Below are 57,671 nucleotides of genomic sequence, written 5' to 3' on the forward strand. Positions count from 1 at the left end.
CTGGCACCGGGCCTCCGGTCAGGATGGTGGTCGCGCCTACGGCGCCATGATCACCTGGGGCGTGCCGGTGGCGGCCGCGGGACCCATCTCGTCCGCGATGCGGTTCGCCTCGTTGATGAGCGTCTGGACGATCTCGGCTTCGGGCACGGTCTTGACGACCTGGCCCTTGACGAAGATCTGCCCCTTGCCGTTGCCCGAGGCGACGCCGAGGTCGGCCTCGCGCGCCTCGCCCGGACCGTTCACGACGCAGCCCATGACGGCGACGCGGAGCGGGACGGTCATGCCCTCGAGCCCCTTCGTGACGTCGTTCGCGAGCTGGTAGACGTCGACCTGCGCACGACCGCAGCTCGGGCAGGAGACGATCTCGAGCTTCCGCTCCCGCAGGTTGAGCGACTGCAGGATCTGCAGGCCGACCTTGACCTCTTGCGCGGGCGGGGCGGAGAGCGACACGCGGATGGTGTCACCGATGCCCTCGGCCAGCAGGATGCCGAACGCGGTGGCGCTCTTGATGGTGCCCTGGAACTCCGGCCCGGCCTCGGTCACACCGAGGTGCAGCGGCCAGTCACCAGCGGCGGCCAGCTGGCGGTAGGCCTTCACCATGACGATCGGGTCGTTGTGCTTGACCGAGATCTTGAAGTCGTGGAAGTCGTGCTCCTCGAACAGGGAGGCTTCCCACACGGCGGACTCGACGAGCGCCTCGGGGGTGGCCTTGCCGTACTTCTGGAGCAGGCTCGGCTCGAGCGACCCCGCGTTCACACCGATGCGGAGCGAGACGCCGGCGTCCTTGGCAGCCTTGGCGATCGCGCCGACCTGGTCGTCGAACTTGCGGATGTTGCCCGGGTTGACGCGGACCGCCGCGCAGCCGGCGTCGATCGCCTGGAAGACGTACTTCGGCTGGAAGTGGATGTCGGCGATCACGGGGATCTGCGACTTCTTCGCGATGATCGCCAGCGCGTCGGCGTCGTCCTGCGTGGGCACGGCGACCCGGACGATGTCGCAGCCCGACGCCGTGAGCTCGGCGATCTGCTGCAGCGTCGCGTTGATGTTGGTGGTCTGCGTCGTGGTCATCGACTGCACGGACACCGGGGCGTCGCCGCCCACGAGCACCTTGCCGACCCGGATCTGCCGCGACTTGCGACGCGGAGCGAGGGTTTCGGGGGACTTGGGCATACCGAGGTTGACTGCGGGCACGTGAGCACTCTACGCGCTCGGTCTGACCATGCCGGCTCTGGTCCCCGTGGGTCCGTTCAGAGCTCCCTGACCGAGTCCACGACCGTGATGAGCGGGGCGTAGAGCCGCATCACCGCGAGGGCCCGGTCGTGGTCCGCGTCGCTGGCGCCGGCGCAGGCGTCGGCCACGACCGTCACCGTCGCGCCGGCATCCGCCGCCGCCAGCGCGGTCGACAGCACGCAGCAGTCGGTCGACACCCCCGTGAGCACCAGGTGCGGATGGTCGCCGACGACGGCCTGGAGGCTCGTCCCCCACTTGCCGAAGGTCGGTTCCGTGACGACGGGGTCGTTCCGGTCCGCGGCAGCAGACGCGAAGGGCTCGGTGAGCGCGTACAGCGGGTCGGCGTCCGGGAGCAGCGCGAAGGGCCACTCGCGGTAGTACGGCACCCACGCGCCCTCGGGCTGGACCGGGGCGACGAAGCGGGTGAAGACCGTGCGACCGGTGAACCGGGGCAGGAGCCGTTCGATGCCGGCGCCGGCGTGGTCGAAGCGCGGTGCCGCCCACGGGTTCTCGCCGGTGAAGACCTGCTGCATGTCGATGACGACGAGCCAGGCGTCGTCGGGGACCTCCGCGCTCATCGCAGGTCGTCCGGGGTGCCGAGTGCTTCTGGGGTGCCGAGTGCTTCCGGGGTGCTCAGTGCTTCCTGACGGCGGATCGACCCACGCGCGAACAGCAGCGTGCCGAGGAACCCGACCAGCAGGGCGACGAGGACGCCGAGGTTCGCGTACGCCCAGGCCCCTCCGCGTCCGCCGAGTCCCAACGGGCCGAGCAGGTAGCCCTGCCAGTTCAGCCACGCGGGGACGCCGTACGTGTTCGTGACCAGACCCCAGCCGAGCACCGTGCCGAGCACGACGAGCGCGATCGGCAGCCACCGGACGTCTCCGTAGCGCCCGCGGCGATCGTCGAGCTCCGCCTCGGCGTAGGCGCGACGACGGAGCAGGACATCTGCGACGAAGATGCCGGCCCATGCGGCGATCGGCACCCCGAGGGTCACGAGGAACGCCTGGAACGGCTTCACGAAGCTCTCCGAGAAGAAGGCGATGTACACGGCGCCGGCGACCATGAACGCGCCGTCGACCCCGGCGGCGACCGGCCGCGGGATCTTCACGCCGGCGCTGAGCAGCGCGAGGCCCGACGAGTAGATGTCGAGGACGGCTCCCCCGACGAGCCCGAGGATCGCCACGATCGCGAACGGGACGAGGAACCAGATCGGCAGGATCGTGGTGAGCGCGCCGATCGGGTCGTCCTGGATCGCCGCGTTCAGGTCCGGCGAGGACCCGGCGAGCAGGACGCCGAAGACCACGAGGATCGCCGGTGCCAGTGCGCCACCGAGGGTCGTCCACCCGACGACGCCACCGGTGGACGCGCCCCGCGGCAGGTACCGCGAGTAGTCGGCGGCGGCGTTCACCCAGCCCAGGCCGAACCCGGTCATCACGAGCACGAGCGCCCCGATGACGTTCTGGGTGCTGCCGGACGGCAGGGCACCGAGCGCCGCGAAGTCGATCGTCGGCGCGGCGAGCACGATGTAGACGACGGTCAACACGGCGGTGACGACGGTGATCACGGTCTGCAGGCGCATGATCACGTCGAACCCGGCGATCCCGGCGCCGACCACGAGCGCTGCGACGACGATCAGCGCGACGACCTTCGTCAGCACCCCGCCGTCCCAACCGAGCTCGGTGAAGACGGTCGAGGTCGCCAGGACCGCCAGCGCGGCGAGCGAGGTCTCCCACCCGACGGTGAGGACCCAGCTGAGGAACGAGGGCACCCGGTTGCCGCGGACCCCGAACGCCGCTCGGCTCAGCACCATGGTCGGCGCCGAACCGCGCTTGCCGGCGATCGCGACGATGCCGCACAGCAGGAACGAGAACACCACCCCGATGACCGAGACGATCGTCGCCTGGGCCAGCGAGATACCGAACCCGATGACGAACGACCCGTACGCGATGCCGAGGACGGAGATGTTCGCCGCGAACCACGGCCAGAACAGCCCCCTCGGGGAGCCCTTCCGATCCGACTCGGCGATGACGTCGAGCCCCTGTCGTTCGACGGCGCGAACCTCGGGAGGGTTCGTGGCGGCTGTGCTCATGCGCTGAGCGTAGTGGCTCCGAGCGCTACCCGAACAGGTTCACAGGTCGGACGATGTCGGCGTAGATGAGCAGCGCGCTCATGCCCGCCAGCAGCACCACGACGACCATCGTCAGCGGCATCGTCTTCGCCAGGTCGATGGGCCCCGGGTCGGCCTTGCCGACGAGCTTGAACGACCGTCGTTTGATCGCTTCCCACAGCGCGCCCGCGATGTGCCCGCCGTCGAGCGGCAGCAGCGGCACCATGTTGAGCACGAACAGGCCGATGTTGAGCGAGGCCAGCAGCCCGAGGATCGTGTACGCCTTGTCGACCACGGGGACACCGCTCATCGACGAGACCTCCCCGATCGCACGACCGACACCGACCACCGACACGGGGCTGTCCTGCGACCGCTCCTGCGCACCGAACGCGGCGTTCCACACCGCGACCAGACGCTGCGGCAGGTCGATGATCAGGTGCGCCGACGCGGCGATCTGGGCGCCCGTCGCGGGCAGGACCGCGGCCGGGGACTGCCGCACCAGGGACTGACCGATGCTGACGCCGACCACGCCGACGCGCTGGGTCTTCGTGGTGCCGTCGTCGTTCTTGACGACCTTCCCCTCGGCGTCGTAGACGTCACGGGTGGCGGTCGTCGGGGTGATCTCGAGCGTCTTCCGCGCGCCGTCGCGGTCGACGACCACGGTGACCTGCTCACCCGCGGACTCCTGGAAGACCTGGGAGACGCGCGTGATCGTGGGGTCCTGCTCGCCGTTCACCGAGAGCACGACGTCGCCGGACTCGATGCCGGCCTGCTTCGCCGGGGACACGGCGTCGCCGGGCGAACACTCGGTCGTCCGGCTGTTCGGCAGGACGCAGCCGACACTCGACGTGAAGGTCGTGGTCGGTGCCCCGAACCCGCACAGCAGCACGCCGAACAGCACGATGCCGATCACCAGGTTCATCGCCGGGCCTGCGACCATCACGATGATCCGCTTCCACGGCGTCAGGCGGTAGAAGGCGCGGGAGTCGTCGCCGCCGGAGTCCGCGATCTGCTCGGCGCTGGCCTGACGGGCGTCCTGCACGAACGCGCTGTACATCCCCGTGTTCGTGATCTCGCGGCCAGAAGCGCGCGGCTTGAGCATGCCCACCATCGAGATGTACCCGCCCAGCAGGATCGGGCGGATGCCGTACTCGGTCTCACCCCGCTTGAACGACCACATCGCCTTGCCGAAGCCCAGCGAGTACTGCGTCACCTTGACGTTGAAGAGCTTCGCGAAGGACAGGTGCCCCAGCTCGTGGAGTCCGATCGAGACCAGCAGGCCGATGATGAAGACGACCACGCCGAGGACGAAGAGCAGGACGGATTCGACGGTCACCGGGAAAGAGTACGGGACTGATTCCATGACGGAGCCGAGCGCCGTCTGCGAGGCGAGCTGGGCCTCCAGGCCTTTGCGTCACGTCCGCGGTCTGCCGCCTCCGCGTCGGACGGGAGGCGCGACCCGCGTCAGCGGGTCAGTGCGCGGTCCGCAGCGGTGCGCGCCCACTGCTCCGCAGCGAGCACGCCGTCGAGTGACGGCTCCCCCGCGGTGTGCTCCTCGACGACGCGCTCGACCGTGTCGACGATGTCCAGGAAACCGATCGCGCCGGCGTGGAACGCGGCGACGGCCTGCTCGTTCGCGGCGTTGAACACGGCCGGGAACGTCCCACCCAGTTCGCCCACCCGCTTCGCGAGGGCAACGGCTCCGAAGGCGTCCTGGTCGAGGGGCTCGAACGTCCACGTGCTCGCGGTCGTCCAGTCGAGCGGGGTGCCGACGCCGGGCACGCGGTCCGGCCAGGCCAGACCGAGCGCGATCGGCAGACGCATGTCCGGCGGCGATGCCTGGGCGATGGTGGAGCCGTCGACGAACTCGACCATCGAGTGCACGATCGACTGCGCGTGCACGGTGACGTCGATGCGGTCGTACGGCACGCCGAAGAGCAGGTGCGCCTCGATGACCTCGAGCCCCTTGTTGACCAGGGTCGCGGAGTTCGTCGTGACGACGAGTCCCATGTCCCAGGTGGGGTGCGCCAGCGCCTGGGCGGGGGTGACGTCGCGGAGCTGCTCACGGGTGCGCCCGCGGAAGGGACCGCCGCTCGCGGTGAGGACGAGCCGCTGCACCTCGGTGTCGGCGCCGGAACGGAGCGCCTGCGCGATCGCGGAGTGCTCGCTGTCGACGGGCACGATCTGCCCGGGCGACGCGGCCTGCTGCACGAGCGAGCCGCCGACGATCAGGCTCTCCTTGTTGGCGAGGGCCAGTGTGGCACCGCTCTCGAGCGCCGCGAGCGTCGGACCGAGGCCGACCGAGCCCGTGATGCCGTTCAGGACGACGTCGGCCTCGACGCTGCGGACGAGCTGCTCCGAGTCGGCCGCACCGAACGCCGTGTCGCGGACGCCGAACCGGGCGGCCTGCTCGGCGACCAGTGCACGGTTGCTGCCGGCAGTGAGCCCGACGACCTCGAACCGGTCGGGGTTGCGGGCGACGACGTCGAGCGCCTGGGTGCCGATCGAGCCGGTGCTGCCGAGGACGACGATGCGCCGACGCTCCGGACCGGCGCTGCCGACGCGGTCGTCCGTCACGGTCAGCCCTTGGCGAGGATGTCGACGACGAAGACGAGCGTGGCGTTCTTCGGGATGCCCGAGCCCTCCCGCGGGTTGGCGCCGTAGGCGTCCTCCGGCGTGGCGACGATGAGCACCTGCGAGCCGACCTTCTGGCCGACGAGCCCGGTGACGAAGCCCTTGATGAGCGCGCTCTCCGAGACGGTGAAGGTGGTGGGGACGCCCTTCGACCACGAGGAGTCGAACTCCTTGCCGGTGTCGTAGACGACGCCCTTGTACTGCACGAGCGCGGTGTCGCCGTCGGCGATCGCGGCGCCGTCGCCCTGCTTCAGCACCTCGACCGTGGTCTTCGTGGGTGCCTTCACGCCCTTCGGGACCGTGATCTCCGGCTCACCGGAAGCCTTGTCCTTGACCGTGGGCAGTCCCGGGTCCTGGTCCTGCGGGGTGCCGTTCGCCTTGGTCGGGGTCTGCGCGACGACGTCGGCGACCACGACGATCTCGCCGCCGGTGTTGAAGCCGAGTGCGGAGGACTGTCCGACCGCGGCGATCCGGTCGCCGACCTTCGAGCAGGCCAGGAGCGCGCCGAAGCCCTTGCCACCGACGGAGAGCACCTGCGGGTTGCCCTCGTCGAAGCCGACGGTGCCGAGCTTCTTGGCGTCGGACGCCTCGTACACGCTGTAGGAGACCTGCGCGTAGTCGCCCTCGTCGAGGGACGCGCCCTTGCCCTGCACGAGCCGGGTGGCCTGCGGGGTCTTGGCGGACAGACCGGACGCGAACTTCACGCTCGGCGCCTGCGCTCCCCCGAACGCCCCGGTCGCCTTGATCGAGTCGGACGACTTGCCGGGGTCGGGGCACGAGGTGATCGCCGAGGCCGTGGCACTGGCCGACGGGGTCGGCGAGGCCGAGGGCCCGCTCGAACCGGAGCCGGAGCAGGCGGCGAGTCCCAGCACGACGGCGGGGACGATGGCGATCGGGAGCAGGCGGAGACGCTTCACGGGAACCTAGTCTGCCCCACCAGCCGAAGAGTCCCCTGCCAATGACGCAGGTCGGACGACCAGCTGCGGCTCGTGGTGCACCGGGAACGCCACCGACCGCGCGATGAAGCAGAGCTCGTTGGCCGTGGTGTGCGCGGCCTCGGCGTCCGCCACCCGGTCGGCCTCGAGGATCGTGACCACCGGGTGCAGGGTCGCCTCGGTCAGCTCGCCCGACCCGTCGCGGTTCAGGCGGAGCGACGCGGTCGCGGTATCCCGGTAGTCGACGACGGTGAAGCCCTTCGTGACCGCGACGTGCAGGTAGCTGAGCATGTGGCACTGGGCCAGTGCCGCGACCACCATCTCCTCGGGGTTCCAACGATCTCGGTCCCCGCGGAACGTCGGGTCGGCGGAGCCGGGGACGTCGGGCTTGCCGGTGGCCGAGACGACGTGTTCGCGGCCGTAGTCGCGGTACCCGGAGGTGCCGGTCCCGCGGTCGCCGGTCCAGCTGACGGAGACCTCGTAGGAGTGGTCGTGCACGGGTGCGCCCCTTCGCCTTGGCTAGCATGGCGGCATGACGGTGAGCCCCGAAGTCCGCAGTGATCGCCATCCTCTCACCGCCGACGGTTCCGTCGAGTTGGCGGTGCTCGAACGCTCAGGGTTCGACGAGAGCCGACACGTCGGAGCCGGCGTCGTCGTCGACGCGACCGGCACGGTGATCGACTCCGTCGGCGACGTGACCGCGAGCATCTACCCGCGTTCCACCATGAAGCCGTTCCAGGCGCTGGCGGTCCGACGAGCCGGTGCGCTGTTCTCCGACGAAGAGCTCGTCCTCACCACCGCGAGCCACGCCGGCACCGCCGCGCACCAGGCGCTCGCCCTGCACATGCTCGAGTCCTTCGACCACGTCGAGGCCGACCTCGGTTGCCCGCCGGACATGCCCTTCGACCGCGGGACCGCCCGCACGATGGACGGCCCCCGCCGACTGGCCATGAACTGCTCCGGCAAGCACGCCGGCATGCTCGCCGCCTGCCGGGTGAACGGGTGGGACGAAGCCACGTACCTGGACACGGAGCACCCGTTGCAGCAGCGGGTGCGTTCCGTGGTCGAGGAGTACACGCACGAGTCCGTCGACCTGGTCGGCACGGACGGCTGCGGCGCTCCCGTGTTCCCGCTGAGCCTGACCGGGCTCGCGCGCGGGTTCGCCGGGGTCGTGGCACGGGCCGACGACGACTCCGCCGCCCTGACCGACGCGGTCCTGGCCCACCCGTGGGCGATCGACGGCGTCGGACGTGCGAACACGGTGACCATCGAGCGGCTGCAGGTGCTCGCGAAGTTCGGTGCCGAGGGCGTCATGGTCATGGGGTTGCCCGGCGGTGCGGCGGTCGCGGTGAAGGTACTCGACGGCTCACAACGGGCCGGCACCCTGGCAGCCCTGGCCCTGCTCGAGCGCAACGGGCTCGTCGCGGCCGACGGGGTGGCCGACGTGCTCGAGGCGACCGGTGAGCGGGTCCTCGGTGGCGGTGTGCCCGTCGGGACGGTGCGCGCGGGCGCCGGGCTGCGCTGATGCTCGGTCGTCGCTGATCGATCGGCGCCCCCGTCCGGCGCGCTTCCTCAGCCGGTGCCGACGGGGTCGAGGTCGAGCAGCGGGAGCGCCGGGGCGACCCGGACGACGTCGTGGTCGTCGGATCGGCGGACGGAACAGCCGTACCGCGTGACCTCGACGGTGACGTCTCGTTGTCGGGGCACCGATCCGAGTCCGGCCACGAGCACCACGGTGCCGAGCGGTCGGCCGCCCTCGTCCATCCACACCGCGACCGAGGTGCCCCGCGGCAGGGTGCACGGCGAGGGCTCGTCGCTGGTCGGTCCCCCGGCGTCGAGGAGTCCGGGCGCGACGGCCCACCGCAGGTCGTCCCCGTCGTGGACGGCAGCGGCACGGAGCTGCTCGGCGAGCCCGCGGAACACCGCGAGAGCCAGTGCCCCGGTCCCGACGACCGCGACGTGTGACGCCGCATCGACCCGGACCACGTGATCGCCGGGACCGTGTCCGAGGACGAGTGTGGGTGACCCACCATCGGCGTCGGGGACGAGGGCCGCCGGCGGTTGCAGCACGTGGAGGCGTTCCGACGTGTCAGGAGGTGTGCCCGGAGCACCGACCCGGTCGGGGATCGACGGCGCGACCACCACGACCGGACGGTCCGCCGGGAGCGCCGACGCGGAACGGTGGAGCACCACGTCGACCAGGGCGCAGCACGCGCCTGCGCCGAGCAGGACACCGTGCCCGACGCCGCTGAGCGGCGCGAGGACGCCGACCACGACGAGCGCGACCGCGGCCCCCACGACCACGCAGCGAGCGGTGAACCGGGACATGTCCCCATCGCACCAGGAACCGGGTGCCCGACGTTGGCCCGGGAGCGGATCTGTGGAGAAGTGCCCTACTGCACCAGGAAGAACTGCTCACCGATGTCGACGCGCGCGCCCCGCTCGACGCGGTACCGGCGACCGGGCTCGCAGCGGCGGATGGATCCGTCGATGTGCCGGACGACCGTGCCGTTGCCGGAGAACCGGTCCGAGACCCACAGGTCATCGCCGTCCCGGCCGAGCTCGAGGTGGGTCTTCGACACGGACTTGCCCGGATCGTGCACGGTCAGCAGGTCGTCGTAGCGCTCCCCCGGCTGCGGTCGGGGCAGTCGACCGAGGAGCCCGGTGCCGTGCACGCCGAGCCGCTCACCCGTGCTGAAGTGCAGCACGAACGGAGCCCGGGTCGGGGTCTTCGCGACGATGCGGGTCTCGTCGACGTCCTCGTCGAGGTCGTCGACTCCGGCGTTCGAGTCCGGCCGGTCAGCAGGTTGCAGGGGCAGCGCCGGTCCGGTCACGCCCGGGATCGGGGGCAGGGGCGCAGCGAGCGGTGCGCCCGTGGTCGTGGTGGACGGCGCCGAGGACGGCGCGGCGACGGAACCCGGCACGGGTGGGATCGGCGAATCCGCGACGAAAGGCGCCCCGCGCGGTGTCTCCGATTCGGTCTCCGGTGCAGCGTGCGCCCCGCGGGGGCGTCCGCCCGGACTCGACTGCTCCACGTCGGCGGGGACGGACTCGTCGTCCGCCTGGATCTCGTCATCCGGCTCGTCGAGTGCGGCGACGTCGGCGGACCCGTCTGGGTCCGCGGGCTCGTCCGCACTGCTGTCGTGCCCGTCGTCCTGGTTCGTGGCGGTGCTCGCCTCGGACGTCTCGGTGCCGGCGGTGTCGTCCGCTGCCCAGTCGGGCCGGGTCATCGGCAACGGCATGACCGGGCCGGTGAAGGCCGCGGTCACGGCGGGCCGGACCGCCCCGCACTCACCGCAGAAGATGTCGTCCGGCTCGAGCCGGTTGCCGCAGACGTGGCAGATGGTCGTCTCGTGCATGCCCGGTGTGACGAGCGGGGCCGGACGCGGCGGACGGCGGTCGATCAGCGGTTCGACCACGGCGGTGTCCCCGGGCTGCGGGGGCGACACGACGGGCGACTGGTCGTCGTCGGCAGCGGTCTCCGAGGCAGCGACGGTCAGGTGGTCTGGCTCCGGCGCGGAAACGACCGGCGCGTCGGACGCACGCGCGGAAGCCGGAGCGTCCTGCTCGGCGACCGGTTCGGACGGTGCTCCTGGCATGGGCGGGACGACCGGCTCGGCGGGTGACTCGGCGGCGGCAGGTGCGCCCCGGCCCACCCACCAGGACGGACCGGCGGGTGCTGCCGGCGGTGCGGAGTCGGCTGGCGGTGCCCAGACGGGCAGCGAGGGCTCGGGCGCGACAGGCGCGACGGGAGCGACGGGAGCGACGGGAGCGGCTGGCGGAGACGGCACCGGCTGTTGCACGGTGGGCGCATCGGCGTCGTTCGCCGGCGCCGCGGGTGTCGCGGGTCGACCGGGTGCCGGGGCGATCCGGGTCCGCTCAGGGTCGTCGGCGTCGAGCGGGTCGGACGCGTAGGCGTCGGGGTCCAGGACCGGCTCGGCCGCTGACCGGTCCGCCGCACCCGACCAGTCGTCGAGCCCCGACCCGGCACCGTGCACGTGCGAGGGCGCCTGTCGTGGGGCGAGGTCATCGGGACGCTGCACCGGCACGGGGGCCGGCGGTTCCTCGCCGCGGCGGTCGGCACCGGTGAGCCAGGCACGGGTCGCGGGGTCGAGCGTGGATTCGGGCAACCAGGCGTCGGAGGCGGGGTCGGATCGTCGGCCGTGCGCGTCGGGCTGCTGCAACGGCGGCGGCGGTGCCTGCTCGACGGGGGTCGGCGCGACCGGGCGACGGCTCGCCGCAGCGGTGACCGCGCGGCCGCACTCACCGCAGAAGATCGCCCCGTCCGGGAGCATCGATCCGCAGTGTTCGCATCTGATCACGTGGTGCCTCTGTCCTCACTCGGCCGACCACGACGCTCGTCCGGCCTCTGGACATCGTAGTCGCCGCGCCCCGGTGCACCCTGGCCGCCGGTCCCCCGACGAGCCCGCGCCGTCGGACGCCGCAGCGTTCCCCGCAGGGACCGGAGCGAGACCGCCGTGCGGAACCGCTCCCGGCGGGTGCGGTCGCGGCGCAACGAGCCGATCGCGTCGTCGGTCGCGGACCACATGCGGTCGGCGGTGGTCTGGTCGGGGTCGCTCGGTCCGAACACCGCGCGGTCGGCCAGCGCAGCGAGTCCGGTACCGCCCTCGCCGGGTGCGCCGACGACGGCTTCACGACGAGTGGCGGAACGCCGCACGTCATGCCCACGGTCGAGCAGCTGGTCACGGTACTCGTCCCAGGCACCGACGATGCGGCCCCGCGGCGAGGCGGCGTTCCGCCGTCGGCGCCGTCGCAGTCGCTTCAGCAGCACGATCACGGCGAACGGCAGGAGCACGAGTGCGACCACGCCGAGGGTCCCGAGTGCCCAGGGCAGCACCGCGAGCAGGATCTGGAGCCAGAGCGGCTGCACCGGCGGCGTGTTCCGGTCGCTCTCCGGAGGCGCCTGCTGGTCCTGGTCCTGCTGGTCCACCGGAGGCGGCGGCACGACGGTCTCCGGCCGGGTCACCGGCTGCGGGGTCTGCTGCTGCTCGTTCGGGATGTCGCGCACCTCGGGGTTCGGGTTGAGCATCACCCATCCCCACTGCGCGGTGTCCACCTCGATGCGGGCCGTCACGTCGGACCCGCGGAAGGTCGTCGTCCCCCCGCGCTGTGCGGTGCCGTTCCGGCCAGAGTCTCCCCCGGCGGTGAAGCCCATCACGACCCGTGCGGGGAACCCGATCTCGTCCGCCATGAGTGCGGCGGCCGCGGCGTACTGCTCCTGGTCGCCGATCATCAGGGGTGCGGTCAGGAGCTCCTGGACCCGGTCGGCGCCGTGGCCCGACCGGCTCTTCCGGTCGTCACCGACACCGTGGCTGACGTACCCGTTCCGCTGCAGCGCCTGCAGCGCGGCGAGGAGCTTCGCCCCGGGCGCCGACACGTCCTTCGTGGTCGACTCCACGGTGTCGCGGACGGCGTCGGGGACGTCCCGCGCGGTGGGCACGGCAGCGCTCCCCGGCCGGGCGGTGGCGAGCTGCCGTTCGGTCGGCTGGTCGGGCAGCACCGCGGTGAGGTCGTAGGAGGTGCCGTCGCCGACGCCGCCCACAACCGCGCCGGTGCTGGTCGACCCGTTGTAGAAGAACGCGCCGCGCTCGTCGTCGGCGTCCTTCCCGGTGAACTGCACACGTTCCAGGTCGCCGACGGTGGGCAACCAGACACCGCGGTAGCCGTCGACGGTCACCCCGACGTCGACCGTGGTGCCCCGGACACCCCGGACGTCGACCGCGGTCGGCACCCGTTCGAAGGTGCCCGAGCCGGCCGAACCGTCGGACCCGCCGACGCGGTAGACCACGCCGTCGTACGTGTCGAGCGTCGCGATGCGGACGAACCCGTCCTTCGGCAGTCCGGTCACCCGGAGCTGGGTGGCGTCCGATGCCGTCGACTCCTCGTAGGCACGGAACCCGCTGAGCGGACTGACGTAGTCGCGGGGGTCGAACGGCTTCACGACGTCGGTGCGCGCGACCGTGCGGTCCCCGGACGGCGGAGCGACCAGGCCGAGACCGGTCGCGACGACCGCCGCGGCCACGATGGTCCCCGTGCCGACGAGCGCCGGACGGACGATCGATCGCGCGACCGGCACACGGGAACCGATGGTGGTGGCCACCGCGACCGCGCGACGCGCGTGCCGCACCGTCAGCGCCCAGACGAGCGCGATGCCGACCAGGACGACGGCCGTCACGATCGACGTGTCGAGCCGGCTCGGCCCGACGACCACGCCCACCGCGAAGAGCACGAGTGCCGGGATGCTCGCGAGTTCCTGCCTGGAGGCGCGGGTCGCCACGCTCACAGCGGTCACCGTGGCGACGAGCAGCGTCACGAAGTACGGCACGAGCAACGCTTCGTACGACCCCACGGGCAGGCTGATGGTCACCAGCTGCTTCCAGCCGAGGGCGACGCCCGCGAAGAGGTCGAGGAATCCGCGCCCGGTGGGCAGCAGGCCGTTGGCCTGACTCGGCACGGCGGCGGGGACACCGCTCACCGTGAAGGCGGCGACCGTCGCGATCGCCACGACGGCCGTCGGCAGCCGGAACAGGGTGCCGAGGAGCGCGACGACCGTCCCGATGACGATCGCGGTGACCGCCGCGGTGAGCATCGCTGGGTCGCGGTACACCGGCCACCACGACGTGCTCGCGACGGCCAGCAGCAGCCAGACCGCCAGGGTGCCGCCGGCGAGCCGGAACGGGACGAGTCGTCGGGCATCGCGACGGTCCGACCGTCGCGTCGAACGCCTCGCCCGGTCCGCCGAGGGTGCCGGGGTGGTCACGGGTGCGGCGCTCACGCTGCAGACGCCGATCGGTGCAGGGCGTGCCGGAGGTCGTCCAGGTAGCCGATGGTCATCACGGTCAAGCCGGCGACCCGCAGGAACCGGGGCTGGGCCTCGGGCTCGCAGATCACCGCGACGACCTCCACCCCGACGGGGAACCGGGTTGCGGCGAGCCGCAGGGCGGGCAGGCCGACGGTGGACCCCACCACGAGGAACGCGACGGAGATGCCCTCGGTGTCGCTGCCGACGATCCGCGAGACTTCGGCGATGGGCAGGCAGGCGTCGGCGAGGCCGACCGAGGCGAAGTCGTCGAGCAGGCGCGTGGGCGTCACGGTCGGGAGCGTCCGCACGGCGTAGACGGCGCGCTTGGCGAACTCCGGGGTGCGCTGCGACACCACGACCGAGACCTCACGGCCGTCGCGGATCGCCCGGGCACCGAGCGACGCCGCGGCGCTCACCGCGAGCTCGAACTCCTCGTCGTCGGCGAACTCGCCGCGGGCGATGCCGAGCGCGACCACGAGGTGCGAGCGTCGGGTGTCCTCGAACTGCCGGACCATGAGCGCGCCGGACTTGGCGGTCGACTTCCAGTGGATGGTGCGGGGGTCGTCACCGGGCATGTACTCGCGGATCGCGTGGAAGGCGATGTCCGACGGCGACAGGTCGGTCGTCGCCTGCCCCTCGAGGTCGCGCACCAGGCCCGTGCTCGTCGACGGGATCGCGATCGTGCGCGGGTGCACGATGACCTGCTCGCGGGCGGTCCAGACGACCTCGCGGCGGACGAGCCCGACCGGGTCGGCGCGGACCCCGGTCACGGGACCGACGTCGAGCACCCCGCGGCGGAGCGTGGGGACGGGAACCTGCCGTTCGAACGTGCCCTGCGGCCCGATGGCGGGGATCGCCACGTCCACGAGGCCCGATCCGACCGGCACCTCGACGGTCGTCGGCACCGACGGCAGCCGTGTGGGGTTCTCGGCCGTGACGATCACACCGGCCTCGTCGCCGACCGCGACGCGGTGCTGCGGCAACCGCATCCGGATCGCGAGCCGCGACCGGCCGATCAGCGCCACCGCGGCGACGACCGCGAGCACCGCACCGGCGAACCCGACGACGACGATCTCCCGCAGGCCGAACCGGTAGCCGGCCACGAACGCGACGAGCGTCAGCGCGGCGACCGTCCACCCGAGCCCGGTGACGACGGACGAGACCTCGCCCCAGAGACGCAGGACGAGCCTCCAGGCCGTTGCCCAGAGCCGGACGATCCCGATCACCGCATCCGCTGCGACGCCGTCGCGGTCACCGACGATGCGCGTCCGGACGTTGGTCATGCCGGTGACGGTCCCCGTGCGCTCGTACGCCGTCGTGCCACGACGCGACCGCGTCGAGGACGGACGGCGCGAGCGCGTGGAGACGGACCGGCGGTCCGTCACGTCGTGACTCGGTCGGCGGGCGGCGGGGTCTCCACCAGCAGCTGTGCGATGACGCTCGGTGCGCTGACGCCGTCGAACTCGGCCTCGGCGTCGAGCACCAGGCGGTGTGCGAGGACCGGGACCGCAAGCGCCTTCACGTCGTCCGGGGTGACGTAGTGCCGGCCGCTCAGCGCCGCGAGGACGCGGGACGCACGGATCAGGCCCATCGCACCGCGGACGCTGACGCCGAGTCGGACCTCGCTCGCCGAGCGGGTCGCGTCGACCAGGCGGGCGACGTAGTCGGCGATCACGGCGTCGACGTGCACGGTGCGCGCCAGGGCCGCCATCTCGGTGATGGTCGCGGCGGGCACGACGCTCGCCAGCGGGACCGACGCCGAGGGAGCCGACGAGGTCTCCAGGATCTTCACCGTCGCGGCGTGGTCCGGGTAGCCGATCGACGTCTTCATCAGGAAGCGGTCGAGCTGCGCCTCGGGCAGTCGGTACGTGCCGGCCTGCTCGATCGGGTTCTGGGTCGCGATGACCATGAACGGCGCAGCGAGACGGTGGTTGACGCCGTCCACCGTGATCGCGGACTCCTCCATCGCCTCGAGCAGCGCGGACTGGGTCTTCGGACTGGCACGGTTGATCTCGTCGGCGAGCACGATGTTCGCGAAGACCGGCCCGCGGTGGAAGTCGAACTCCTGCGTCCGCTGGTCGTAGACGCTGATGCCGGTGATGTCACCCGGCAGCAGGTCGGGGGTGAACTGGATGCGGTTCGTGGTGCCCTGCACGCTCTGCGCCATCGCCCGGGCCAGGCTCGTCTTGCCCGTGCCGGGGACGTCCTCGAGGAGCAGGTGTCCCTCGCTCAGCATCGCCGTGACCGCGAGGCGGATCACGAACGTCTTCCCGAGGAGCACCTGCTCGACGTTGGTCACGATGCGGCCTGCGACGTCGGCGAACCAGGTGGCCTGCTCCGGGGTCATGCTCATGCGGGATGGTCCTTCGGTCGTGGCGGGAGGTGCGGCAGAGGGCTGGTCGGGGCGGCGGGGGTCAGCCGCCGGGGGCGGGTTGCGCGGGGGTCGGTTCCGGGTCGGGTGCGTCCGCGATGACGAAGGCTTCGGTCGCCTCACCGGTCTGCGACAGGTTCGAACCGTCGGACGTCGTGACGGTGGCGCGGACCTTCACCGACTTCGCCCCCAGCGGAGGAGTCGGTGCCGTCTCACCGGCGTTCCAGCCTGCCGGGAACCCGATCGGGAGGTTGCCGTCATCATCGAGGTACCAGTAGGCGGTGTACCGGACGGTCCCGCCGCTGGGACCGGTCACCGACAGGGGCTGGCCCTGCTGGGCCGTCGTGATGGAGACCCGGGTGTCGAACGCCGCTGCGGCGCCGGTCCACGATTGGTCGTCGGTGGTGCAGAACGAGCTCCCCGGGCCTCCACAGGCACGGAGGACCAGCTGGGAGGAGATGTTCCGGCCACCTGCGCCGGGAACGCCCGTCCACGATTGGCCGGGCTGGAGCGTCACGGCCTGCCCCCCGGTCTCGAGCTGGTAGTGGTCCGCGGGCCGTGACGGCGCCGTCAGGGTCACGTTCCAGATGTTGGCGCTCGTCTCCGTGGTGCGGACGTCCGGTCGGCTCGTACCCGACGGGCGTTCGTAGGTCACGGCGTCGACGTACTCGACGTTGCAGAAGTAGCCGTTGGTCACGGTCACCGCGTACCGGGTCGACCCACCGCCGACACCCGAGTCGCGCGTCGGACTCGAGCTGCCGAGTGAGTTCGAGGACGGCGCAGCGCAGTTCACGTTGCCGGAACGGAACACGGCGTAGCGGAGCCCCGAGCCGCCCGCGGCATCACCGGCGCTCCAGGTCACGGTGACGGTCGACCGACCAGAGGAGTCTGCCTGGTCTCCGGCGACCGCCTGCAGGTTCGTCGGCTTGCCGGGCGTCCCGACGGCGCTGCCGGTCGCAGACGCGGAGTTCCACTGCACGACGGTGCCGTTGCGGTCGGCGTCGTTGCGGGCCGACACGGTGACCTTGTACTGAGCAGCACTCTGGGCACCGGTGAACGAGGTGTTCGTGGCGGTCCCGGTGTGGCGAGTTGTCGACAGGCCCGGGCCCTCGATCGACACGATGTAGTCGTCGACCGCGCTGCCGTTGTTCGGCGCGGACACCTTGCCCCACTTGACGTCGAGCTGGTTCGGCGTCGACTTGCTCGGCGTGACGGTGATGCCCTTCGGCGGTGCCGGCACGAAGTCCGCGCTCACCGGGGCTGAGCGGGCCGAGGGCTTCGAGTCGCCGATCGCGTTGGTCGCCACGACCTGGAACCGGTAGGACGCCTTCGGGTCGAGTCCCGTGAGCGTGCACACCGTCGCGGTGCCGCAGTTCTTCGAGACACCGTTGGTCCCGACGACGCGGTAGCCGGTGATGGGCGAGTTGTTGCCCTGCGGCGTCGACCAGGTGAGGGTGGCCTGGCCACCGTCGTAGGAGCCGGTCCGGCTGGGCGCACCGGGGGCATCGGGAACGTCCTGCACCGAGATCGTGACGTCGCCCCAGACGTAGCGGTCGGGATCGTTCGTCGCGTCCGCCACCTGGTACTGCAGGTGCGCGTCGCCGGGCTTCGCGGTGGCTGCGACCGAGACCTGCAGGCGGGTGCGGTCACCGCTCGGGGTGACGGTGACACCGCTCGGCAGCCCGCCGGACAGTCCGCGGATGTTCACCACGCGCAGACGCTCACCCGGGAACGGGTTGGTCGGCTGGTCGTTCGTGAGCACGTCGATGGTGGTGGTCGCCCCGCGTTTGGTCACCGAGCGGTCGGCGCCGGGCTGCACCACCGGTCGCGTGGAGGCGACGACACCGACGGTGACCGTCCCGGCACGCCCGGCGTTGGCGTCGTCGGCGACACCGATCCCGACGGACGCCGTCGTGTTCTTCTTCGCGGTGTCGGCGACCGAGATCGTGAGCTGCTGCTTCGCGATCGACGCGGTCGTCCCCGCTGCGGGCCGCCCGACGATCGAGTACCGGAGTTCCGGCAGGTCCTTCGGGTACGGGTAGTCGGTCAGCTTCGTGAGGTCGATCTTGCGGGTCTCCCCCGGCTGCATCTCGACCGAGGAGCCCGTGAACGCCGGCGGCTGGTTCGACCGGGGCGTCACCGTGATCGGCAGCACGAGTGTGGCGACGCGTCCCTTGCCGCCGTTCGCCGACGACCCGTCGGTCACCTCGAACGAGATCGACGCCCTGCCGTAGTAGAGCTTCGCCGACGTGAACTGCAGCGTCGACGAGTCCACCACGAGACTCTGCCCGTTGGCGTGGGTGGCCTTGACCGTGCCGCGGTCGGTGATCTTCGCGGTCTTGCCGTTCGCGGTGACGACGAAGTCCTGCAGCGGGATGCGCACGGTCGCCTCGCTCTTCACCGTGACCGCGCCCGCGCTGCGGTTGATCTGGGGCAGGGCATCGTCGAAGCCCGGCACGTTGATGAAACCGTAGGACACGATGTCCGGATGGTCGATCCGAGCGACCGAGAACGGGATCACCTGCGAGTCGTCGGTCAACCGCACGGTGATGCGGCCGTCGTCGGTGGGCTTCGCCGTGTCGCCGTAGCCGGGGACGACGCCGACCCGCAGGTCGGCCGCGGTGCCCTCGGCGAAGAAGACGTTGTCGAGCACGTCGACGGTCACGCTCTGCCGGTGCAGGATGTCCTGCAGGTCGAGGGTGGTGTCGTCGACCTCGGGCCGGAGCGGCTGGGCGTCCGGGTCGACGGTCACCGTGAGGAAGGCCGTGCTCGATCCCCCGCTGGTGTTCGCGACGGTGTACAGGACCGCGAAGTCACCGCTCTTCGCCGACTTCGGGGGCGTGACGCGGATCTGCTGCTTGCGGAGGATCTTCGCGGTGACGTCCTCTGCCGTGGGCTCCGCCTGTGCGACGGTGAGCTGCCCACCCTCGGGGTCGGAGTCGTTCTGCAGGACGCGCACCGTGACCGAGCCGCCCGGCCGGATGGTGACGTGGTCGGCCTCGGCCACGGGGTTCGACGCCTGCTCGGCGCGCGGCGCGATGCCGACGCGCACGGTGCCGCTCGCACGGGCGCCGAGAGCGTCCACCACGGTGTAGGTGAACTCGTCGGTGCCGGCTGAGTAGTCGCCGGCCTCGTAGGTCAGGGCGTCCGCGGCCACGTCGGTGACCGATCCCTTGTCCGGGTTGGAACCCACGCCGACGAGCTGGACGGAGTCGCCGTCCGGGTCGATCCCGTTCAGGGGCACGCTGACCCGCACCGACGACCCGGCGACGACGCGCGCGGTGACGGTCTGCGGGACCGGCGGGTTGTTCGTGGCGGCGTCGCGCTCGCGCACCGAGATCGACACGGCGGCGTCGGCGTACTGGCCGTCGGGCCCGGCGACCCGGTAGACGGCGGTGTAGTTGCCCGGCGTCTTCGGGGCGAGGTACCGCAGGTGGTCACCGGAGACGAACAGCAGCCCGCCGTCGCCCGGCACGTTCTGCACCAGCTCGGGCTGCAGCGTCAGCGGCTCGCCTTCTGGCTGGGTGTCGTTGTCGAGCACGTCGATGTTCGCGACGTCGCCGACACGCACCGTGGAGCTGTCCGGTTGGGCGACCGGTGGCTGGATGCGGTCGGGCTTCGGGATCTCGACGACGGTGATCGTGCCAGGGGACGACGCCAGGCCGTTGGTCTCGGTGTACCCGAACGAGACCGGTCCGTCGAGCGGTGCCGTGAGGGTGACCCGGACCGTGTGCTGGTCGAGGATGCTCGCCTGCACGCCGCTGCCGCGTCCGGGGCCGTCGAGCGCCGTCACGAGCAGCACGCCGCCCGCCGGGTCGATGTCGGTCGCGGTGACGTCGGTGTCCTTCGAGGACAGGGTGTTGACGAACACCGTCTTCGGCGTGGTGATCGGCGCAGTCGACGCGTCCGGTGGCGCGAGGACGGTCACACGGACGATGCCGCTCGACGTCTTCACGCCGTCGGTCACCGTGTACTCGAGCTGGTGGTCGCCCGCCCGTTCACCCTGCACGCGGAACGTGCCGGCGTCGTAGCTCGGGGTGACGGTGAGGCCGGACGCCGAGGACACACTCGTCAGCGTCACGGTGCCGTTGCCGCCCCGCACGTGGTCGAGCGGCTCGACCGTGAACGCCTTGCCCGCGTAGCCGGACACGGGGAACGGATCGGCACGCAGCGGGACGGTGCCCTGCTTGGCCACCCGGACCGTCACGGCGCCCCGGCCGTCCGCGCGGCCGTCGCTCACGACCAGCTGCACGGACCGTTCGCCGGTCCGACCGCTGTCGTTCCGGAAGTCGAGCAGACCGTCGGGCGTGGTGGACACCCGGTCGCCGTTCGACGCCGTGGCCGACTCCAGGTACACCGGGTCGCCGTCCGGGTCGACCCAATCGCCGAGGACGTTCGTCACGACGTGCCCGTTCTGGACGACGTCGGCAGAGGTGTCGCGCACCTGCCGCGGTGCTTCGTTCTGGCTGTCGGGGCGGACGGTGACCCGGACGGTCGCGGTGTCGGAGCCGCCGTTGCCGTCGGTGATCGTGTACGGGAACGTCACGGTTCCGGTGGCGCGCGACGACAGCGTCACCTGCAGGCGTTGGCCGTCGCCGACGATCGCGACGCGGCCGGCGGACTTCGAGATGGTGCCGACCTTGCTCACGATGATCGGGTCACCGTTCGGGTCGTAGTCGTTGAGCAGGACCGGGAGGCTCGTGGTGCGTCCCGGACGAGCGCCCAGTTCGTCGTCGACCGCGACCGGCGGCTTCTGGTCCTTGTCGACCTCGGGGTCGTCGTCGGAGACCTGCTCCCGTTGCTGCTGGTCGTCCCGCTTGATCAGGTCGGCCCAGTTGTCGATGAGCTGACCGCTCCGGTCGATGGCCCAGGAACGGCCGCTCGTCGGGTCGTTGGCGACGACGGTGTCGCCGTTGTGCAGGATCTGCAGTTCGCTCGTGCCGCCGGTGCTCGCCAGCCGCTGCAGCGCGTTGCCGTCGCAGGTGTCGATCGCCTGTCCGCCCGCCCATGCCGCGTAGGTGCACGATCCGTCGACGTAGGGCCGGGCGGCGCGTCCGGAGACCTGGAGCGCGGTGGCGTCCACGGCACCGGAGGCGCTGACCCGGACCAGGCCCGCTGTGCCGGCGACGGTCACCTGGGCCGTCGTGTCCGACGAACGCTGCAGCGCCGGCGACGAGCCCACCCGGTCACCGAGCTCGACGGTGCGGCCGTCGACCGACAGGGCACCGCTCGTGCGGTCGAGCACGGCGAGGTGCCCGTCGAACGTCGCGACCTGGAAGTCGTCGCCGCGGTCCATCTTGACCTTCCACCGTTGGTCGACGGTGAGTGTCGTGCCGACGTCGACGAGCGATGCCGTCCCGGTCTTCGCGGAGTAGACCGCGACGTGCCCGTCGGAGGCGTCGAAGACGGTGTCGGCGCCGAGGGTCAGGTCGGCCTTGGCCGACGCGTCGAACTCGGCGAGGTCGCTGGCGGGTGTGGCCCAGAGCTCGCCCGTGTCGGCGTTGCCGATGACCGCGGTGTCACCGGCGAACAAGACATGTGGCGTCCCCGCCGGCAGGGTGATGGCGTCGCCGACGGTGGCGTCGGCGACGTTGACCTGTGCGACGGTGCCCTTCGTCTCGTCGACGCTGTAGACGGTGGATCCACGCTGCAGCACCGAGAGGTCGTCGCTGGCCGTCTCGACCGCGGTGTTGAGCTGCAGGATGCCGGTGTTCGCCCGTCCGACGGCGCCGTACTCGGCAGAGGGCACCCACACGGTGCCGTCCCCGAGGTCGACGCGCTGCGTGTGGTACCCGGTGGACACGATGGCGGTGGTCGCGACGACGGCGGCGACGAGCACCGAGACGCCCGTCGTCACCGCGGCGGAGCGGTGCTTCGCGAGGAGGGCGCGGATCACCCGGCGCTCCCGATCGTCGCGCACTTCTGCGCACTCGCAGCGCCCGTCTTGCCGTCCCGGTTCACCGCGACGGCGATGCACTCCTCGTCGCCCCGGTCACCGGAGACGACGAAGGTCGTGCCGGTCTGCTGGCTCGAGGAGCCGTTCGACGAGATGACGTAGGTGTCGCCGCTGCGCAGGCCCGGGTCGGTCCAGCTGAACGACACCGACTGCGGGGACGTCTCGGCGCGGAGTTCGGCGACGACGGGGATCGCCCCGGCGCCGAGTCGTCCGACGACGACGACCGTGGCGACGGCGAGGGCGGCGACCACGACGACGGTGAGGGAGGTCGCCCAGACCAGGGTCGAACGGCTCCGGCGGCGGCTCCGCGTCACGGAACCGGTGCGGTGCACCGTGCCGACGCTGTGGCCGCCGCCGGCCACGACACCGCCCTGCACGGCGCGTCGGGTCCGGCGGCGGCCACCGACACGGGTCGGCGGCTGCAGCTCACGGATCATCGTGCGGTCGCCGTGTGGGGTCGGTGTGGAGATCGCCCAGGCCTCGACCGCGACGTCGGCGGACGTCTGCGGGATGCCGAGCTCGGCCTCGACCTGCTGGAACCCGCGCACGAGCTCGATCACCGACGCCGGGCGCCCCTGCGGCTTGCGCGAGAGTGCCGAGGCGAGCAGGCGCTCGAGCGAGGGCGGCACGTCGGTGCGTCCGGTGGGCTTCACCCCGCCCTTGTCGATCCGGTGCATCAGGTCGTTCGCGCCGTTCTTGCCGCCACGGACCTCGAACGGGCTGCGCCCCGCCAGGAGCGAGTAGACGGTGGCAGCGAGCGAGTACACCTCGGACTGGATCGTGCCGCGCGACTCGTCGATCAGGACCTCGGGGGCCGACCACGGGATCGACATGCCGATCGGCTCGTCCGGGTCGGTGCCGCCGATGGTCGCGGCGATGCCGAAGTCGGAGAGCACGGGGTTGCCGTAGGCGGTCAGCAGGATGTTCGACGGCTTGATGTCGCGGTGCAGCACGCCCTCGCGGTGTGCGGTCTCGAGGGCGGATCCGATGCGGATGCCGATCGACAGCACCTCGGAGACCGGGATCGGTTCGCGACGGTACCGCTCGCTGAGCGACGACGAGCAGAGCTCCATCACGAGGTACGGGCGACCGTCCGCCGCGACGCTCGCCTGCAGGACGGTGAGGATCGACGGGTGCGTGCTCAGCCGGGCCATCAGGTTGGCCTCGGCCTGGAACATCTGCCGGACACGGTCGTCGACGACCTCGTCCAGCAGCACCTTGACCGCGACCTGGCGCCGGGGCATGTCCTGTTCGTAGAGGAAGACGTCGGCGAAGCCACCGGACCCGAGGACGTGCACGGGACTGAAACCGCCGATCACGGGCGGGTTGGACGGCAGGCGTCTCGCCATGGTCCTCTCCTCCCCCCGGCCGAGCGGCCAGCTCTCTCGACGTGGCCATGTCATTGTACGAAGCGTGGGTGACCGACATTCCGCACGTCGGTCCCCCACCGGTCGACGTGTTCCCCCAGTTCGGGGGCCAGCTAGTGCCGCGGCAGTGTGTCCTCGAGGTCACCGTCGTCCGGTGCGGCGTCGACCTGCAGCACCACCACGGTGACGTTGTCACGGCCACCGGCCACGACGGCGTCGCCGACCAGGCGCTCCGCCAGGTCCTGCGCGCCCGGCTCGCGTGCGGCGATCCGGGCGATGCCGGCGTCGCCGAGCTCCTTGGTCAGCCCGTCCGAGCAGACGATGTAGCGGTCACCGGCCCGCAGGGGCAGGGTCCACCAGTCCGGCGCCGGCGGCTCACCGAAGCCGACGGCTCGCGTGATGACGTTGCTGTCGGGGTGCTGTTCGGCGTCCTCGGCCCGCAACAGGCCGGCGTCCACCATCTCCTGCACCACCGAGTGGTCGACGGTGACGCGACGGAGCACGCCGTCCTCGATGCGGTAAGTACGCGAGTCGCCGACGTTGAACACGAGCGCCGCGGGCTGCCCGAGCGACGCCACGAGTGCGATCCCGGTGACTGTGGTGCCCGCGCCGATGGCGTTGCCGCCGGCTGCACGCTCGATGTCGGCCGTCGCCAGGAGCAGGGCACGCTGGATGCCCTGCCGCGTGGTGAACGGTTCCGCGGTGACCTGTTCGAGCCGACGCACGACCGCGTCGCTGGCGCGGTCGCCTGCCAGGTGCCCGCCCATGCCGTCGGCGACGACGAAGAACGGCGCACCGACGATGTAGCTGTCCTCGTTGTGGTCACGCCGTCGACCGACGTCGGTCGCGGCTCCCCACGAGAGCGTCAGGGTGGCGCCGTCGGCACCGGGGACGTCGATGGCGTGCGCAGTGGCTGCTCGGCCGAGTTCGGTCACGTGTCAGGATCGCTCTCTGGTGGGTCGGGGCGTGCCGTGTGCTGTCTGATCGGAGGGCCACGGGAGAACCGGAGGCGCCCCCTCTGCCGTCGGTGCGACCCGGAGGTACGGCGAGAGGACCTCGATGGCGTTGCCGTCACCGATCTCGACTACCGTACCCGTCAGCGCGACGATCGACGCACCCGACGCCATGCGGTAGGCGGGTGCACCGGCCGGGCGGACGACCGTCCCGTTGGTGGACCGGAGGTCCTGCACGACGACGGCCTCGCCCTCGGCGTGCATCCGCACGTGCGACGAGGACACCTGTCCGTACACCGACCGGACGGTCACGAGTTCGGGCTGCGGACCGCGGGTGACCCGCGGCAGCGACGGCCGTCGGCCGATGACCACCGGGTGGTCGAGCCGGAAGGTGCGGTCGCCGATGCGGATGGACGGCACGCGTGCCGTCGGCGCTGCGGGGACCGACGGCACGGTCGGGAGGCCCGGGGCAGCACCCACGGACGGGCCCGGCCCGGCGCCCGGTCGCGCTGGCAGCCGGACGACGGTGTCCTCCGGATCGGCGTCGTCAGCCGGCGCCGGCACCCGGACGGCGCCGTCGTGTCCGGGCCGGATGACGGTGTCGCCGAGGACCCCGTCGTCGGACTCGGACGCCGGGTCCGCTCCGGTGCCGGAACCGCCCGGTGCTGCGCCACGGATGACCGTGTCGCCGATGGCGTCGGCCGTCCGGTCACCGCCCGGCGATCGTCGGGGTCGCCGGATGACGGTGTCCTCGATGTCGTCGTCGCGCAACCGGAGCCCTCCCAGTGTGGTCTCCCCCACCGTAGACGATCCTGTCGACCCCAGGTCATCGCCGCTCCCATGACGGCCCACTGCCGGCGATGACCGAACGCAGGACGAGTCCCGCGAGCGGGTCGTCCGCGCGGGTCTCGAGGGCGTAGCGTGCCCGGGTCTCCGCCCGTGCCCACGATCCGAGCGCCCAGGCGCACCACGCCCCGAGCGACAGGGCACCCGCAGCGCCCGACGAGCCGTCGAACGGGCCGTCCTGTGCCCGCCACAGCCGCCAGGCATCAGCACACCGATCCCCTGCGAGCCGGACCCTGGCACGGTCGGGCGCTGGGCCGAACCCGTGGAGCGCCGGCGGCGTCGGATCGGCGAAGGGGTCGAACACGCGGATCGACCGGGGATCCGGTGCGCCCTGTGCCGCGATGAAGGGGACCAGGGCCATCCGGGGCGCGAGCGCGCCGCACGCTGTCACCACGGCCGTCGCAGCGGCCGTCGACAGGTCGGCACGACCGGGCGCGACCAGCGCGGCCGCCGCGGCGGGGAGGGTGACCGCAGCGGCGATCTCGCGAGGGTAACGGACTGCGGAACCGGGGTCGGACTGTGCCGTGAGAGGGATCATGCACGTCATCGAAACGTGCTGCGGGCCTCCAGGCAGGGGCGCCCCGGCCATCTGTGGACCGGAGCGCCGCTGACGACGCTTGTGGAGGACGGACCGGGCGGGTCCCGCTCAGGCCGTGACGGGCTCCAGGCTCTCGGCGACCAGGTCCCAGCCGCCCTCGTTCGGTTCGACGACGACACCGTGCGCAGCAGCCCACTCGACCAGGTCGCCCATGCTGCCGATGCTCGCACCGGTGCGGGCGAGCAGCGCCACCAGGCGACCCTTCGCCGTCTTGTTCCAGTGGTTCAGGGCTCGACGACGGCCGGAGCCGTCGACGCTCACCACCCGTGGTGCCACCGCTCCGGGCACGGGGCCGAGCTGCCGGTACCCCTCGGACCGCAGGTCGAGCACCAGGCCGTCCGCACGGGTCAGCAGGGAACGGGTCGACACCGCCGGCCAGTGCGCGGCCAACCGGATCGAACCGAGCCGCGAGTCGTGCGACAGCCGGTACGCCGGGATCGGGTCCCCCGCACCGATCGGCCCGAACATCGCGGACTGCACGATCACGTGCTCCGCCCACCACTCCCGGGTCGCAGCGTCCGCGTCCTGGGCGCCCAACGGGTCGTACAGGACCCCCGTGTACCGCTCGATCGCAGGCATGGTGCCCGAGGTCTCGAGCTCGAGGTTCCGGAGACGCTCGGCGATCGACTTCGGACCGAGCTTGAGTGCCGTCCTGGCCGAGGACTCCTCGGAACTGACGAAGCGGGCCGCGGTGATCACCGCGGCCCGCTCATCGGCCAGTTCCGGGAACGAGAGCGCACGCAGATCGAGCATGCGACTCGTGTCCCCGCCCTCCCGCTTCGTCTCCGAAGGCGGGAGCAGGACGGTCAGTCCGGTCAGGACGCCAGCGCGGCCTGCCGCGCGACGATCGTCACCGTGTCGTGCTCGACCGACAGGAAGCCGTCCTCGGCGTCGACCGCGACGGTCGACCCATCGGCCCGCGTGATGCGGACCTGACCCTGCGCCAGGATCGCGAGCATCGGCTCGTGTCCGGCGAGGATGCCGATCTGGCCCTCTGTCGTCCGTGCGACGACCATGGTGGTGTCGCCCGACCAGACCTCACGGTCAGCCGAGACGACGCTCACGTTGAGACCCGCCATGTCAGCGGTTCTCCTTCTGGATCTGCGCCCACTTCTCTTCCACGTCGTTGATGCCACCGACGTTGAAGAACGCCTGGGTCGCAACGTGGTCGAACTCGCCGTCGGCGATGGCACGGAAGGACTCGATGGTGTCCTTGAGGGGCACCGTGGAGCCCTCGACACCCGTGAACTTCTTCGCCATGTAGGTGTTCTGCGAGAGGAACTGCTGGATACGACGAGCGCGCTCGACGGTGATCTTGTCCTCTTCGGAGAGCTCGTCGACACCGAGGATGGCGATGATCTCCTGCAGTTCCTTGTTCTTCTGGAGGATCTGCTTGACGCGCGTGGCCGTCTCGTAGTGGTCGGCACCCAGGTAACGCGGGTCCATGATGCGCGACGTCGACGCCAGCGGGTCGATCGCGGGGTACAGACCCTGCGACGCGATCTCACGGGAGAGCTCGGTCGTCGCGTCGAGGTGCGCGAACGTGGTGGCCGGAGCCGGGTCGGTGTAGTCGTCAGCCGGCACGTAGATCGCCTGCAGCGAGGTGATCGAGTGACCACGCGTCGAGGTGATGCGCTCCTGGAGCACACCCATCTCGTCGGCGAGGTTGGGCTGGTAGCCCACGGCGGACGGCATGCGACCGAGCAGCGTCGAGACCTCGGAGCCGGCCTGCGTGAAGCGGAAGATGTTGTCGATGAAGAGGAGCACGTCCTGCTTCTGGACATCGCGGAAGTACTCCGCCATCGTCAGCGCCGACAGGGCCACGCGGAGACGCGTTCCCGGCGGCTCGTCCATCTGGCCGAACACGAGGGCCGTCTTGTCGAAGACACCCGCCTCTTCCATCTCACCGATGAGGTCGTTGCCCTCACGGGTGCGCTCACCGACACCGGCGAACACCGACACACCGCCGTGGTCCTGCGCGACGCGCTGGATCATTTCCTGGATGAGGACGGTCTTGCCGACGCCCGCACCACCGAAGAGGCCGATCTTGCCACCCTGCACGTACGGGGTGAGGAGGTCGATGGACTTGATGCCGGTCTCGAACATCGAGGTCTTCGACTCGAGCTGGTCGAAGGCCGGGGCCTTGCGGTGGATCGGCCAGCGCTCGGTGATCTCGAGCTTCTCGTCCGTGTTGAGCACGTTGCCGAGGACGTCGAAGACCTTGCCCTTGGTGACGTCGCCGACGGGGACCGAGATCGGAGCGCCCGAGTCACGGACCTCCTGGCCACGGACCAGGCCGTCGGTCGGCTTCAGGGAGATGGCACGAACGAGGTCGTCGCCGAGGTGCTGCGCGACCTCGAGGCCGATCTCCTGCGACGAGTCACCGATGGTGATGGTCGTGAACAGGAGGTTGTACATCTCCGGGATTGCGTCGTGGGGGAACTCGATGTCGACGACGGGGCCCGTGACGCGGGCGATCCGGCCGACACCGGGCGCCGACGACGTCTCGACCGCGGTGGTTGCGGTGTCGGTCATGGCTGGTGCCTTCCTGAGGGTGGGTATCTGTCCGCGAACGACGCGGACTACTTCTTCTTCGACGAGAGGGCGTCGGCGCCGCCGACGATCTCGGAGATCTGCTGGGTGATCTCCGCCTGACGCGCGTTGTTCGCGAGTCGGGTGAAGTCACGGATCAGCGAGTCGGCGTTGTCGCTGGCCGCCTTCATCGCCTTCTGCCGTGCGGCGTGCTCGGAAGCAGCCGACTGCAGCATGGCGTTGAAGATGCGGCTCTCGATGTAGACCGGGAGCAGCGAGTCGAGCACCGCGTCGGCGTCCGGCTCGAACTCGTAGAGCGGCAGGGGCTCGTTGCCCTCGGGCTCATCGATGCCCTCGACGACCTCGAGGGGCAGCAGGCGAACGACCTGGGGCTCCTGGGTCGCCAGGCTGATGAACCGGTTGAACACGATGTGGATCTCGTCCACGCCGCCGGCAGCGGTGTCCTGGAGGAACTTCGCCACGACGGCGTCGCCGATCTCCTTGGCCGTCGAGAACTCCGGCTGGTCGGTGTTGCCGACCCACTGCTGCTCGGACGGACGCTCACGGAACGCGAAGTACCCGACGGACTTGCGACCGACCAGGTAGTAGACGACGTCCTTGCCCTCGCTGCGGAGCAGGGAGGCGAGCTCCTCGCCCTGCTTGAGGACGTTCGTGCTGAACGCACCGTTCAGGCCGCGGTCCGAGGTGAAGAGCACGACGGCTGCACGGGTCGACGACTCCGGCTCGGTGGTCAGCACGTGGTCGACGTTCGAGAACGTCGCCACGGCCGACACCGCACGCGTGACGGCCCGCGAGTACGGACCGGACGCAGCCATACGGGCCTGCGCCTTCTGGATCCGCGACGCCGAGATCAGCTCCATCGCGCGGGTGACCTTCTTCGTGGTCTTCGCCGACTTGATCCGCTGGCGGTAGACCCGGACCTGCGCTGCCATCTAGCGACGACCCTTGACGATCTGCTCCTGGTCGACGTCCTCGGCCTCGGCCGCGTCGAACTGCTCGGAGCCGAGGGTCTTGCCGTCGCTCGTCTGGAAGCTCTTCGTGAACTCGTCGATCTGCTTGTCCATCTCGGCGACGGTGTCGTCGCTGAGCTGGTTCGTCTCGCGCAGGGTCGTGAGCACGTCGGAGTTGCGACGCAGGTGGTCGAGCAGCTCGGACTCGAAGCGGAGCACGTCCGGCACCGGGACGGTGTCGAGCTTGCCGTTCGTGCCGGCCCAGATCGAGACGACCTGCTCCTCGACCGGGTACGGCGAGTACTGCGGCTGCTTGAGGAGCTCGGTCAGACGTGCACCGCGCTCCAGCTGACGACGCGACGCCTGGTCGAGGTCGGACGCGAACATCGCGAACGCCTCGAGCGAGCGGTACTGCGCCAGCTCGAGCTTCAGCGTGCCGGAGACCTTCTTGATCGACTTCACCTGGGCGTCACCACCGACGCGGGACACCGAGATGCCCACGTCGACGGCCGGACGCTGGTTCGCGTTGAAGAGGTCCGACTGCAGGAAGATCTGGCCGTCGGTGATGGAGATGACGTTGGTCGGGATGTACGCCGAGACGTCGTTCGCCTTGGTCTCGATGATCGGGAGACCCGTCATCGAGCCCGCGCCGAGCTCGTCGGACAGCTTCGCGCAACGCTCCAGCAGACGGGAGTGCAGGTAGAAGACGTCACCCGGGTAGGCCTCGCGGCCCGGCGGACGACGCAGCAGGAGCGACACCGCACGGTAAGCCTCGGCCTGCTTCGACAGGTCATCGAAGATGATGAGGACGTGCTTGCCCTGGTACATCCAGTGCTGGCCGATGGCCGAACCGGTGTACGGGGCGAGGTACTTGAAGCCGGCCGGGTCGGAGGCCGGGGCGGCGACGATGGTGGTGTACTCCATCGCACCGGCGTCCTCGAGCGCACCCTTGACGGAGGCGATCGTGGAGCCCTTCTGGCCGATGGCGACGTAGATGCAGCGGACCTGCTTGTCCTCGTCGCCGGACTCCCAGTTGGCCTTCTGGTTGATGATCGTGTCGATCGCGATGGCCGTCTTGCCGGTCTGGCGGTCGCCGATGATCAGCTGACGCTGACCACGGCCGACGGGGATCATCGCGTCGATGGCCTTGATGCCGGTCTGCAGCGGCTGGTGGACCGACTTGCGGGCCATGACGCCGGGGGCCTGCAGCTCGAGGGCACGACGGCCTTCGGCTGCGATCTCGCCGAGACCGTCGATCGGGGCGCCGAGCGGGTCGACGACGCGACCGAGGAAGGCGTCGCCGACGGGGGCGGAGAGGACCTCACCCGTGCGGGTGACCTCCATGCCCTCTTCGATGCCGCCGAACTCGCCGAGCACGATGGCGCCGATCGAGTCCTCATCGAGGTTCTGCGCCAGGCCGAGCGTGCCGTCCGCGAAGCGGATGAGCTCGTTCGCCATGACGCCGGGGAGACCCTCGACGTGGGCGATGCCGTCACCGGCGTCGGTGACGTGCCCGACCTCGGCCGTGGAGGCCTTCGTCGGCTCGTAGTTCGAGACGAAGTCCTTCAGGGCATCACGGATCTCATCGGGGCTGATGGTGATGTCTGCCATGGGATTTTCCTTGTGGTTTTCCGGGGCCCTTCGGCTCCGAGAGGGTGACGCTGCCGAACTCGGCAGTTCCCGTTGTGGACTTGGGGAGGAGCGGCTTCGACCGTACGCCTAGCCGGCGAGCTGGAGCCGGAGCTCCGAGAGTCGCGTGGACACGGTGCCGTCGATGACGTCGCCGCCGATCTGCACCCGGACCCCGCCGACGACCGTGGGGTCGACGACCTGGTTGATGCTGATGTCCTTGCCGTACCGCTCGGACAGACCGCGCGTGACGCGGGCCGACTGGGCGGGGGTCAGGTGCGTCGCCGTGACGACCGTCGCGACGAGCTTGCCGGCCTGCTCGGCCACGATGCGCGATGCGTCGCGGACGATCTCACCGATGCGACGACCACGGGGCTGCTGCACCAGGGACGACACGATGATGACCGTCTGCTCCGACGCCTTGGCACCGAGGAGCCGCTCGACGAGCGCGCCCTTCTGCTCGGGGCTGCCGAGCTTGGTGCCGAGCGCCAGCTCGAGTCCGGCGTCCGAACGGACGGCGGTCTCGAAGGCGAACAACTCCGACTCGATCGACGAGTCCGGACCCGCGGTGGCGGCGACGGCGCGGATGCCCGCGTCCTCGATGCCGGCGAGCAGGTCCTGCTGCGAGGACCAGCGCGAGCCGGCCACCGCGGTCAGGACCGCACGCGTCGCGTCCGACTGTCCGGCGAAGACACGGTCGATGAGGACCTTCTTGCCGGCCGCGTCGGCCGTGGGGTCGGACAGCAGCCCGAGCAGCTGCGGCGCACCGGCGATCGCACGCCCGGAGGCGAGGATCTCGGCACCCGCGACCAGGCCGGCGCTCGGACCGAGGTCCGAGAGCACCGCCCTGGTGGACGCGAGTGCTTCTCTGGTAGCGCTGCGCATGCTCAGTGCTCCCCCGTCTTCGTGGCCTGCGAGGCCTCGAGGTCGGCGAGGAAGCGGTCGACCACTGCGGTGGACTTGGCGTCGTCCTTGAGGGACTCACCGATCACGCCGGACGCGAGGTCCAGCGCGAGGGTGCCCACTTCGGACCGGAGTGCCTGGACGGCGCTCTGGCGCTCGGCCTCGATCTGCGCCTGTGCGTTGGCCGTGATGCGTGCTGCATCGGCGGTCGCCTGCTCGCGGACCTCGTTGCCGATCGCCGTGGCGTCGGCGCGGGCCTGCTCACGGATGCGCGATGCCTCGGCACGTGCATCAGCGAGCTGCTTGTTGTACTCCTCGAGCGCAGCAGCGGCCTGCTCCTGAGCGGCCTCGGCCTTCTTGATGCCGCCCTCGATGGCCTCGGTGCGCTCATCGAGCATCTTCGTGATGCGCGGCGTGACGACACGCCACATCACAAGGAAGATGATGACGAAGGCAAGCGCCGACCAGACGACGTCGTACAACGGCGGGATCAGCGGGTTGTGCGTCTCCTCCGCCGCGATGATGAGTGCGTTGTGCATCGAGGAGCCTTAGTTGGTGCCGGTGAAGATGAAGTACGTGGCGATGCCGATGAAGGCCAGGGCCTCGGTGAAGGCGATACCGATGTACATGAGGGTCGTCAGGCGGCCCTGGAGCTCGGGCTGGCGAGCGACGGACTCGATCGTCTTACCGACGACGATGCCGACGCCGATGGCCGGGCCGATCGCTGCGAGGCCGTAGCCAACCGTCGCGATGTTGCCGTTGATCTCCGCGAGAACGGTCGTTGCGTCCACGTGTTTTCCTTTCGAGGTGCGGGTCCGACGGTCGTCGGTCCCGTAGGGGGTCAGTGAGGAATCAGTGCTCGTCAGCCAGCGCCAGCTGGATGTAGACGGCGGTGAGGAGCATGAAGACGTAGGCCTGCAGCAGCGCGACGAGGACCTCGAAGAAGCTGAACGCGATGCCGAACGCGATGGTCCCGACGCCGAAGGCCTTGAAGCCGAGCGAAGCGTCGAAGAAGAAGAACTGCGTGGCCGAGAAGAACAGCACGAGGAGCAGGTGCCCCACGACCATGTTCATCAGGAGTCGCAGCGTCAGGGTGACGGGACGGAGCACGAAGGTCGAGACCAGCTCGATCGGCGTCACGATGATGTAGAGGAACCACGGCACACCGGGCGGGAAGAGCGAGTTCCGGAGGAACGTGCCCGGGTGCTTGCGGAGACCGGCGTAGATGAACGCGACGTACGCGACGATCGCCAGGATCATCGGCATCGCGATGCGACTGGTCCCGCCGAGGTTCATGAACGGCACCAGACCGGTCAGGTTCATGAACAGCACGCCGAAGAAGATCGTCGCCAGGAGCGGCAGGAAGCGCTTGCCGTCCTTCTCGCCGAGGTTGTCGAAGGTGTTGCGGCGGACGACGTCGAACGCGTACTCGATGAACGCCTGACCGCGGTTCGGCACGAGCTTCAGTGCACGGGTACCCACGAACGCGAACACCAGGAGCACGGCGACGGCGAAGAATCGGATGAGGACGAGCCGATCGATCTCGAACGGCGTCCCTGCCCACAGAAGAGCATCGGGGAAGAACTCGTTGATCGACGGACCATGGAACTCGGCGGCCTTGCTGCTCCCCGCCGCGACGGTGTCAACCGCAGCGGAGAGGGACAGGGGAAGAGCGTGGGATAGCAGCGCTGTCTCCTGTGTCGGCGCGCGCACATCATGGCACGCGATGGTGGACGTTGTGGAGGCTCGCCCGCCCCGAGCGAAAGGCTCCGGTAGCGGACTTCGAGAAGCCTATCAGGTGCGAGAGGCTTCCCGGCTTCTCAGACGCGGGGGGTCGGGTTCCCAGCGTCCGCGGAGTCGTCGAGACCGTCGCCCGGCAGCCGGACGTCGATCGGGGTGCGGGCCTTCGCGACCGCGACGACGTCGATCACCAGGGAGCCGACGACCCCCGCGATGATCACGATCGCCAGCACCGGGAAGTCGACCCAGTCGCGGTCCCTGAGCAGGACCAGCAGCACGATGAAGACGATGAACTTCAGCAGCCAGGTGCCCATCACGATCCCGAAGAACGCACCCGAGATCATCTGACCCTTCGACACCCGCAGCGCGACGAGGACACTGACCGCGGTGAGGCCGAGGAACACGACGCTCAGCACGGCGCCGAGCAGTCCCCCGACCAGCCCGGGGCCGTCCGCGACGAGGAACCCGATGAGTCCGCCGACGACCGCCAGGGCGACGGCGAGGACCGCTCCCCAGGTGATGATGCGGCGGAACACCGGCCGGACGTGGTCGAGCGCGTTCGGTGCGGTCACGTGATGTCTCCAGGGATCGTGCGGTCGTTGGCGGCCCGGTCGAGCGGGTCGAGGCTGGCGTCCACCACGGCGGCGGAGCGGTTGGCGGTCTGCGCGGCGATCTCGGCGCGCTTCCGGCCGAGCGGCGCGAACGTCGCGACGGCGCAGACGGTGAAGCCGACGGACACGAAGACGACGACCCAGTACCAGTCCACGAAGAGGAACAGCAGGCACCCGAAGGCGACGGTCGCGGTCCAGGCGTAGAAGATCAGCACCGCGTGGAAGTGCGAGTGCCCCATGTCGAGCAGGCGGTGGTGCAGGTGCTTCCGGTCGGCCGAGAACGGCGACTTCCCCGCGCTGAGCCGTCGGGTGACCGCGAGCCCGAAGTCCAGGATCGGGACGATCAGGATCGCGAACGGCAGCAGGATCGGGATGAACGCCGGCAGCAGCGCCTGGCGTGTCTGGACCGCCGCCGGGTCGATGTTGCCCGTGACCGAGACCGCGCTCGTGGCCATCAGGAACCCGACGAGCAGCGCGCCGGCATCCCCCATGAAGAGCTTCGCGGGGTGCCAGTTCAGGATGAGGAAGCCGAAGCAGGCCCCGACGAGGACCGCGGTGAGCAGCGACGGCAGGTTGAAGAAGAACTCGGTCTGCACGACCACGCGGTTGATGAAGAACGTGTAGAGGAAGAACACGCCGCCGGCGATGATCGCGACACCGGCCACCAGCCCGTCGAGCCCGTCGATGAAGTTCACCGCGTTCATCACGAGCACCACCGCCAGCACGGTGAAGATCAGGCTCATGTACGACGAGCCGACGCCCAGCGTGTTGCCGATCGGCAGCGACACGATCGCGACGCCCTGCCAGGCGAGGATGCCCGCCGCGATGATCTGCCCGGCGAGCTTCGTCATCCAGTCGAGGTCCCAGATGTCGTCCGCGACGCCGAGGACCACGATGATCGTCGCTCCCCCGAGCACCGCGAGCACACGGCCCGGCTCGGAGAACACCAACCGGAAGTAGTCGGTCCCCGCGATCGACGGGAACAGGAACCAGGCCGCCAGCAGCGAGACGATGACGCCGATGTACATCGCGATGCCGCCGAGCCGCGGCGTCGGGGTGCGGTGCACGTCCCGCTCGCGGACCTGCGGGTACCACTTGTACTTCAGCCCGAGCTTCCAGACGATCAGGCTCATCACGAAGCTCACGACCGCCGCGATGGCCCCCGCGAGCAGGTAGTACTTCATGTGACGAGGTCGGCTCCGACGACCCGGATGATCTCCTCGTCGGGGATCACCCCGTGCCGGACGATGCGGAGCTTCCCGCCGTCCGACAGCCCGGTGGCGTCGACGATGGTCGACCCCGTGCTGGCCTCGAAGCCGTCGTGCACCTCGATCGGCCCGCCGTCCAGGTAGATCGCGACGCTGTCACCGAGCATGCGTTCGGCGGCGTCGACGTCCATCGCGGCCGGGTCGCCCGTGGAGTTCGCGGACGAGACCGCCAGGGGCCCGACCTCCTGCAACAGCTCGAGGGCGATCCGTGAGTCCGGCATCCGCAGGGCCACCGTGCCCCGCGTCTCGCCGAGGTCCCAGTCGAGCGACGGCTGGGCGTGCAGGATGACGGTCAGCCCGCCGGGCCAGAACTCGGCCACCAGGTCGCGCACCGGCTGCGGGACGTCGCTGGCGAGTGCGTCGAGCGTGGGCGGACCGGGGATGAGCACGGGCGGCGGGGACTGCCGTGTGCGGCCCTTCGCGTCGAGCAGCCGCTGCACGGCGGTCGCGCTGAAGGCGTCCGCGGCGAGGCCGTAGACGGTGTCGGTGGGGACCACGACGAGCTCTCCGCGTCCGAGGGCGGCGCGTGCGAGCCGCATCCCGGTCAGGAGCCCGTCGGAGTCGGTGCAGTCGTATCGGGATGCCATGACTCGACGATGATAGTGCGACACAATGGTGGACATCGTGAACGAGACGCCTGCACCCCCGCTCCTGTTCCTCTTCGACATGGACGACGTCCTGGTCCGGTACGACTGGAAGGTGCGCATGGCCGCACTCTCCGAGTTCACCGGACACGCGTTCCAGGAGCTCCGACGCCGCTGGTGGGACTGCGGTCACGAGATGCGCGCCGAGGCCGGTGGGTTCGCGGACGGCGACGAGTACCTCGCTGCGTTCGAGCGCGCGATGGAGTGCGACGTCCCCGAGGCCGACTGGGCCCGGATCCGCGGCGCCGCGATGACCGAGCTGCCGGAACGCATCGAGGCGGTCCGGATCGCGAGTGAGCACGGGCGTGTCGGGCTGCTCACCAACAACGGTCCGCTCGCCGGCCGGTGGATCCACGAGTGGGCACCGTCCCTGCCCGAGGTCTTCGGCGAGCACCTCGACACGACGAGCAACTTCGGCGCCCGCAAACCCGAGCCCGAGGTCTTCCAGCGCGCGATCGCCCACCACGGGGTCCCCGCGGAGCGCACCTTCTTCGCCGACGACATGCCCGAGAACATCGCCGGTGCGCGGAGCGTCGGCATCCACGCGGTGCTGGTCGAGCACGACACCGACCTTCGCGAGCACGTCCGCGCCTTCGTCGCGGCGCAGCGCGAGACCTCCCCCGTCGCCTGACGAGCGCTCACACCCGCCGACACGCCGTCGTCTTGTCAGGACGCCGCCAGACACCGCGGCGTCTCGCGCACATCGCGGCGTCTCACCGACACGACGGCGTCTCACCGCAGCCGACGGCGGGCGAGGACGGCCTGGAGGCGCGGCTCACCCCCGCCTAGCGCGTCGCGGTGGTCGTGCGGTCGCGACCCGTCAGGTCGACGTGCGTCTCCGGGGTGCGGAACCCCCGGCCCGCCAGGACCTGCCGGACGCCGGCGCCCTGCGGCTCGGCGTGCTCGATGACCAGTGCTCCCCCGGGCACCAGCAACCGCCAGGCCGTCTCGGCGAGGGCGCGCACGGCGTCGAGGCCGTCCGGCCCACCGTAGAGCGCCATCGCCGGGTCGTGGTCGCGGACCTCGGGGTCGACCGGGATCGCGTCGTCCGGCACGTACGGCGGGTTCGACACGACGACGGAGACGGTGCCGTCGAGTTCCGGCAGCGCGTCGGCGAGGTCGCCCTCGACGAGCCGCACGGTCCCGCCGTGGGCGTCGACGTTGCGCCGGGTCCAGGGCAGCGCCTCGGGCGACCGCTCGACGGCGTAGACCACGGCGTTCGGCACCTCGGTGTCCATCGCGATCGCGATCGCACCGCTTCCGGAGCCCAGGTCGACGGCGATCGGCTCGGGCACGGCGGTCGCGCGGAGGGCGTCGATGCCGAACTGCACGACGCCCTCGGTCTCCGGACGGGGCACGAACACGCCCGGTCCGACCGCCAGGGTGAGCGCACGGAAGTACGCCTGCCCGGTGATGTGCTGCAGCGGCTCACGGGTGGCGCGGCGGGCTACGGCGTGCCGGAAGCGCTCGACGTGCTCCGGGGCGATGCCGCCGCCGATCAGCGCCCGGGCCTGGACAGCACCGCGCGAGGTGTCGGTCGCCCACGCGAGCAGCAGCTCGGCGTCGACCCGGGGCGTGGGGACGCCGACGGCGACGAGCGCCGCGGTCGCCTGCTCGAGCAGGCGATCCGCGGCGAACGTGCGGGACCCGTCGGAGCCGCCGCGGGCCTCCAGTCCGGTCACGCCGATCAGGCGTCCTGGTCGCCGATGGCGGCCAGCCGTGCCTCTTCGTCCGCCTGGATGGCGGACTGGATGACGGGCTCGAGGGCACCGTTCATCACGCGGTCGAGGTCGTACGCCTTGTAGCCGGTGCGGTGGTCCGCGATCCGGTTCTCCGGGAAGTTGTACGTGCGGATGCGCTCCGAACGGTCCATCCCGCGGATCTGCGACTTGCGCGCGTCCGAGGCGATCGCGTCGAGCTCCTCCTGCTGGCGCGCGAGGATGCGTGCACGGAGCACGCGCATGCCGGCCTCACGGTTCTGCAGCTGCGACTTCTCGTTCTGCATCGCCACCGTGATGCCCGTGGGCAGGTGGGTGATGCGGACCGCGGAGTCCGTCGTGTTGACGGACTGACCGCCCGGGCCGGAGGACCGGTAGACGTCGATCTTCAGGTCGTTCTGGTTGATCTGGACCTCTTCGGGCTCGTCCACCTCGGGGAACACCAGCACGCCGGTGGTCGAGGTGTGGATGCGCCCCTGCGACTCGGTCTGCGGCACACGCTGGACGCGGTGCACACCGCCCTCGTACTTCAGGTGTGCCCAGACGCCCTGGGACGGGTCGGTCGTGTTCGACTTGATCGCGACCTGGACGTCCTTGTAGCCACCCAGGTCGGACTCGGTGCGCTCGAGGAGCTCGACCTTCCAGCCCTTGGTCTCGGCGTAGTGCGAGTACATGCGCAGGAGGTCGGCCGCGAACAGCGCCGATTCCTCGCCGCCCTCGCCGCCCTTGATCTCCATGATGACGTCACGGCCATCGTCCGGGTCGCGCGGGATGAGCAGCCGCCGGAGACGCTCCTGGCGCTCCGACAGCTGCTCCTCGAGCCCGGGGACCTCGTCCGCGAACGCCGCGTCCTCACGCGCGAGTTCCTGGGCGGCGGCGAGGTCGTCCCCCGCCGCCTGCCAGGCCTCGTACGCGGACTTGATCTGGTTGAGCTCGGCGTACCGCCGGTTCACCTTCTTCGCCCGGGCCGCATCGGCGTGGAGCGCGGGGTCCGACAGCTGCTGCGTCAGGTCCTCGTGTTCCGCCAGCAGCCCCGCTACCGACTCGAACACGCGTTACTCCTGGTGGCCGTTGTGGTGGGCGCCGGTCGAGGGGACCGACTTCTGCACCTGCACCAGGAACTCGACGTTCGACTGCGTCTCCTTGAGGTTCCGCAGCACGATCTCGAGGGCCTGCTGCGGGTCGAGCCCGGCGAGGGCCCGGCGCAGACGCCAGGTGATCTTGACCTCGTCCGCGGAGAGCAGCTGCTCCTCGCGACGGGTACCAGAGGCGTTCACGTCGACCGCGGGGAAGATCCGCTTGTCGGCGAGGTGACGGTTCAGGCGGAGCTCCATGTTGCCGGTGCCCTTGAACTCCTCGAAGATGACCTCGTCCATCTTGGAGCCGGTCTCGACGAGCGCGGTCGCGAGGATGGTCAGCGAGCCGCCGTCCTCGATGTTGCGCGCGGCGCCGAAGAAGCGCTTCGGCGGGTAGAGCGCCGCCGAGTCGACGCCACCGGAGAGCACGCGGCCCGACGGCGGGGTCGACAGGTTGTACGCACGGCCCAGGCGCGTGATCGAGTCGAGCAGCAGCACGACGTCGTGGCCCAGCTCCACCAGGCGCTTCGCACGCTCGATGGCGAGCTCGGCGACGGTGGTGTGGTCCTCGGCGGGACGGTCGAAGGTCGAGGCGATGACCTCGCCCTTCACCGTGCGCTGCATGTCGGTGACCTCTTCGGGCCGCTCGTCGACGAGGACGACCATCAGGTGCGCCTCGGGGTTGTTCTTGGCGACGGCGTTCGCGATGGCCTGCAGCACGACGGTCTTGCCGGCCTTCGGCGGGGACACGATGAGACCGCGCTGGCCCTTGCCGATCGGCGAGACGAGGTCGATGATGCGGGTCGACAGCTTGCCCGGCTCCGTCTCGAGGCGCAGGCGCTCGTTCGGGTACAGCGGGGTGAGGTCGTTGAAGTCGACACGGGCCGCGGCCTCGTCGGCGGACTGGCCGTTGATCGACTCGACGGCGACGAGCGCGTTGTACTTCTGACGGCTCTGCTGCTCGCCGTCACGCGGCTGCTTGATCGAACCGACGACGGCGTCGCCCTTGCGCAGGTGGTACTTCTTCACCTGGCCGAGGGAGACGTAGACGTCGCTCGGGCCCGGCAGGTAGCCGGTGGTGCGGACGAACGCGTAGTTGTCGAGGACGTCGAGGATGCCCGCGATCGGGATCAGGACGTCGTCCTCGGTGACCTCGGGCTCGAAGTCGTCGTTCTGGCCGCCACGGCCGCGCTTGCGGTCGCGCTGGCGACGGCTGCGGCCGCTCTCGGCCTCGTCGGCGTGCTGTTGCTGCTGCTGCTTCTGCTGGCCGCTGGTCTGCTGCTTCTGCTGACCGGCGTTCTGCTGCTTCTGGTCGGACTTGTCGTCCTGCTTGGCGTCGGCCTGCTTCGGCTGGTCGTTCTGCTTGCCGTTCTGCTGCTCGCCTCCGTTCTGCTTCTGCTGGTTCTGCTGGCCGCCGTTCTGCTGGCCGCCGTTCTGCTGGCCGCCGTTCTGCTGGCCGTTCTGGTCGGCGCCGTTCTGCTTCTGCTGGCCGCCGTTCTGGCCACCGTTCTGCTGGTCGGTGCCGTTCTGCTGCTCGCCGTTCTCGGCGTTCTGCCCACGGCCACGACCGCGACCACGGCTGCGACGACCGCGGCGCGAGCCGCCCTCGCCCTGCTCGGAGTTCTGGTCGCCCTGGTCGTTCTGGTCGCCGGACTCGTTCTGGTCCTGGTCGGCCTGCACGGCGGACGTCGGGGCCTGCTGGCTCTGCTGGCCCTGCTGCTGGGCAGCCTGGTTCGGCTGCTCGGCCTCGGCCGGTGCCGACGCCTGCTCGCCCTGCTCGGCGCCACGCTGCTCGGTGCGCTGCTCGGCGTTCCGCTGGCCACGGCCGCGGCGCTGCGAGCCGGACTGCGCGGCTTCCTGCGCGTCCTTCTCGGCGCGGACCTGGTCGAGCCCGGCGAGGAGGTCCTCGGTGCCGGTCTGACCGTGGTTGGTGTGCTCGGCGGCCGAGGTCGGTGCGGCGTTCACGGTGCCACCGGACGACGCACGGCGCGAACGACGGGCACGGCTCGGGGCTGCCGACTCGGCGGGTGCCTCGGAGTCGGCGACGGGGGCCTCGGCAGCGGGCTGCGCGGGCGTCTCGGCGGGTTCCGGCAGGGTCGGCTGCTCGGTGGCGGCCGGCTCGGCGGGGGTCTCGGGGACGACGGCGGCCGGGGCGGCCGGCGTCTCGTCGACGGGGCGCTTGTCCTCGATGGAGGCGATCAGGTCGCCCTTGCGGAGCTTGGAGAGCCCGGTGATGCCGAGCGAGGAGGCGATGCGCTGGAGCTCCGGAAGACGGAGGGCACGCAGGTCGCTGGGGATCTCCACCTGGGCGGAGTTGTTGTCGGTCAAGGTCGGTGTTTCCTTTCGAACCGCAGAACGCGGAGAGTTTCCACCGTCCCGGATGCAGTGAGCATCGACCGCCGTTCAGACGACGGATCGGGATTCGGTGATCAGAAAGAGATGCACACTCGCGCACCGGACCCTGCGACGTCGTAGGAGCTGTCCTGGAGGACGAGCGATCCGTACGGTTACGCGGGTTCGGCTTCGAGCGCCGAGTGCGCTGCCACTGTAGCACCACCGAGATCGACGGCCAGCATGAGCGGCCGCCAGTCGGATTCGGCGTGTCGCTGGACCAGGTCGGCGGCGGTCAGCCGCTGTGCCGGGTCGCTGCCGAGGACGAGCAGGCTCGGCCCCGCACCGGAGACCACCGCGGCCAGGCCGTGCTGCCGGAGCAGCCGGATCAGGGCGTCGGTCTCGGGCATGGCGCTGGCGCGGTACGCCTGGTGCAGACGGTCCTCGGTCGCGGCGAGCAACAGCTCGGGGCTCTGGATGAGCGCCGCGACGAGCAGCGCCGAGCGGGAGACGTTGAACGCGGCGTCGGCGTGCGGGACCTGCTCGGGCTGCAGGGAGCGCGCGAGCTTGGTGGAGAGCGTCGAGGTCGGCACGAACACCACCGGGGCGACACCGCGGTGCACCAGGAGCCGTTTGTACGCCGGGCCCTCGGCGGTCATCCACGCGATCGTCAGGCCGCCGAAGAGCGCCGGCGCGACGTTGTCCGGGTGGCCCTCCATCTCGGTGGCCAGGGTCAGGAGCGTCGAGGCGTCGAGGTCGACGATGCCCTCGAGCAGGCCGCGGGCCGCCATCAGCCCCGCGACGATCGCCGCGGCGGACGAGCCGAGACCGCGCCCGTGCGGGATCGCGTTCGTCGCGTGCAGCTCGAGGCCGGGCTGGTCGACACCGGCGTGTTCGAACCCTCGGCGGACGGCACGGACGACCAGGTTCGAGTCGTCGGTGGCAACCTCACCGGCGCCGACGCCCTCGACCGTGACGGTCGCGCCGGGTTCGGGGCGCACGCGCACCACGACCTCGTCGTAGAGCGAGAGCGCGAGGCCGAGCGAGTCGAAGCCGGGGCCGAGGTTCGCCGACGTGGCCGGCACCCGGACGCGGACCGTCGATCCGGCCGGCAGTGTCCGGACCGCCCGTCCGGCCGGTACAGCGCTGCGGGCGGTGACGCCCTCCCCCGGTCCGGACGAGCGGTCGGAGATCACTGCTCGCTGACCAGACCGAGCACGTCGGCGATCGACTTCGTGTCGACCGGCACGCTCGTCGGGGTGACCTCGCCGCCGTCCGGCGTGCGGAGGGCCCACTGCGGGTCCTTCAGGCCGTGACCCGTGACCGTGATGACGACCTTCGCGCCCTTCGGCACGACACCGGCGTCGGCGCGCTCGAGCAGCCCGGCGACACCGATCGCCGACGCGGGCTCGACGAAGACGCCGACCTCGGCCGACAGGATGCGGTGCGCGGCGAGGATGGCCTCGTCGCTGATCGCACCGAAGTAGCCGTCGGTCTCCTGCTGCGCCTCGAGCGCGAACTGCCACGAGGCCGGGTTGCCGATGCGGATGGCCGACGCGATGGTGTCCGGGTGCCGGACGACCTCGCCGTGCACGATCGGGGCGGAACCGGCGGCCTGGAACCCGAACATGCGGGGCAGCTTGGTGCTCCGACCGGCGGCGACGTCCTCGCGGTAGCCGCGCGAGTACGCGGTGTAGTTGCCCGCGTTGCCGACGGGCAGGAAGTGGAAGTCCGGTGCGTCACCGAGGACGTCGACGACCTCGAACGCGGCGGTCTTCTGCCCCTCGATGCGGTCGTTGTTGACGGAGTTGACGAGGTGCACCGGGTAGTTCGCCGCCAGGTCGCGGGCGATGTCGAGGCAGTCGTCGAAGTTGCCCTGCACCTGCAGCAGCTGGGCGTCGTGGGCGACGGCCTGGCTGAGCTTGCCCATGGCGATCTTGCCCTCGGGCACGAGCACCGCGGCGGTGATGCCGGCGTGCGTCGCGTACGCGGCGGCCGAGGCGCTGGTGTTGCCGGTCGAGGCGCAGATGACGGCCTTCGCGCCGTGCTCGACGGCCTTCGAGATCGCCATCGTCATGCCGCGGTCCTTGAACGAGCCCGTCGGGTTCATGCCCTCGAACTTCACGTAGACCTCGGCGCCGGTGCGCTCGGAGAGCCGACGAGCCGGGATGAGCGGCGTGCCGCCCTCACCGAGGGTGACGATGGGCGTCGCCTCGGTCACGTCGAGTCGGTCGGCGTACTCGCGCAGGACTCCCTGCCACTGGTGGGCCATCAGGCTTCTCTCTCTGTCCGGTGGGGTGGATCTGGTGGTGGTTCGGCTCGGCGAGCCTGCTGGTCGGCCTGGAGGCCCGTGGTCGCGTCAGCGACCGACGACGCGCAGGACGCTGGTGACGTCCAGGACGACGTCCTCGCCGCGGAGGGCGACGACGGTGTCCGCGAGGTCGGCCTCGCGCGCCAGGTGGGTGCCGATGACGAGCGTCGCGGTCCCCTCGGCTGCGCCGGTGGTGGTCTGCTCGACCGTCTCGACGCTGACGCCGTGCTTGGCGAGCACGCCTGCGACGGTCGACAGCACGCCGGGTGCGTCCGTGACGTGCAGGGTGATCTGGTAGCTCGTGCGGACGGTGCCGATCGGGAACACCGGCAGCTCGGACTGCGTCGACTCGGCGACGCCCGGGCCACCGATGACGTGCCGACGAGCCGCGGAGACCAGGTCGCCGAGGACCGCCGAGGCCGTCTCGACGCCACCGGCACCCGCGCCGTAGAACATCAGGTCACCGGCGGCTTCAGCCTCGACGAACACGGCGTTCTTCGCTCCGTGCACGCTCGCGAGCGGGTGCGACTCGGGCACGAGGGCCGGGTAGACGCGGGCGCTGACGCCCTCGCGGCCGTCCTCGTCCGTCAGCCGCTCCGCGGTCGCCAGGATCTTCACGACGTAGCCGGCCTTGCGGGCGGCGCGGACCTGCTCGATCGTGACGTGGGTGATGCCCTCGCGGTGCACGGCGGCGAGCGGCACCGAGGTGTGGAACGCGAGCGAGGCCAGGATCGCGGCCTTCTGCGCGGCGTCGTAGCCCTCGATGTCGGCGGTCGGGTCGGCCTCGGCGTACCCGAGCTCCGTCGCGGTGGCCAGGGCGTCCTGGAACGTGGAACCCTTGCGGTCCATCAGGTCGAGGATGAAGTTGGTCGTGCCGTTGACGATGCCCATGATCCGGACGATGCGGTCACCGGCGAGCGAGTCGTGCAGCGGACGGATGATCGGGATCGCACCGGCCACGGCGGCCTCGTAGTAGAGTTGTGCACCGACCTGCTCGGCCGCGGCGAAGAGCTCCGGGCCGTGGGTGGCGAGCAGCGCCTTGTTGCCGGTGACGACGTCGGCGCCGGACTGCAGCGCCTGGAGCACGAGGGTGCGCGCCGGCTCGATGCCGCCGATGAGCTCGACGACGATGTCCGCGCCGAGGATGAGCGACGCAGCGTCCGTGGTGAAGAGCTCCGCCGGCAGGTCGACGTCGCGCTCCGCGTCCACGTCGCGCACGGCGATCCCGACGAGCTCCAGCCCGGCTCCGGCGCGCGAGGCCAGCTCGTCGCCGTGCTCGAGGAGCAGTCGCGCGACCTGGGAACCGACCGAGCCGGCCCCGAGCAGCGCGACACGGACGTTGCGGTATTCGATCATCTGGTAGCGGTTCCTGTCGATGGGGGCACGCCCTGCGGGGTGGGCGGACCCGGTCGGGTCGGGGGTCAGCGGCCGGTGCCCTCGGCGGGCACGGCGGCGACCCCGGTGTCACGGGCGAGCAGGTCGTCGATCGTCTCGCCCCGCACGAGGATACGGGCTGTGCCGTCCGCGACGGCGACGACCGGCGGGCGGCCCACGTGGTTGTAGTTGCTCGACAGCGCCCAGCAGTAGGCACCGGTGGCCGCCACGGCCAGCAGGTCGCCGCGCTGCACGTCGCCGGGCAGGTACTCGTCGTTCACCACGACGTCGCCGCTCTCGCAGTGCTTGCCGACGACGCGGCTCAGCACCGCTGGTGCGTCGGAGGTGCGGGCGAGCCGGGCCGTGTAGTCGGCGCCGTACAGGGCCGGACGGATGTTGTCGCTCATCCCGCCGTCGACCGAGACGTACGTGCGGGTCGCGCTGCCGCCGTCGTCGGTCTCGAGCGTGACGGGCTTGATCGTGCCGACGCGGTACAGCGTCACCCCGGGCGGGCCGATGACGTACCGGCCCGGCTCGACGGCGATGTCCGGCACCGGGATGCCGCGTTCGGCGCAGGCCTCGCCGATGATCGCGGCCAGTGCATCGGCGACGTCCTCGGGGGCGAACGCCGAGTCGGCCTCGGTGTAGTCGATGCCCCAGCCGCCGCCGAGGTTCAGCTCGGGCACCGGGCCGGTGGCGACGAGCGTCGCGTGCACGTCCATCAGCCGACGTGCGGCCTCGCGGAAGCCGGCGTCATCGAAGATCTGCGAACCGATGTGCGAGTGCAGGCCGACGAAGGCGAGCGAGGGCTCGGCACGGACGGCTGCCGCGGCGTCGACGGCCTCGGACAGCGGGATGCCGAACTTCTGGTCCTCGCGAGCGGTCGCCAGGTACTCGTGGGTGGACGCGTGCACGCCGGTGTTGATCCGGATGCGCACACGCTGCACGACCCCGGCGTCGGCGGCGGCGCGGGCGACGCGCTGCACCTCTTCGTGGCTGTCGAGCACGATCGTGCCGACGCCGACCTCGAGGGCACGGGCGATCTCGGCGTCGGACTTGTCGTTGCCGTGGAAGCCGAGCCGACCGGGGTCGATGCCACCGGCCAGGGCGACCGCGAGCTCACCGGCGGTGCAGACGTCGACGCGCAGGTCCGCCTCGGCCATCCACGCGACCACCTGCGTCGTCAGGAACGCCTTGCCGGCGTAGTAGACGTGCGCGTGACTGCCGATGCGTTCGAAGGCCTCGGTGAAGGCGTTCCGCACCCGCACCGCACGGGACTGCACGTCACGCTCGTCGACGACGTACAGCGGCGTGCCGAACCGGGCGACCAGGTCGGTCGCGCTGATGCCACCGATCGCCAGGGTGCCGTCGTCGGTCCGCGTCGCGGACGCGGGCCAGATGCGGTCCACCAGTTCGGAGGCGTCCGTCGGGAACCGCAGCCGCGGCGGTGCAAGGGGGTTCTCGCTCACGGGACCCGATCCTACCGACGCGAGCCACGCCTCCCGGGCCGCGTTACGCACCCGTCCGCTCAGCGGCAGCTGCCGACGGTCCGCAGGCCGTCCTCGGTGAGCGGCAGCGCGTCCGCGGTGATGCGGACCGTCGCGTCCGACTTCGACACGTCGAGTGAGCGCACCCGCAGCGCCTCGGGCAGGAACTGCGCGGTGCAGACCTGCACCGGGACGCCGGTGACGCCCGGGATCGAGTCGACCTTCAGACCGAGGTCGGAGTTCGTGATCCGGACGCTCTCCGGGGTGATCGAGATGCCGCGGCCGTCGTCCTGCGCGACGACGGCACCCTTGGCGGCGTACGTGATGTCGTAGCCGAGCACCGACGACGACCCGGTCAGCTCGACCCCACCGTCGGCCAGGCTGAGGCGGTCGAAGAGCGGGCTGTACTTCGCCAGGTCCTTGACGCTCGACGACGCCAGGGTGACCGTGCCGTCGACGTCGCGGACGTCACCCTTGCCGTCCACCGGGACGTCCTGCGCAGTGACGTCGGCGGCGAGCGGGATGCCGTCGACCGTGAGCTTCTCCGAGGAGATCTCGACGCGATCGAGCGTGCCGCTGATGAGCTGCGGGATGACGATGCCCTCGGCGTGCGCGTCGACCTGGCCGGTCGTGCCGTCGGGCAGCGACTGCTCGACCTGCTGGGCGATGATCCGGTCGACGACGCCGCGCAGCACGAACTCGGCGACGACGACGAGGCCGGCGAGCACCACGACGAGCACGAGCAGGACGACGGGCCAGCGGCGGCGCTTGGTGGGGCGTTCGGTGGCTGCAGGCATGCGTCCTAGCCTGCCAGCCCGGTCTGCGGCGCAGCTGCGGCCGGGCGCGGGCAGGCGCGGCCGGGCTGCGGCCGGGCGCGGCCAGGACGCAAAACACCGGTGTTCACGCTCGACACCCCGGGATGCGGGTGTTCCGTGCGCGAACACCGGTGTCTTTCGGAAGGGGCGACCGCTACATGCGGGACGGAGCCGACACGCCGAGCAGGCCGAGGCCGTTCCGGACGACCTGGCCGGTGGCGTCGTTCAGCCACAGGCGCGTGCGGTGCAGGTCGGTCACGGGCTCGTCGCCGAGGGGCGTGACGCGGCAGGAGTCGTACCAGCGGTGGTACAGGCCGGCCAGCTGCTCGATGTAGCGCGCGATGCGGTGCGGCTCGCGCAGCTCGGCGGCGTGCCGGACGACCCGCGGGTACTCGGCGAGGGCTCCGAGGAGCGCGCTCTCCGACTCGTGGGTCAGCAGCGAGGCGTCGAACACCGACCGGTCGACCCCGGCGGCCGCGGCGTTCCGGGCCACCGACTGCGTGCGGGCGTGGGCGTACTGCACGTAGAAGACGGGGTTGTCGTTCGTGCGCTTCGTGAGCAGGTCGAGGTCGATGTCGATCGCGGTGTCGCTGGCGAAGCGGACCAGGGCGTAGCGGCCGGCGTCGACACCGACGGCGTCGACCAGGTCCTCCATCGTGACGATGGTGCCGTTGCGCTTCGACATGCGCATCGGTTCGCCGTCCTTGAGCAGGTTGACCATCTGCCCGATCAGGATCTCGAGGTTCTTGCCCGGCTCGTCGCCGAACGCGGCGCACATCGCCATCAGCCGGCCGACGTAGCCGTGGTGGTCGGCGCCCAGCATGATCAGGTTGCGCTCGAACCCGCGCTCGCGCTTGTCGAGGTAGTACGCCAGGTCACCGGCGATGTACGCGGGTTCGCCGTCCGACTTGATGACGACGCGGTCGCGGTCGTCGCCGAAGTCGGTGGTGCGGAGCCACTCGGCGCCCTCGGCCTCGTACATCACACCGGCCGACCGCAGTCGGGCGATGGCACGCTCGACGGCCTTCGACTCGTGCAGCGCGTTCTCGTGGAAGTAGACGTCGAAGTCGACGCCGAAGTCGTGCAGCGACGACTTGATGTCGGCGAACATGAAGTCGACGCCCTCGCGGCGGAAGAGCTCCTGCGCCTCGTCACGCGGCAGGTCGCGGACGTCGGTGCCCGGCTCGAGGGTCGCGATGACCCGTGCCGCGATCTCGGCGATGTAGGCGCCGCCGTAGCCGTCCTCGGGCGTCGGCTCACCGAGGGCGCTGGCCACGAGGGAGCGGGCGAAGCGGTCGATCTGCGCGCCGTGGTCGTTGAAGTAGTACTCGCGGGTGACGAGCCCGCCCTGCGCCTGGAACACGCGGGCCAGGCTGTCGCCGACCGCTGCCCAGCGCACGCCGCCCATGTGGATCGGACCGGTGGGGTTGGCGGAGACGAACTCCAGGTTGATCCGGACGCCGTCGTACAGGTCCCCGGTGCCGAAGGACTCGCCGCCGTCGACGATGGTGCGCGCGATCTCACCCGCGGCGGCGGCTTCGAGCGTGATGTTGATGAAGCCCGGGCCGGCGACGTCGACCGAGTCCACGCCGTCGAGCTCGGTCAGCTCACCGGCGATCTCGGTCGCGAGCTCGCGCGGGTTCGTGCCGAGCCGCTTCGCGAGCTGCATGGCCGCGTTCGAGGCCCAGTCACCGTGGGCGCGGTTCTTCGGACGCTCGAGCACCACGTGGGACTCCTCGATCGTCACGGTGTCGGACGCGCCTCGGCGCTCGACGATCCCGGTCAGGATCGACAGGTACGCGGCGGAGAGTTCGGCTGGAGTCACGAGGACCGATCCTACCGGGACGCCCAGGTCCGCACCGATCGATGCAGCATCATGTCGGGATGACCCCCCGCAGCCGTGCCCGGGCGCTCACCGTCGCCACCCTCACCACCGCAGCAGCCGTCGTGCTCGCCGGGTGCTCGGGCGGCGGGGCCAGCACCCCGTCGGCCCGTGGCACCCCCGCGGGCAAGCCGGTGTCGCAGACCTGCGGGGAACTCCTGCCGATGAGCGCCCTGTCCGTGTACGGGCAGACCTTCGAGCTCGACGACTCGTTCACACCGGCGAAGGGCTCCCCCGCCGCGACCATCGCGAAGCAGCAGGGCCGCGTCTGCCGGTTCGTGAGCACCGACGCGGACGCCACGGCGATCACGTTCGCGGTCGCCGACCTGCCTGAGAAGTCGCTCACCAACCTGAAGGACGCCTTGTACGAGCGGGGCGGATCGGTCCCCACCTACCGCGTCGAGGGGTACTTCGCCCTGAACGGTGCCGTCGGCCGGGCGGATGCCTTCGCCGACCCGTACTGGATCACCGCGCAGTCGACGCTGTTCACGGAGCCGGGTGGGGCGCAGCCCGTCGTCGACGCGGTGCGGGCCGCGCTGCAGCCGTCCGCGACGGGGTCGGCGACGCCTGCGGGCTGACGCACGCGGGCCGGCACGGTGCGCGGTCCGCCACCCGGTGCGCGGTTGCGTGCCCGGTGCGCGCTTCCAGCGCCGCACGGAACGCGGAACACCGCACCGGAACGCAACCCGCGCACCGTGCGGACGGGAGGCCCGTGGCGGGCCCGCACCGCGCCTCCAGACCGGCCGCCCCCCGCGTCCACTGCGCGACACGCGCTGTCCAGGACCACCCACCGGACCTGCTACGGTTGTTCACACCCCTTGGCCCCCATAGCTCAGGGGATAGAGCACTGCCCTCCGGAGGCAGGGGCGGAGGTTCGAATCCTCCTGGGGGCACTGGACACACCCGCGCAAGCAGACGTCTTCGCTGCGCTCTGTCGGCTGCGCACGATGTCGCCTGCGGCGACCTTCCCCCGTTGGGGCTCCTCGTCGAGTGAGCAGAACGCGACGGGTCGAGGCGGGTGACCCGACGTCTTCTGCTCACTCGGCGCGCGACGCCCCGCCCCGCCCCTGCGCTACCCCGTGTTTCCGAGCGGGACACCTCGGTCCCCTAGGATCACGGGCCGGTCGTCCCGCACGCGACCGGGAAGAGGCCTCGATGACCACCGGCACCGGGAACGCGCAGCTCGAACTCGCCCGCGGCGGCGACGCACCCGCCCCACGGACCCTGTTCGACGTCCTTTCGGCGACCGCGGCGACCCATCCGGACGCCACCGCGCTCGAGGACCCCGCCGGCAGCGTCGACTACGCCGCCCTGCTCGACCTGGTGCACGCGCAGGCCGACGACCTCGCACGCCGGGGCGTCCGGCGCGGGGACCGGGTCGGGGTGCGGATCCCCTCCGGCGGGCGCGACCTGTACCTGTCGATCCTCGCCGTGCTGGCCGCCGGAGCCGCCTACGTGCCCGTCGATGCCGACGACCCCGAGGAACGCGCCACCCTGGTGTTCGGCGAAGCCGGTGTCGTCGGGGTGATCGGTGCCGGCGGCGTCCTGCGCGACCGCGACGGCGCCGAACTGCCGGTGACCGACCCTGCGGCGAGCGCCGAGCTCCCCCGCGAGACCGACGACGCGTGGATCATCTTCACGTCCGGGTCGACCGGGGTGCCGAAGGGCGTGGCGGTCACCCACCGCAGTGCTGCGGCGTTCGTGGACGCCGAGGCGCGGATGTTCCTGCAGGCGGCGCCGATCGGTCCGGGTGACCGGGTGCTGGCGGGGCTGAGTGTGGCCTTCGACGCGTCGTGCGAGGAGATGTGGTTGGCGTGGGGGCACGGTGCCGCGTTGGTGCCGGCGCCCCGGTCGCTGGTGCGGACGGGGGTGGACCTGGGGCCGTGGCTCATCGCGCACACGATCACGGTGGTGTCGACGGTGCCGACGCTCGCGGCGTTGTGGCCGGACGATGCGCTGGAGCAGGTGCGGCTGGTGATCTTCGGTGGTGAGGCGTGCCCGCCGGAGCTGGCGGCGCGCATCGCGAGTCGTGACCGTGAGGTGTGGAACACGTACGGGCCGACCGAGGCGACGGTGGTGGCGTGCGGGTCCCTGCTCGACGGGAGCCAGCCGATCCGGATCGGGTTGCCGCTGGACGGGTGGGACCTGGCCGTGGTGGACGGTGCCGGGCAGCGGGTGGAGCCGGGCGATGTCGGTGAGCTGGTGATCGGTGGGGTCGGGCTGGGGCGGTACCTGGACCCGGCGAAGGACGCGGAGAAGTACGCGCCGTTCCCGGAGCTCGGGTGGGAGCGGGCGTACCGGAGCGGGGACCTGGTGCGGTACGAGCCCGAGGGGCTGGTGTTCCAGGGGCGTGCGGACGACCAGGTGAAGCTCGGCGGTCGGCGGATCGAGCTCGGTGAGATCGATGCGGCGCTGCAGGCCCTGGACGACGTGGCGGGTGGCGCTGCGGTGGTGCAGCGGACCCCGGCGGGGAACCAGGTGCTCGTCGGGTACGTGGCGCCGGTGGCGGGGGCGACGGTGGACGTGGCGGCGGCGAACGCACGGTTGCGCCAGGAGTTGCCGGCGGCGCTGGTGCCGTTGGTGGCGGTGGTGGAGTCGCTGCCGACGCGGACGTCGGGCAAGGTCGACCGTGCGGCGCTGCCGTGGCCGTTGCCGGGGGCGACGGACGCGGCGATGCTGCCGGACACGGTGGCGTGGATCGCCGAGCGGTGGTCGGCGATCCTCGGGGTGCCGGTGGCGAGCGTCGACGACGACTTCTTCGCGCACGGCGGTGGGTCGTTGACGGCGGCGCAGCTGGTGTCGGCCATCCGTGAGCGGTTCCCGACGACGACGGTGGCTGACGTGTACGACCACCCGCGGATCGGGGCGTTGGCGGCGGCGCTGGACGAGTCCGGGCCGGTCGAGGCGTCGTCGCGCGACGTGGCGCCGGTCCCCCCGGCGACGGGGCTGCTGATGACGCTGCTCGGGCTGCCGGTGCAGGTGCTCCGCGGGCTGCGGGTGCTGACGTGGACGGCCCTGGTGGCTGCGGTGCTGCACGCGACGACGTTGCCGTTCCTGCCGGTGCTGCCCTGGCCGGTGCTGGTGCTGATGCTCCTGGTGTTCGTGACGCCGATCGGCAAGATGGCGCTGACGGCGGTGCTGGCGCGGCTGCTGCTCGCCGGGGTCGGTCCGGGCTCGTACCCCCGTGGGGGTTCGGTGCACCTGCGGGTGTGGTTGGCCGAGCGCATCGCCGAGGCGGTGGACGGCCCGTCGACCGCGGGTGCCCCGTGGATCAGCTACTACGCACGGGCGCTCGGTGCGCGGATCGGGCGGGACGTCGACCTGCACACACTGCCGCCGGTGACCGGGATGCTGACGATCGGCAAGCGCGCGTCGATCGAACCCGAGGTCGACCTTGCCGGGCACTGGCTCGACGGCGACGTGTTCCACCTGGGGCACGTCCGCATCGACGACGACGCCGTGGTGCGGAGCCGGACGACGCTGCTGCCGGGGGCGCACGTCGGCGCGGGTGCCGAGGTGACGGCGGGTTCCGCCGTCGGCGGTCCGGTGCCGGCGGGCGAACGCTGGGCGGGGGCGCCGGCGGAACGCGTCGGGTCGGCTCGCGGCGACCGGGAGGCCCGCCCTGCGGTCCGTCGCCGCTGGCTGCTCGCGTACGGGGCCGGGTCCCTGGCGGTGGCCGGGTTGCCGGTGGTCGGTGTCGCGGTCGGACTGCTGGTCGCCCTGGCCCTGGTGGGGCGGGCGTCGGCCCTGGGCGACGCGGTGCTCCGCGCGCTGGTGACGGTCCCCCTGGCGACGGTCGTCGCCGGTGCGGTGTACGCGCTGCTGGTGGTGGTCGCGGTGCGGTTGCTCGGCGTCGGCCTGCACGAGGGGCGGCACCCGGTGCGCTCCCGGATCGGCTGGCAGGTGTGGTCGACCGAGCGGGTGCTCGACGCGGCGCGGACCCTGCTGTTCCCGCTGTACGCCTCGCTCGTGACGCCGGTGTGGTTGCGCCTGCTCGGCGCCCGGGTCGGTCGGGACACCGAGATCTCCACGGTGCTGCTCATCCCGGCGCTGACGCAGATCGCGTCGGGGGCGTTCCTGGCCGACGACACCATGGTGGCCACCTACGAACTCGGCGGCGGTCGGGTGCGGATCGGTCGGTCGAAGGTCGGCCGTCGGGCGTTCCTCGGCAACAGCGGGATGACGGGCGCCGGACGCTCGGTGCCGCGCGAGGCCCTGGTGGCGGTGCTGTCCGCCGTGCCGAAGAAGGCCAAGCGCGGGTCGTCGTGGCTCGGGTCGCCCCCGGTGCGGCTGCGGCGTGCGGCGACGGAGTTCGACGAGGCGCGCACGTTCCGTCCGTCCCGGCGGCTGAAGGTCGCCCGCGGCTGCTGGGAGCTGCTGCGCCTGGTCGCCCCGATGGTGTCCGCCGCGATCGCGCTCGGCGTGGCCGGCACACTGCTGGCGCTGTGGTCGGCCGTCGGGATCGGGTGGACGGTGCTGCTCGCCGGTCCGGTGCTCATCGCCGCCGGTGCCGTCGCCGCCGTGGTGTCGACGATCGCGAAGTGGGCGTTCGTCGGCCGGATCACCGCCCGGGAGCACCCGCTGTGGTCGTCGTTCGTGTGGCGCAACGAGGTGCAGGACACCTTCGTCGAGACCGTCGCCCGGCCGTGGTTCGCCGAGCAGGCCACCGGCACCCCTGCTCTGGCCGTCTGGTTGCGGAGCCTCGGCGCGACGATCGGGCGCGGGACCTGGCTCGAGACGTACTGGCTGCCCGAGGCCGACCTGGTCACGATCGGGTCCGGGGCGTCGGTGGCGCGGGGCACGGTCGTGCAGACGCACCTGTTCCACGACCGCGTGATGCAGCTCGACACCGTCCGGCTCGACGCTGGCGCCACGCTCGGGCCGCACAGCGTGGTCCTGCCGGCGGCCGGCATCGGTGCCGGGGCGACCGTCGGACCGTCCTCGCTCGTGATGCGCGGTGAGCAGGTGCCGCCGGGGTCCCGCTGGGCCGGCAACCCGATCGCTCCGTGGACAGCGGTACCGCCCTCGGTGACAGCCCCACCGGCACCATGAGGTTGACTGTCCCCGTGCCCACCGATCCCGCTGCAGACCCCTACACCCCGCACAGCGGCGACCGACGGTGGAGTGCGGAGCACTACGAGCTCCGGCTCGACTACCGCGTCGCCACCAACCGCCTGGACGGCACCGCGACGATCACCGCGCGCGCCCTCGAACCGCTCGACAAGGTCGTCATCGACCTGCACGGGCTCACGGTCGACCGTGTCGACGTCGACGGCCGACGCGCCAAGAAGGTGTCGACCGCCACGCACAAGGTGACCGTCACCCCGGCCGAACCGATCGCCGCCGACACCGTGTTCAGCGTGCACCTGCGGTACCGGGGCACCCCGCACCCCGTGCGCAGCGCATGGGGGCAGCTCGGGTGGGAGGAACTCTCCGACGGTGTGATCGTCGCCGCGCAGCCCACCGGGGCGCCGTCGTGGTTCCCGTGCAACGACCGCCCCGACGACAAGGCCACCTACCGCATCGAGATCGCGGCCGAGGCTGCGTACGACGTCCTGGCGAACGGCGAGCTGCTCGCCAAGGAACGTGACCGCGTCGGCACCCGCTGGACCTACGCCACCACCGAGCCGATGGCGACGTACCTGGCGACCGTGCAGATCGGCCGCTACCGCACCGCGAAGCTGCGCACGAGCGGCGTCCCCGTGACACTGCACCACCCCGCCGACCTCGCCGCCGCCGCGAAGACCGACTTCGGCCAGGTGCCGGAGATGCTCGCGCTGTTCGGTGACCGGTTCGGCCCCTACCCGTTCGCGGCGTACGCCGTCGTGGTGACCGACGACGACCTCGAGATCCCGCTCGAGGCCCACGGCCTGGCGGTGTTCGGCCGAAACCACGTCGACGGCGAGCACGGCACCGACCGTCTCATCGCCCACGAGCTCGCCCACCAGTGGTTCGGCAACTCCGTGACCGTCACCCGGTGGCAGGACATCTGGCTGCACGAAGGGTTCGCCTGCTACGCCGAGTGGCTGTGGTCCGAGGACCGCGGCGACGACACCGCCGACGTGTTGGCCGAGCGGTACCGGCAGGGACTGCTCGAGCAGCCGGAGGACCTGGTGGTCGGTGACCCGGGCGCAAAGGACATGTTCGACGACCGCGTCTACAAGCGCGGCGCCCTCGCCCTGCACGCCGTCCGCCGCACGTTCGGCGACGACGCCTTCTTCACCGGGCTGCGGAGCATCACCGAGCGGCACCGGCACGGATCCGTCACCGTGCAGGCCGTGCTCAGCGCCTTCGCGGACGCCGCCGGCCGCTCCGTCGCGGACGTCCACGCGGTGACCGGGCCCTGGGTCGACGAGGTGTCCGTGCCGGCGCTGCCCGCTGGCTAGCAGGCTTCGCCGCGTCGACTATCCCGCCAGCTCGCCGTCGACCGGGTCGCAGCTGACCTCGGACCACACCGCGTCGAGCGACAGCCCGACCACACCGGCGACCGACGCGATCGTCGAGAACGCCGGCGTCGCGATGCGCCCAGTCTCGATCTTCCGGAGCGTCTCCGGCGAGATCCCCGCAGCCAGGGCGGTGTCCACGATCGACCGCGGACCCCGGGCACGACGGAGCAGCGCACCGAGGCGACGACCGCGCGCGACCTCGTCCGGGCGGAGTGGGAGACGGACCATGACCACATAGTAATACCGGTATGATCATCCGCGTGATCGAGATCCTGACCCCCGCCGAGGTCGACAAGGGCCGCGCCACCGGAGCCCTCGTCGGCACGATCCTGCAGACCCTGCGCGAACGCACCCGCGTCGGCACGAACCTGCTCGAGATCGATCGGTGGGCGAAGGAGATGATCGAGGCCGCCGGCGCCGACTCCTGCTACGTCGACTACGCCCCCTCGTTCGGCCGCGGCCCCTTCGGCCACCACATCTGCACCGCCGTGAACGACGCCGTCCTGCACGGACTGCCCCACGATCAGGCGCTGCGTGACGGCGACCTGCTGACCCTCGACCTCGCGGTCTCCCTCGACGGCATCGCCGCCGACGCCGCGATCAGCTTCGTCGTCGGCACCGCGCGCCCCGAGGACACCGCACTCATCGACGCCACCGAGCGAGCGCTGGCCGCGGGCATCGCCGCCGCCGGACCCGGGGCACGCATCGGCGACCTGTCGCACGCGATCGGCACCGTGCTCGAAGCCGCGGGCTACCCGGTGAACGTCGAGTTCGGCGGACACGGCATCGGCTCCACCATGCACCAGGACCCGCACGTGTCGAACACCGGCCGCCCGGGCCGCGGCTACACGCTCCGACCGGGGCTCCTGCTCGCGCTCGAACCGTGGGTGATGGCAGACACCGACGTCCTGGTCACCGACCCGGACGGCTGGACCCTGCGGAGCGCCACCGGAGCGCGGACCGCCCACACGGAACACACCATCGCGATCACCGAGGACGGCGCCGAGGTGCTCACGCTCCCCCGCTGACCGTCCCGACCACGTCGACGGGCAGGCCACCCGCTGCGACGACGAGCACCACGTCCGGCGCGGGGAACAGCACGGTGAGCGGTTGTCCGACACCCTCGAAGCGGGCCGTGCCGCCGACCACGTCGACGTCCACCGCGAGCGGGTCGACGCGCAGCCCACGTCCGTCGCGTTTCAGCACGGCCTCCTTGGCCGCCCACGCGGCAGCGAGGAGCGCCGGGTCCCCGTCGGCCCGGAACAGTTCCCCCGGCGTGAAGGCGTCGAGCGGCGCGGCGGCGACCCGGGACACCCGTTCGACGTCGACACCGAGTGCCGCCGGTCCGACCGCGAGGGCGACGACGCCCGGTGCGCGCGACAGGCTCACGCCGACCGGGACGCCCGCGGCACTCGCCCACGGACGGCCGTGGTCGGCCTCCGCGCAGTGCGGGCACACGCGCCCCGCGCGCACCGCGACCGGCTCGGCACCCGTCGCCGACGCGACGGCGGCGACCAGTGCCTCCCGGTCGTCCGCGCGCGCAGCGCCCGGTGTCCGGATGGTCACCGTGACGGCCTGGAGGCGCGGCTCACCGACCCGGGCAGCGCCCGTCGGTCGTGTGGCCCGGCCCAGAGCGGATCAGGCGTGCGTCAGCGCGATGAGCGCGACGTTCATGGTGCTGTACTGACCCTCGGAGCGGGTCGCCTGGCGAACCCGTCCGCGCAGGACCTCGTAGCGGCCGTCGTGCTCGCGCACGAAACCGATCACGCCCGTCGCCGGAGTCGACACCCGGTGGTAGCCGTCCTCGAGCGGGACGACCTCGGTGCTCGTGGTGCGTTCCATCGTTCTTCCCCTTCCGTTCATCCTCGAACAGTGGCGCCAGCATACCCCGGTACGGGGGACAAGACGTCCACAGGAAGCACCCTCCGGAGCGTTCCCCCAGAGTCTGGCGGTGCCCCTGCGTGGCCTGGATAGACTCCGGGCGACAGCGCCCTCGTGGCGCGGTCCGGGGCGGTGCCACGGGGTACCGACCGGCGACGGACGGAGGACGGATGCGAGCGGTCCAGCACGGATCGGACACGGACGGATCGAGCGGGCACAGGGGGACAACGCG

47 protein-coding genes and 1 tRNA gene are annotated in these 57,671 nt (G+C 71.3%); 7 read left to right on the forward strand and 41 right to left on the reverse strand.

Going from position 1 to position 57,671, the window contains the following annotated elements; all coding sequences use genetic code 11:
* Nucleotides 1-36: 36 nt before the first annotated feature.
* From ispG to BIU95_RS11375, 7 genes are all read right to left on the reverse strand, one after another.
* Entirely contained in the window at nt 37-1,191 is a 1,155-nt protein-coding gene (gene ispG, locus BIU95_RS11345; RefSeq protein WP_171907786.1) for a flavodoxin-dependent (E)-4-hydroxy-3-methylbut-2-enyl-diphosphate synthase, read from the reverse strand.
* Between the two features lie 56 nt (nt 1,192-1,247).
* Entirely contained in the window at nt 1,248-1,808 is a 561-nt protein-coding gene (locus BIU95_RS11350; RefSeq protein WP_071251711.1) for a cysteine hydrolase family protein, read from the reverse strand.
* Nucleotides 1,805-3,319: a cytosine permease gene (locus BIU95_RS11355; protein ID WP_071251712.1), complete on the reverse strand. Its 1,515-nt coding sequence runs from the start codon at nt 3,317-3,319 to the stop codon at nt 1,805-1,807. Before BIU95_RS11355 ends, BIU95_RS11350 begins: the two co-directional genes overlap by 4 nt.
* Nucleotides 3,320-3,344: 25 nt before the next feature.
* Nucleotides 3,345-4,673, reverse strand: a complete 1,329-nt coding sequence (locus BIU95_RS11360) for an RIP metalloprotease (protein WP_175470761.1) — start codon at nt 4,671-4,673, stop codon at nt 3,345-3,347.
* A gap of 128 nt (nt 4,674-4,801) precedes the next feature.
* Complete coding sequence (dxr, locus tag BIU95_RS11365) at nt 4,802-5,914, reverse strand: 1-deoxy-D-xylulose-5-phosphate reductoisomerase (RefSeq protein WP_071251713.1); 1,113 nt, start codon at nt 5,912-5,914, stop codon at nt 4,802-4,804.
* Nucleotides 5,915-5,916: 2 nt separating this feature from the next.
* Nucleotides 5,917-6,888: an FKBP-type peptidyl-prolyl cis-trans isomerase gene (locus tag BIU95_RS11370; RefSeq protein WP_071251714.1), complete on the reverse strand. Its 972-nt coding sequence runs from the start codon at nt 6,886-6,888 to the stop codon at nt 5,917-5,919.
* 6 nt (nt 6,889-6,894) lie between these two features.
* Complete coding sequence (locus tag BIU95_RS11375; RefSeq protein ID WP_017885731.1) at nt 6,895-7,404, reverse strand: OsmC family protein; 510 nt, start codon at nt 7,402-7,404, stop codon at nt 6,895-6,897.
* Between the two features lie 34 nt (nt 7,405-7,438).
* Here BIU95_RS11375 and BIU95_RS11380 point away from each other — a divergent pair, with 34 nt between their 5' ends.
* Nucleotides 7,439-8,431 (forward strand): asparaginase, encoded by a 993-nt coding sequence (locus tag BIU95_RS11380; RefSeq protein ID WP_051067348.1) that lies wholly within the window; start codon nt 7,439-7,441, stop codon nt 8,429-8,431.
* A gap of 47 nt (nt 8,432-8,478) precedes the next feature.
* On the opposite strand, the gene BIU95_RS11385 is transcribed toward BIU95_RS11380, so the two are convergent.
* The 22 genes from BIU95_RS11385 to BIU95_RS11490 form a co-directional block, all read right to left on the reverse strand.
* Entirely contained in the window at nt 8,479-9,234 is a 756-nt protein-coding gene (locus BIU95_RS11385) for a hypothetical protein (RefSeq protein WP_017885733.1), read from the reverse strand.
* Between the two features lie 65 nt (nt 9,235-9,299).
* The gene (locus BIU95_RS11390; protein ID WP_139179760.1) at nt 9,300-11,228 is read right to left on the reverse strand and encodes a zinc-ribbon domain-containing protein; all 1,929 of its coding nucleotides are present in this window, start codon (nt 11,226-11,228) and stop codon (nt 9,300-9,302) included.
* The gene (locus tag BIU95_RS11395; protein ID WP_071251716.1) at nt 11,225-13,702 is read right to left on the reverse strand and encodes a DUF3488 domain-containing protein; all 2,478 of its coding nucleotides are present in this window, start codon (nt 13,700-13,702) and stop codon (nt 11,225-11,227) included. Before BIU95_RS11395 ends, BIU95_RS11390 begins: the two co-directional genes overlap by 4 nt.
* Nucleotides 13,699-15,012, reverse strand: a complete 1,314-nt coding sequence (locus tag BIU95_RS11400) for a DUF58 domain-containing protein (RefSeq protein WP_056069134.1) — start codon at nt 15,010-15,012, stop codon at nt 13,699-13,701. Before BIU95_RS11400 ends, BIU95_RS11395 begins: the two co-directional genes overlap by 4 nt.
* 98 nt (nt 15,013-15,110) lie before the next feature.
* On the reverse strand, nt 15,111-16,082 hold the full coding sequence (locus BIU95_RS11405) for a MoxR family ATPase (protein ID WP_027465773.1): 972 nt from the start codon (nt 16,080-16,082) through the stop codon (nt 15,111-15,113).
* 61 nt (nt 16,083-16,143) lie between these two features.
* Nucleotides 16,144-21,996, reverse strand: coding sequence for an Ig-like domain-containing protein (locus BIU95_RS11410; RefSeq protein ID WP_071251717.1), 5,853 nt, complete (start codon nt 21,994-21,996; stop codon nt 16,144-16,146).
* Nucleotides 21,993-23,405 (reverse strand): serine/threonine-protein kinase, encoded by a 1,413-nt coding sequence (locus BIU95_RS11415; protein ID WP_031259111.1) that lies wholly within the window; start codon nt 23,403-23,405, stop codon nt 21,993-21,995. Before BIU95_RS11415 ends, BIU95_RS11410 begins: the two co-directional genes overlap by 4 nt.
* Before the next feature lie 131 nt (nt 23,406-23,536).
* Nucleotides 23,537-24,358, reverse strand: a complete 822-nt coding sequence (locus BIU95_RS11420; RefSeq protein WP_017885739.1) for a PP2C family serine/threonine-protein phosphatase — start codon at nt 24,356-24,358, stop codon at nt 23,537-23,539.
* A 3-nt stretch (nt 24,359-24,361) separates the two neighbouring features.
* Nucleotides 24,362-25,177: an FHA domain-containing protein gene (locus tag BIU95_RS11425; protein WP_139179761.1), complete on the reverse strand. Its 816-nt coding sequence runs from the start codon at nt 25,175-25,177 to the stop codon at nt 24,362-24,364.
* A 25-nt stretch (nt 25,178-25,202) separates the two neighbouring features.
* Nucleotides 25,203-25,760: a hypothetical protein gene (locus BIU95_RS11430; RefSeq protein WP_017885741.1), complete on the reverse strand. Its 558-nt coding sequence runs from the start codon at nt 25,758-25,760 to the stop codon at nt 25,203-25,205.
* A 108-nt stretch (nt 25,761-25,868) separates the two neighbouring features.
* Nucleotides 25,869-26,639 carry a YaaA family protein gene (locus BIU95_RS11435; protein WP_307360823.1) on the reverse strand — a complete coding sequence of 257 codons (771 nt, stop codon included), beginning with the start codon at nt 26,637-26,639 and terminating at the stop codon, nt 25,869-25,871.
* On the reverse strand, nt 26,636-26,899 hold the full coding sequence (locus BIU95_RS11440) for a F0F1 ATP synthase subunit epsilon (protein ID WP_017885743.1): 264 nt from the start codon (nt 26,897-26,899) through the stop codon (nt 26,636-26,638). The genes BIU95_RS11435 and BIU95_RS11440 overlap by 4 nt, the downstream gene beginning before the upstream one ends.
* A 1-nt stretch (nt 26,900) precedes the next feature.
* On the reverse strand, nt 26,901-28,355 hold the full coding sequence (gene atpD / locus BIU95_RS11445; protein WP_017885744.1) for a F0F1 ATP synthase subunit beta: 1,455 nt from the start codon (nt 28,353-28,355) through the stop codon (nt 26,901-26,903).
* A 47-nt stretch (nt 28,356-28,402) separates the two neighbouring features.
* On the reverse strand, nt 28,403-29,305 hold the full coding sequence (locus BIU95_RS11450) for a F0F1 ATP synthase subunit gamma (protein ID WP_017885745.1): 903 nt from the start codon (nt 29,303-29,305) through the stop codon (nt 28,403-28,405).
* Nucleotides 29,306-30,934: a F0F1 ATP synthase subunit alpha gene (gene atpA / locus BIU95_RS11455; protein WP_017885746.1), complete on the reverse strand. Its 1,629-nt coding sequence runs from the start codon at nt 30,932-30,934 to the stop codon at nt 29,306-29,308.
* A 108-nt stretch (nt 30,935-31,042) separates the two neighbouring features.
* Nucleotides 31,043-31,837, reverse strand: a complete 795-nt coding sequence (locus BIU95_RS11460) for a F0F1 ATP synthase subunit delta (protein WP_031259114.1) — start codon at nt 31,835-31,837, stop codon at nt 31,043-31,045.
* Between the two features lie 2 nt (nt 31,838-31,839).
* Entirely contained in the window at nt 31,840-32,394 is a 555-nt protein-coding gene (locus BIU95_RS11465; protein WP_017885748.1) for a F0F1 ATP synthase subunit B, read from the reverse strand.
* A 9-nt stretch (nt 32,395-32,403) separates the two neighbouring features.
* Nucleotides 32,404-32,646 carry an ATP synthase F0 subunit C gene (atpE, locus tag BIU95_RS11470; protein WP_017885749.1) on the reverse strand — a complete coding sequence of 81 codons (243 nt, stop codon included), beginning with the start codon at nt 32,644-32,646 and terminating at the stop codon, nt 32,404-32,406.
* Between the two features lie 61 nt (nt 32,647-32,707).
* Nucleotides 32,708-33,520 (reverse strand): F0F1 ATP synthase subunit A, encoded by an 813-nt coding sequence (gene atpB, locus BIU95_RS11475; RefSeq protein ID WP_040418744.1) that lies wholly within the window; start codon nt 33,518-33,520, stop codon nt 32,708-32,710.
* A gap of 155 nt (nt 33,521-33,675) precedes the next feature.
* A complete protein-coding gene (locus BIU95_RS11480; RefSeq protein ID WP_017885751.1) occupies nt 33,676-34,167 on the reverse strand; it encodes a hypothetical protein in 492 nt (163 codons plus the stop codon).
* Nucleotides 34,164-35,390 carry an MraY family glycosyltransferase gene (locus tag BIU95_RS11485; protein WP_017885752.1) on the reverse strand — a complete coding sequence of 409 codons (1,227 nt, stop codon included), beginning with the start codon at nt 35,388-35,390 and terminating at the stop codon, nt 34,164-34,166. Before BIU95_RS11485 ends, BIU95_RS11480 begins: the two co-directional genes overlap by 4 nt.
* Complete coding sequence (locus BIU95_RS11490) at nt 35,387-36,061, reverse strand: L-threonylcarbamoyladenylate synthase (protein WP_017885753.1); 675 nt, start codon at nt 36,059-36,061, stop codon at nt 35,387-35,389. Before BIU95_RS11490 ends, BIU95_RS11485 begins: the two co-directional genes overlap by 4 nt.
* 37 nt (nt 36,062-36,098) lie before the next feature.
* On the opposite strand from BIU95_RS11490, the gene BIU95_RS11495 reads away from it, so the two are divergent.
* Complete coding sequence (locus tag BIU95_RS11495) at nt 36,099-36,749, forward strand: HAD family phosphatase (RefSeq protein WP_159557995.1); 651 nt, start codon at nt 36,099-36,101, stop codon at nt 36,747-36,749.
* Nucleotides 36,750-36,903: 154 nt separating this feature from the next.
* Here the strand turns inward: BIU95_RS11495 and prmC are convergent, their stop codons facing one another.
* From prmC to argS, 9 genes are all read right to left on the reverse strand, one after another.
* Entirely contained in the window at nt 36,904-37,740 is an 837-nt protein-coding gene (gene prmC, locus BIU95_RS11500) for a peptide chain release factor N(5)-glutamine methyltransferase (protein WP_071251730.1), read from the reverse strand.
* A gap of 65 nt (nt 37,741-37,805) precedes the next feature.
* The gene (gene prfA, locus BIU95_RS11505) at nt 37,806-38,888 is read right to left on the reverse strand and encodes a peptide chain release factor 1 (RefSeq protein ID WP_017885756.1); all 1,083 of its coding nucleotides are present in this window, start codon (nt 38,886-38,888) and stop codon (nt 37,806-37,808) included.
* 3 nt (nt 38,889-38,891) lie between these two features.
* Nucleotides 38,892-41,240 (reverse strand): transcription termination factor Rho, encoded by a 2,349-nt coding sequence (gene rho / locus BIU95_RS11510; protein WP_071251720.1) that lies wholly within the window; start codon nt 41,238-41,240, stop codon nt 38,892-38,894.
* A gap of 179 nt (nt 41,241-41,419) precedes the next feature.
* Nucleotides 41,420-42,358 (reverse strand): homoserine kinase, encoded by a 939-nt coding sequence (gene thrB / locus BIU95_RS11515; RefSeq protein WP_071251731.1) that lies wholly within the window; start codon nt 42,356-42,358, stop codon nt 41,420-41,422.
* A gap of 77 nt (nt 42,359-42,435) precedes the next feature.
* Entirely contained in the window at nt 42,436-43,515 is a 1,080-nt protein-coding gene (thrC, locus tag BIU95_RS11520) for a threonine synthase (protein ID WP_017885759.1), read from the reverse strand.
* Between the two features lie 87 nt (nt 43,516-43,602).
* Nucleotides 43,603-44,910 (reverse strand): homoserine dehydrogenase, encoded by a 1,308-nt coding sequence (locus BIU95_RS11525; RefSeq protein ID WP_071251721.1) that lies wholly within the window; start codon nt 44,908-44,910, stop codon nt 43,603-43,605.
* 65 nt (nt 44,911-44,975) lie between these two features.
* Complete coding sequence (gene lysA, locus BIU95_RS11530) at nt 44,976-46,397, reverse strand: diaminopimelate decarboxylase (protein WP_071251722.1); 1,422 nt, start codon at nt 46,395-46,397, stop codon at nt 44,976-44,978.
* 59 nt (nt 46,398-46,456) lie between these two features.
* Nucleotides 46,457-47,212: an LmeA family phospholipid-binding protein gene (locus BIU95_RS11535; RefSeq protein ID WP_017885762.1), complete on the reverse strand. Its 756-nt coding sequence runs from the start codon at nt 47,210-47,212 to the stop codon at nt 46,457-46,459.
* A 172-nt stretch (nt 47,213-47,384) separates the two neighbouring features.
* Nucleotides 47,385-49,055 (reverse strand): arginine--tRNA ligase, encoded by a 1,671-nt coding sequence (gene argS, locus BIU95_RS11540; RefSeq protein ID WP_017885763.1) that lies wholly within the window; start codon nt 49,053-49,055, stop codon nt 47,385-47,387.
* 59 nt (nt 49,056-49,114) lie between these two features.
* Between argS and BIU95_RS11545 the strand changes: the two genes are divergently transcribed.
* The 4 genes from BIU95_RS11545 (at nt 49,115) to BIU95_RS11560 (ending at nt 55,498) form a co-directional block, all read left to right on the forward strand.
* Nucleotides 49,115-49,690 carry a hypothetical protein gene (locus tag BIU95_RS11545; protein ID WP_071251723.1) on the forward strand — a complete coding sequence of 192 codons (576 nt, stop codon included), beginning with the start codon at nt 49,115-49,117 and terminating at the stop codon, nt 49,688-49,690.
* 243 nt (nt 49,691-49,933) lie between these two features.
* Nucleotides 49,934-50,005, forward strand: a tRNA-Arg gene (locus BIU95_RS11550).
* Nucleotides 50,006-50,267: 262 nt separating this feature from the next.
* Nucleotides 50,268-54,164 (forward strand): Pls/PosA family non-ribosomal peptide synthetase, encoded by a 3,897-nt coding sequence (locus tag BIU95_RS11555; protein ID WP_071251724.1) that lies wholly within the window; start codon nt 50,268-50,270, stop codon nt 54,162-54,164.
* 14 nt (nt 54,165-54,178) lie between these two features.
* A complete protein-coding gene (locus BIU95_RS11560) occupies nt 54,179-55,498 on the forward strand; it encodes a M1 family metallopeptidase (RefSeq protein WP_231564085.1) in 1,320 nt (439 codons plus the stop codon).
* 18 nt (nt 55,499-55,516) lie between these two features.
* On the opposite strand, the gene BIU95_RS11565 is transcribed toward BIU95_RS11560, so the two are convergent.
* Nucleotides 55,517-55,786: a helix-turn-helix domain-containing protein gene (locus BIU95_RS11565; protein ID WP_031259117.1), complete on the reverse strand. Its 270-nt coding sequence runs from the start codon at nt 55,784-55,786 to the stop codon at nt 55,517-55,519.
* A 32-nt stretch (nt 55,787-55,818) separates the two neighbouring features.
* On the opposite strand from BIU95_RS11565, the gene map reads away from it, so the two are divergent.
* Entirely contained in the window at nt 55,819-56,586 is a 768-nt protein-coding gene (gene map, locus BIU95_RS11570; protein WP_031259118.1) for a type I methionyl aminopeptidase, read from the forward strand.
* On the opposite strand, the gene BIU95_RS11575 is transcribed toward map, so the two are convergent.
* Nucleotides 56,570-57,124 (reverse strand): 4'-phosphopantetheinyl transferase superfamily protein, encoded by a 555-nt coding sequence (locus tag BIU95_RS11575; protein WP_052481824.1) that lies wholly within the window; start codon nt 57,122-57,124, stop codon nt 56,570-56,572. The genes map and BIU95_RS11575 overlap by 17 nt on opposite strands.
* 72 nt (nt 57,125-57,196) lie before the next feature.
* Nucleotides 57,197-57,400: a hypothetical protein gene (locus BIU95_RS11580; protein ID WP_017885770.1), complete on the reverse strand. Its 204-nt coding sequence runs from the start codon at nt 57,398-57,400 to the stop codon at nt 57,197-57,199.
* Nucleotides 57,401-57,671 lie beyond the last annotated feature (271 nt).

The organism is Curtobacterium sp. MCBA15_007, from assembly GCF_001864905.1.
GTDB classification, from domain to species: domain Bacteria; phylum Actinomycetota; class Actinomycetes; order Actinomycetales; family Microbacteriaceae; genus Curtobacterium; species Curtobacterium poinsettiae.

Bases quoted from the DNA above. Each gene is read 5' to 3' on its own strand.
- BIU95_RS11490 (WP_017885753.1), bottom strand. From the start codon at position 36,061: ATGGCATCCCGATACGACTGCACCGACTCCGACGGGCTCCTGACCGGG.
- thrC (WP_017885759.1), bottom strand. From the start codon at position 43,515: ATGGCCCACCAGTGGCAGGGAGTCCTGCGCGAGTACGCCGACCGACTC.
- BIU95_RS11565 (WP_031259117.1), bottom strand. From the start codon at position 55,786: ATGGTCCGTCTCCCACTCCGCCCGGACGAGGTCGCGCGCGGTCGTCGC.
- atpD (WP_017885744.1), bottom strand. From the start codon at position 28,355: ATGACCGACACCGCAACCACCGCGGTCGAGACGTCGTCGGCGCCCGGT.
- BIU95_RS11485 (WP_017885752.1), bottom strand. From the start codon at position 35,390: ATGAAGTACTACCTGCTCGCGGGGGCCATCGCGGCGGTCGTGAGCTTC.
- BIU95_RS11355 (WP_071251712.1), bottom strand. From the start codon at position 3,319: ATGAGCACAGCCGCCACGAACCCTCCCGAGGTTCGCGCCGTCGAACGA.
- BIU95_RS11400 (WP_056069134.1), bottom strand. From the start codon at position 15,012: ATGACCAACGTCCGGACGCGCATCGTCGGTGACCGCGACGGCGTCGCA.
- BIU95_RS11415 (WP_031259111.1), bottom strand. From the start codon at position 23,405: ATGGCGAGACGCCTGCCGTCCAACCCGCCCGTGATCGGCGGTTTCAGT.
- BIU95_RS11555 (WP_071251724.1), top strand. From the start codon at position 50,268: ATGACCACCGGCACCGGGAACGCGCAGCTCGAACTCGCCCGCGGCGGC.
- atpA (WP_017885746.1), bottom strand. From the start codon at position 30,934: ATGGCAGACATCACCATCAGCCCCGATGAGATCCGTGATGCCCTGAAG.
- BIU95_RS11440 (WP_017885743.1), bottom strand. From the start codon at position 26,899: ATGGCGGGTCTCAACGTGAGCGTCGTCTCGGCTGACCGTGAGGTCTGG.
- BIU95_RS11535 (WP_017885762.1), bottom strand. From the start codon at position 47,212: ATGCCTGCAGCCACCGAACGCCCCACCAAGCGCCGCCGCTGGCCCGTC.
- BIU95_RS11580 (WP_017885770.1), bottom strand. From the start codon at position 57,400: ATGGAACGCACCACGAGCACCGAGGTCGTCCCGCTCGAGGACGGCTAC.
- BIU95_RS11450 (WP_017885745.1), bottom strand. From the start codon at position 29,305: ATGGCAGCGCAGGTCCGGGTCTACCGCCAGCGGATCAAGTCGGCGAAG.
- BIU95_RS11380 (WP_051067348.1), top strand. From the start codon at position 7,439: ATGACGGTGAGCCCCGAAGTCCGCAGTGATCGCCATCCTCTCACCGCC.
- BIU95_RS11430 (WP_017885741.1), bottom strand. From the start codon at position 25,760: ATGATCCCTCTCACGGCACAGTCCGACCCCGGTTCCGCAGTCCGTTAC.
- BIU95_RS11385 (WP_017885733.1), bottom strand. From the start codon at position 9,234: ATGTCCCGGTTCACCGCTCGCTGCGTGGTCGTGGGGGCCGCGGTCGCG.
- BIU95_RS11465 (WP_017885748.1), bottom strand. From the start codon at position 32,394: ATGCACAACGCACTCATCATCGCGGCGGAGGAGACGCACAACCCGCTG.
- BIU95_RS11460 (WP_031259114.1), bottom strand. From the start codon at position 31,837: ATGCGCAGCGCTACCAGAGAAGCACTCGCGTCCACCAGGGCGGTGCTC.
- BIU95_RS11545 (WP_071251723.1), top strand. From the start codon at position 49,115: ATGACCCCCCGCAGCCGTGCCCGGGCGCTCACCGTCGCCACCCTCACC.
- BIU95_RS11525 (WP_071251721.1), bottom strand. From the start codon at position 44,910: ATGATCGAATACCGCAACGTCCGTGTCGCGCTGCTCGGGGCCGGCTCG.
- BIU95_RS11350 (WP_071251711.1), bottom strand. From the start codon at position 1,808: ATGAGCGCGGAGGTCCCCGACGACGCCTGGCTCGTCGTCATCGACATG.
- BIU95_RS11405 (WP_027465773.1), bottom strand. From the start codon at position 16,082: ATGAGCATGACCCCGGAGCAGGCCACCTGGTTCGCCGACGTCGCAGGC.